Annotated in this window: 59 protein-coding genes and 1 riboswitch (1 of these 60 only partly in view); of the genes, 21 read left to right on the top strand and 38 right to left on the bottom strand. The window is 69.6% G+C overall.

Annotated features, from left to right (window positions below):
* Positions 1–402, top strand: the 3' portion of a protein-coding gene (locus ORI60_RS42550; RefSeq protein ID WP_266043670.1) for a Clp protease N-terminal domain-containing protein. Its footprint begins 300 nt before the window's first position; the window shows 402 of its 702 coding nt (coding positions 301–702); the start codon falls outside the window, past its left edge; the stop codon is at positions 400–402.
* On the opposite strand, the gene priA is transcribed toward ORI60_RS42550, so the two are convergent.
* From priA to ORI60_RS42520, 6 genes are all read right to left on the bottom strand, one after another.
* Positions 368–1,099, bottom strand: a complete 732-nt coding sequence (gene priA / locus ORI60_RS42545; protein ID WP_266043669.1) for a bifunctional 1-(5-phosphoribosyl)-5-((5-phosphoribosylamino)methylideneamino)imidazole-4-carboxamide isomerase/phosphoribosylanthranilate isomerase PriA — start codon at positions 1,097–1,099, stop codon at positions 368–370. The genes ORI60_RS42550 and priA overlap by 35 nt on opposite strands.
* Before the next feature lie 222 nt (positions 1,100–1,321).
* Complete coding sequence (hisH, locus tag ORI60_RS42540; RefSeq protein ID WP_266043668.1) at positions 1,322–1,957, bottom strand: imidazole glycerol phosphate synthase subunit HisH; 636 nt, start codon at positions 1,955–1,957, stop codon at positions 1,322–1,324.
* 10 nt (positions 1,958–1,967) lie between these two features.
* Positions 1,968–2,780, bottom strand: a complete 813-nt coding sequence (locus ORI60_RS42535; RefSeq protein ID WP_266043667.1) for a hypothetical protein — start codon at positions 2,778–2,780, stop codon at positions 1,968–1,970.
* An 8-nt stretch (positions 2,781–2,788) separates the two neighbouring features.
* Positions 2,789–3,562, bottom strand: coding sequence for a hypothetical protein (locus tag ORI60_RS42530; protein WP_266043666.1), 774 nt, complete (start codon positions 3,560–3,562; stop codon positions 2,789–2,791).
* 93 nt (positions 3,563–3,655) lie between these two features.
* Complete coding sequence (locus ORI60_RS42525) at positions 3,656–4,549, bottom strand: transketolase family protein (RefSeq protein ID WP_266043665.1); 894 nt, start codon at positions 4,547–4,549, stop codon at positions 3,656–3,658.
* Positions 4,549–5,211 carry a thiamine pyrophosphate-dependent enzyme gene (locus tag ORI60_RS42520; protein ID WP_266043664.1) on the bottom strand — a complete coding sequence of 221 codons (663 nt, stop codon included), beginning with the start codon at positions 5,209–5,211 and terminating at the stop codon, positions 4,549–4,551. The genes ORI60_RS42525 and ORI60_RS42520 overlap by 1 nt, the downstream gene beginning before the upstream one ends.
* A 74-nt stretch (positions 5,212–5,285) precedes the next feature.
* Between ORI60_RS42520 and soxR the strand changes: the two genes are divergently transcribed.
* Complete coding sequence (soxR, locus tag ORI60_RS42515; protein WP_173849996.1) at positions 5,286–5,732, top strand: redox-sensitive transcriptional activator SoxR; 447 nt, start codon at positions 5,286–5,288, stop codon at positions 5,730–5,732.
* Here soxR and ORI60_RS42510 read toward each other — a convergent pair.
* The gene (locus tag ORI60_RS42510; RefSeq protein ID WP_266043663.1) at positions 5,701–6,222 is read right to left on the bottom strand and encodes an alpha/beta fold hydrolase; all 522 of its coding nucleotides are present in this window, start codon (positions 6,220–6,222) and stop codon (positions 5,701–5,703) included. The two genes, soxR and ORI60_RS42510, sit on opposite strands and share 32 nt — an antisense overlap.
* 505 nt (positions 6,223–6,727) lie before the next feature.
* Here ORI60_RS42510 and ORI60_RS42505 point away from each other — a divergent pair.
* Positions 6,728–7,252 carry an RNA 2'-phosphotransferase gene (locus ORI60_RS42505; protein ID WP_266043662.1) on the top strand — a complete coding sequence of 175 codons (525 nt, stop codon included), beginning with the start codon at positions 6,728–6,730 and terminating at the stop codon, positions 7,250–7,252.
* Positions 7,249–7,854, top strand: coding sequence for a class I SAM-dependent methyltransferase (locus ORI60_RS42500; protein WP_266043661.1), 606 nt, complete (start codon positions 7,249–7,251; stop codon positions 7,852–7,854). The genes ORI60_RS42505 and ORI60_RS42500 overlap by 4 nt, the downstream gene beginning before the upstream one ends.
* Here ORI60_RS42500 and ORI60_RS42495 read toward each other — a convergent pair.
* Genes ORI60_RS42495 through hisD form a run of 4 tightly spaced genes read right to left on the bottom strand, consistent with a single transcriptional unit; the run spans position 7,851 to position 11,021 of the window.
* Positions 7,851–8,006, bottom strand: a complete 156-nt coding sequence (locus ORI60_RS42495) for a hypothetical protein (RefSeq protein ID WP_266043660.1) — start codon at positions 8,004–8,006, stop codon at positions 7,851–7,853. The two genes, ORI60_RS42500 and ORI60_RS42495, sit on opposite strands and share 4 nt — an antisense overlap.
* Positions 8,006–8,605 carry an imidazoleglycerol-phosphate dehydratase HisB gene (hisB, locus tag ORI60_RS42490; RefSeq protein WP_266043659.1) on the bottom strand — a complete coding sequence of 200 codons (600 nt, stop codon included), beginning with the start codon at positions 8,603–8,605 and terminating at the stop codon, positions 8,006–8,008. The genes ORI60_RS42495 and hisB overlap by 1 nt, the downstream gene beginning before the upstream one ends.
* Entirely contained in the window at positions 8,602–9,708 is a 1,107-nt protein-coding gene (locus ORI60_RS42485) for a histidinol-phosphate transaminase (protein ID WP_266043658.1), read from the bottom strand. Before ORI60_RS42485 ends, hisB begins: the two co-directional genes overlap by 4 nt.
* The gene (hisD, locus tag ORI60_RS42480; protein ID WP_266043657.1) at positions 9,705–11,021 is read right to left on the bottom strand and encodes a histidinol dehydrogenase; all 1,317 of its coding nucleotides are present in this window, start codon (positions 11,019–11,021) and stop codon (positions 9,705–9,707) included. The genes ORI60_RS42485 and hisD overlap by 4 nt, the downstream gene beginning before the upstream one ends.
* Positions 11,022–11,153: 132 nt before the next feature.
* On the opposite strand from hisD, the gene ORI60_RS42475 reads away from it, so the two are divergent.
* Positions 11,154–12,449, top strand: a complete 1,296-nt coding sequence (locus ORI60_RS42475; RefSeq protein ID WP_266043656.1) for a M14 family metallopeptidase — start codon at positions 11,154–11,156, stop codon at positions 12,447–12,449.
* On the opposite strand, the gene ORI60_RS42470 is transcribed toward ORI60_RS42475, so the two are convergent.
* Complete coding sequence (locus tag ORI60_RS42470; protein ID WP_266043655.1) at positions 12,433–13,554, bottom strand: aminotransferase class V-fold PLP-dependent enzyme; 1,122 nt, start codon at positions 13,552–13,554, stop codon at positions 12,433–12,435. The two genes, ORI60_RS42475 and ORI60_RS42470, sit on opposite strands and share 17 nt — an antisense overlap.
* Positions 13,555–13,580: 26 nt before the next feature.
* Between ORI60_RS42470 and ORI60_RS42465 the strand changes: the two genes are divergently transcribed.
* The gene (locus ORI60_RS42465; protein WP_266043654.1) at positions 13,581–14,069 is read left to right on the top strand and encodes a hypothetical protein; all 489 of its coding nucleotides are present in this window, start codon (positions 13,581–13,583) and stop codon (positions 14,067–14,069) included.
* Between the two features lie 10 nt (positions 14,070–14,079).
* The gene (locus tag ORI60_RS42460) at positions 14,080–14,571 is read left to right on the top strand and encodes a hypothetical protein (protein ID WP_266043653.1); all 492 of its coding nucleotides are present in this window, start codon (positions 14,080–14,082) and stop codon (positions 14,569–14,571) included.
* A gap of 4 nt (positions 14,572–14,575) precedes the next feature.
* Here ORI60_RS42460 and ORI60_RS42455 read toward each other — a convergent pair whose 3' ends face one another.
* Positions 14,576–16,075, bottom strand: a complete 1,500-nt coding sequence (locus ORI60_RS42455) for an ABC transporter substrate-binding protein (protein WP_266043652.1) — start codon at positions 16,073–16,075, stop codon at positions 14,576–14,578.
* 24 nt (positions 16,076–16,099) lie between these two features.
* Between ORI60_RS42455 and ORI60_RS42450 the strand changes: the two genes are divergently transcribed.
* Entirely contained in the window at positions 16,100–16,879 is a 780-nt protein-coding gene (locus ORI60_RS42450) for a carbon-nitrogen hydrolase family protein (protein ID WP_266043651.1), read from the top strand.
* Positions 16,880–16,902: 23 nt separating this feature from the next.
* Entirely contained in the window at positions 16,903–17,334 is a 432-nt protein-coding gene (locus ORI60_RS42445) for an antibiotic biosynthesis monooxygenase (protein WP_266043650.1), read from the top strand.
* On the opposite strand, the gene nadC is transcribed toward ORI60_RS42445, so the two are convergent.
* The 3 genes from nadC to nadA are packed head-to-tail and all read right to left on the bottom strand — an operon-like array spanning position 17,305 to position 20,782.
* Positions 17,305–18,153, bottom strand: coding sequence for a carboxylating nicotinate-nucleotide diphosphorylase (gene nadC / locus ORI60_RS42440; protein ID WP_266043649.1), 849 nt, complete (start codon positions 18,151–18,153; stop codon positions 17,305–17,307). The genes ORI60_RS42445 and nadC overlap by 30 nt on opposite strands.
* Positions 18,150–19,763 carry an L-aspartate oxidase gene (locus ORI60_RS42435; RefSeq protein WP_266043648.1) on the bottom strand — a complete coding sequence of 538 codons (1,614 nt, stop codon included), beginning with the start codon at positions 19,761–19,763 and terminating at the stop codon, positions 18,150–18,152. Before ORI60_RS42435 ends, nadC begins: the two co-directional genes overlap by 4 nt.
* Positions 19,763–20,782, bottom strand: coding sequence for a quinolinate synthase NadA (gene nadA, locus ORI60_RS42430; protein ID WP_266043647.1), 1,020 nt, complete (start codon positions 20,780–20,782; stop codon positions 19,763–19,765). The genes ORI60_RS42435 and nadA overlap by 1 nt, the downstream gene beginning before the upstream one ends.
* Before the next feature lie 73 nt (positions 20,783–20,855).
* Between nadA and ORI60_RS42425 the strand changes: the two genes are divergently transcribed.
* From ORI60_RS42425 to ORI60_RS42410, 4 genes are all read left to right on the top strand, one after another.
* Positions 20,856–21,551, top strand: coding sequence for an NUDIX domain-containing protein (locus ORI60_RS42425; RefSeq protein ID WP_266043646.1), 696 nt, complete (start codon positions 20,856–20,858; stop codon positions 21,549–21,551).
* Between the two features lie 10 nt (positions 21,552–21,561).
* A complete protein-coding gene (locus ORI60_RS42420; protein WP_266043645.1) occupies positions 21,562–22,242 on the top strand; it encodes an LON peptidase substrate-binding domain-containing protein in 681 nt (226 codons plus the stop codon).
* A gap of 548 nt (positions 22,243–22,790) precedes the next feature.
* Complete coding sequence (locus ORI60_RS42415) at positions 22,791–24,035, top strand: MFS transporter (RefSeq protein WP_266043644.1); 1,245 nt, start codon at positions 22,791–22,793, stop codon at positions 24,033–24,035.
* Positions 24,032–24,754, top strand: coding sequence for a putative hydro-lyase (locus tag ORI60_RS42410; protein WP_266043643.1), 723 nt, complete (start codon positions 24,032–24,034; stop codon positions 24,752–24,754). Before ORI60_RS42415 ends, ORI60_RS42410 begins: the two co-directional genes overlap by 4 nt.
* Before the next feature lie 20 nt (positions 24,755–24,774).
* Here the strand turns inward: ORI60_RS42410 and ORI60_RS42405 are convergent, their stop codons facing one another.
* From ORI60_RS42405 to bioD, 4 genes are all read right to left on the bottom strand, one after another.
* Positions 24,775–25,368, bottom strand: coding sequence for a DUF2567 domain-containing protein (locus ORI60_RS42405; RefSeq protein WP_266043642.1), 594 nt, complete (start codon positions 25,366–25,368; stop codon positions 24,775–24,777).
* A gap of 13 nt (positions 25,369–25,381) precedes the next feature.
* Positions 25,382–25,570, bottom strand: a complete 189-nt coding sequence (locus tag ORI60_RS42400) for a hypothetical protein (protein WP_266043698.1) — start codon at positions 25,568–25,570, stop codon at positions 25,382–25,384.
* 11 nt (positions 25,571–25,581) lie between these two features.
* Positions 25,582–26,598 (bottom strand): biotin synthase BioB, encoded by a 1,017-nt coding sequence (gene bioB, locus ORI60_RS42395; protein ID WP_191302858.1) that lies wholly within the window; start codon positions 26,596–26,598, stop codon positions 25,582–25,584.
* Positions 26,599–26,668: 70 nt separating this feature from the next.
* Entirely contained in the window at positions 26,669–27,388 is a 720-nt protein-coding gene (bioD, locus tag ORI60_RS42390; RefSeq protein ID WP_266043641.1) for a dethiobiotin synthase, read from the bottom strand.
* Between the two features lie 105 nt (positions 27,389–27,493).
* On the opposite strand from bioD, the gene ORI60_RS42385 reads away from it, so the two are divergent.
* Entirely contained in the window at positions 27,494–27,748 is a 255-nt protein-coding gene (locus ORI60_RS42385; RefSeq protein ID WP_266043640.1) for a glutaredoxin family protein, read from the top strand.
* On the opposite strand, the gene ORI60_RS42380 is transcribed toward ORI60_RS42385, so the two are convergent.
* The 4 genes from ORI60_RS42380 to dnaE all read right to left on the bottom strand — a co-directional run bounded on the left by ORI60_RS42380 (position 27,733) and on the right by dnaE (position 34,409).
* Positions 27,733–28,239 carry an RICIN domain-containing protein gene (locus tag ORI60_RS42380; protein ID WP_266043639.1) on the bottom strand — a complete coding sequence of 169 codons (507 nt, stop codon included), beginning with the start codon at positions 28,237–28,239 and terminating at the stop codon, positions 27,733–27,735. The genes ORI60_RS42385 and ORI60_RS42380 overlap by 16 nt on opposite strands.
* A gap of 11 nt (positions 28,240–28,250) precedes the next feature.
* The gene (locus tag ORI60_RS42375) at positions 28,251–29,513 is read right to left on the bottom strand and encodes an adenosylmethionine--8-amino-7-oxononanoate transaminase (protein ID WP_266043697.1); all 1,263 of its coding nucleotides are present in this window, start codon (positions 29,511–29,513) and stop codon (positions 28,251–28,253) included.
* Between the two features lie 4 nt (positions 29,514–29,517).
* Positions 29,518–30,723 (bottom strand): cytochrome P450 family protein, encoded by a 1,206-nt coding sequence (locus ORI60_RS42370; protein ID WP_266043638.1) that lies wholly within the window; start codon positions 30,721–30,723, stop codon positions 29,518–29,520.
* A 173-nt stretch (positions 30,724–30,896) separates the two neighbouring features.
* Positions 30,897–34,409: a DNA polymerase III subunit alpha gene (gene dnaE, locus ORI60_RS42365; RefSeq protein ID WP_416234592.1), complete on the bottom strand. Its 3,513-nt coding sequence runs from the start codon at positions 34,407–34,409 to the stop codon at positions 30,897–30,899.
* 212 nt (positions 34,410–34,621) lie between these two features.
* On the opposite strand from dnaE, the gene ORI60_RS42360 reads away from it, so the two are divergent.
* Entirely contained in the window at positions 34,622–35,458 is an 837-nt protein-coding gene (locus tag ORI60_RS42360; RefSeq protein WP_266043636.1) for an AsnC family protein, read from the top strand.
* Here the strand turns inward: ORI60_RS42360 and ORI60_RS42355 are convergent.
* Positions 35,455–36,228 carry an inositol monophosphatase family protein gene (locus ORI60_RS42355; RefSeq protein WP_266043635.1) on the bottom strand — a complete coding sequence of 258 codons (774 nt, stop codon included), beginning with the start codon at positions 36,226–36,228 and terminating at the stop codon, positions 35,455–35,457. The genes ORI60_RS42360 and ORI60_RS42355 overlap by 4 nt on opposite strands.
* 11 nt (positions 36,229–36,239) lie before the next feature.
* Here ORI60_RS42355 and ORI60_RS42350 point away from each other — a divergent pair, with 11 nt between their 5' ends.
* A complete protein-coding gene (locus ORI60_RS42350) occupies positions 36,240–37,136 on the top strand; it encodes a LysR family transcriptional regulator (RefSeq protein WP_266043634.1) in 897 nt (298 codons plus the stop codon).
* On the opposite strand, the gene ORI60_RS42345 is transcribed toward ORI60_RS42350, so the two are convergent.
* From ORI60_RS42345 to ORI60_RS42325, 5 genes are all read right to left on the bottom strand, one after another.
* Entirely contained in the window at positions 37,125–37,721 is a 597-nt protein-coding gene (locus ORI60_RS42345; protein WP_266043633.1) for an NAD(P)-dependent oxidoreductase, read from the bottom strand. The genes ORI60_RS42350 and ORI60_RS42345 overlap by 12 nt on opposite strands.
* A gap of 73 nt (positions 37,722–37,794) precedes the next feature.
* The gene (locus ORI60_RS42340) at positions 37,795–38,679 is read right to left on the bottom strand and encodes an RluA family pseudouridine synthase (protein WP_266043696.1); all 885 of its coding nucleotides are present in this window, start codon (positions 38,677–38,679) and stop codon (positions 37,795–37,797) included.
* 99 nt (positions 38,680–38,778) lie between these two features.
* Positions 38,779–39,528: a signal peptidase II gene (gene lspA / locus ORI60_RS42335; RefSeq protein ID WP_266043632.1), complete on the bottom strand. Its 750-nt coding sequence runs from the start codon at positions 39,526–39,528 to the stop codon at positions 38,779–38,781.
* A 23-nt stretch (positions 39,529–39,551) separates the two neighbouring features.
* Positions 39,552–40,883 carry an aminotransferase class V-fold PLP-dependent enzyme gene (locus tag ORI60_RS42330; protein ID WP_266043631.1) on the bottom strand — a complete coding sequence of 444 codons (1,332 nt, stop codon included), beginning with the start codon at positions 40,881–40,883 and terminating at the stop codon, positions 39,552–39,554.
* A gap of 36 nt (positions 40,884–40,919) precedes the next feature.
* Positions 40,920–41,034, bottom strand: a riboswitch (SAM riboswitch).
* Positions 41,035–41,107: 73 nt separating this feature from the next.
* Positions 41,108–42,595, bottom strand: coding sequence for a potassium/proton antiporter (locus ORI60_RS42325; protein WP_416234588.1), 1,488 nt, complete (start codon positions 42,593–42,595; stop codon positions 41,108–41,110).
* Between the two features lie 113 nt (positions 42,596–42,708).
* Between ORI60_RS42325 and ORI60_RS42320 the strand changes: the two genes are divergently transcribed.
* Positions 42,709–43,641, top strand: a complete 933-nt coding sequence (locus ORI60_RS42320; RefSeq protein ID WP_266043629.1) for a M28 family metallopeptidase — start codon at positions 42,709–42,711, stop codon at positions 43,639–43,641.
* Here the strand turns inward: ORI60_RS42320 and ORI60_RS42315 are convergent.
* Positions 43,614–44,177 carry a TetR/AcrR family transcriptional regulator gene (locus ORI60_RS42315; protein ID WP_266043628.1) on the bottom strand — a complete coding sequence of 188 codons (564 nt, stop codon included), beginning with the start codon at positions 44,175–44,177 and terminating at the stop codon, positions 43,614–43,616. The genes ORI60_RS42320 and ORI60_RS42315 overlap by 28 nt on opposite strands.
* A gap of 61 nt (positions 44,178–44,238) precedes the next feature.
* Between ORI60_RS42315 and ORI60_RS42310 the strand changes: the two genes are divergently transcribed.
* The gene (locus ORI60_RS42310) at positions 44,239–44,709 is read left to right on the top strand and encodes an SRPBCC family protein (RefSeq protein ID WP_266043627.1); all 471 of its coding nucleotides are present in this window, start codon (positions 44,239–44,241) and stop codon (positions 44,707–44,709) included.
* Positions 44,710–44,751: 42 nt separating this feature from the next.
* Positions 44,752–45,939, top strand: a complete 1,188-nt coding sequence (locus tag ORI60_RS42305) for an SEFIR domain-containing protein (RefSeq protein WP_266043626.1) — start codon at positions 44,752–44,754, stop codon at positions 45,937–45,939.
* 48 nt (positions 45,940–45,987) lie between these two features.
* Here the strand turns inward: ORI60_RS42305 and ileS are convergent, their stop codons facing one another.
* A complete protein-coding gene (ileS, locus tag ORI60_RS42300; protein ID WP_266043625.1) occupies positions 45,988–49,092 on the bottom strand; it encodes an isoleucine--tRNA ligase in 3,105 nt (1,034 codons plus the stop codon).
* Positions 49,093–49,339: 247 nt separating this feature from the next.
* Between ileS and ORI60_RS42295 the strand changes: the two genes are divergently transcribed.
* The gene (locus ORI60_RS42295; RefSeq protein ID WP_266043624.1) at positions 49,340–49,684 is read left to right on the top strand and encodes a DoxX family protein; all 345 of its coding nucleotides are present in this window, start codon (positions 49,340–49,342) and stop codon (positions 49,682–49,684) included.
* Positions 49,681–50,829, top strand: a complete 1,149-nt coding sequence (locus ORI60_RS42290) for an AfsR/SARP family transcriptional regulator (RefSeq protein WP_266043623.1) — start codon at positions 49,681–49,683, stop codon at positions 50,827–50,829. The genes ORI60_RS42295 and ORI60_RS42290 overlap by 4 nt, the downstream gene beginning before the upstream one ends.
* 233 nt (positions 50,830–51,062) lie before the next feature.
* On the opposite strand, the gene ORI60_RS42285 is transcribed toward ORI60_RS42290, so the two are convergent.
* The 6 genes from ORI60_RS42285 to pgeF form a co-directional block, all read right to left on the bottom strand.
* The gene (locus ORI60_RS42285; RefSeq protein ID WP_266043622.1) at positions 51,063–51,548 is read right to left on the bottom strand and encodes a hypothetical protein; all 486 of its coding nucleotides are present in this window, start codon (positions 51,546–51,548) and stop codon (positions 51,063–51,065) included.
* Between the two features lie 15 nt (positions 51,549–51,563).
* The gene (locus ORI60_RS42280) at positions 51,564–52,379 is read right to left on the bottom strand and encodes a DivIVA domain-containing protein (protein ID WP_266043621.1); all 816 of its coding nucleotides are present in this window, start codon (positions 52,377–52,379) and stop codon (positions 51,564–51,566) included.
* 30 nt (positions 52,380–52,409) lie between these two features.
* Positions 52,410–52,703, bottom strand: a complete 294-nt coding sequence (locus ORI60_RS42275; RefSeq protein ID WP_416234591.1) for a YggT family protein — start codon at positions 52,701–52,703, stop codon at positions 52,410–52,412.
* An 18-nt stretch (positions 52,704–52,721) separates the two neighbouring features.
* Positions 52,722–53,375: a cell division protein SepF gene (locus ORI60_RS42270; protein ID WP_266043619.1), complete on the bottom strand. Its 654-nt coding sequence runs from the start codon at positions 53,373–53,375 to the stop codon at positions 52,722–52,724.
* 67 nt (positions 53,376–53,442) lie between these two features.
* Positions 53,443–54,141 (bottom strand): YggS family pyridoxal phosphate-dependent enzyme, encoded by a 699-nt coding sequence (locus ORI60_RS42265; protein WP_266043618.1) that lies wholly within the window; start codon positions 54,139–54,141, stop codon positions 53,443–53,445.
* Positions 54,138–54,842: a peptidoglycan editing factor PgeF gene (pgeF, locus tag ORI60_RS42260; RefSeq protein ID WP_266043617.1), complete on the bottom strand. Its 705-nt coding sequence runs from the start codon at positions 54,840–54,842 to the stop codon at positions 54,138–54,140. Before pgeF ends, ORI60_RS42265 begins: the two co-directional genes overlap by 4 nt.
* Between the last annotated feature and the right edge of the window lie 256 nt (positions 54,843–55,098).

Here is a 55,098-nt window from a genome sequence, read left to right as displayed (position 1 = left end):
CACCACGCGCGGTTCAGCGAGCGGATCGGCACCGAGCACCTGCTCCTCGGGTTGCTCGACGAGTCGGCCGGGCTCGCGGCCAAGACCATCGCGAAGCTGGAGTCGGGCGACGGCAGCACGCGCATCGCGACCCTCAACCGGCTCGACTCGGAGGCCAAGCAGCGGCCGGAGAAGCAGCCGTACACGACGCACTGCAAGAAGGCGCTGGAACTGGCCGTGCGCGAGGCGCTCCGGATGGGGCACATGTTCATCGGCACCGAGCACATCCTGCTCGGCGTGCTGCTGGAGGCCGAGGGGACCGCGGCCGACGTGCTGCACACCACCGGTGTGACGCACGCGGCCGCGGCCGCTCACGTGGAAGCCGTGGTCAACGGACCGCAGCGAGCGCTTCCGGGAGCGTGAAGGCGCCGGCGTACAGGGCCTTGCCGATGATCGAGCCCTCGACGCCGTCGCGCGACAGCTTCGAGAGCGCGACCAGGTCGTCCACAGTGGACACGCCGCCGGACGCGATCACCGGGGCGTCGGTGCGGGCGCAGACCTCGCTCAGCAGCTCCAGGTTCGGGCCCGTCAGCGTGCCGTCCTTCGACACGTCGGTGACCACGTAGCGCGTGCAGCCGTCGCGGTCGAGCCGGTCGAGGACCTCCCAGAGGTCGCCGCCGTCCGACGTCCAGCCGCGGCCCTTGACGCGGTGGCCCTGCTCGGTGATGCGGACGTCGAGGCCCACCGCGATCTTCTCGCCGTACGCCGCCAGCGCCTTCGCGCACCACGCCGGGTCTTCCAGCGCGGCCGTGCCGAGGTTCACGCGGGCGCAGCCGGTGGCCAGGGCGGCCTCCAGCGACGCGTCGTCGCGGATGCCGCCGGACAGCTCCACCTTCACGTCGAGCTCGCCGACGACGCGGGCGATCAGCTCGCGGTTGGAGCCGCGTCCGAACGCCGCGTCGAGGTCGACGAGATGGATCCACTCCGCCCCGTCGCGCTGCCACTGCAGGGCCGCGTCGAGCGGCTCGCCGTAGTTCGTCTCGGTACCGGCTTCGCCCTGCACGAGCCGGACGGCGCGACCGTCGGCCACGTCAACAGCGGGGAGGAGTGTGAACGTCACCCGAGCAGCCTAGCGTCCCCCGGCACGAGGGCGGCCACGCGCTCCTGGGCCTCGGTGGCCTGCGGGAACTTCGACGGGACCGGCGTGCCGGCGCAGCACTCGTCGAAGGGGTGCAGACCTGCGCGCCTCCGTTGGCGCGCATCAGGAAGCCGAAGTCGATGTCCTGATTGGACACGGCTGTTCGCTGAACGTCCCGTGCGGTCGCCGCCACGAGTCGTGTGGTCACGACAAGGTCGTCAACCAGTTCCGCAGCAGGTGCGCTCCGGCGTCACCGGACTTCTCCGGGTGGAACTGGGTCGCCCACAGCGGGCCGTTCTCGACCGCGGCGACGAACTCGTCCCCGGCGTGGTCCGCCCACGTCACCAGCGGCGGCTTGAGGTGCTCGGCCGGCTCCAGCTCCCAGCGGCGCACGCCGTAGGAGTGCACGAAGTAGAACCTCGTGTCCTTGTCGAGGCCCGCGAAGAGCTTCGACCCCTCGGGCGCACGCACGGTGTTCCAGCCCATGTGCGGCACGATCGGCGCTTCGAGGCGCTCGACGGTGCCGGGCCACTCGCCGCAGCCCTCGGTCAGCACGCCGTGCTCGATCCCGCGCTCGAAGAGGATCTGCATGCCCACGCAGATGCCGAGCACCGGACGGCCTCCGGCGAGGCGCTCGCCGATGAGCCGGGCACCCCGCACCGAGTTGAGACCCTCCATGCACGCGGCGTAAGCACCGACGCCGGGCACGACCAGTCCGTCCGCCTCACGGGCGGCGCGGGGGTCCGACGTCACCTCGACATGGGCGCCGACCCGCTGGAGCGCGCGCTCGGCGGAGCGCAGGTTGCCGGATCCATAGTCAAGTACGACGACACGTGCCACGCCCACCAGGTTAGTCGGTCGGGATGGCACCCTGCGTGACCGGTATGACCGGCAACACGGTGTTGATCGGTTTCGTGCGCACGAGCCGGCGCCTGAGCACGACCAGGAGCCCGACGAGCACCGCGAGGAGCACCACGACGACGAGGTAGTACACGACCGCCGGGATGTCGAGCGCCACCGTCGCCGCCGCCGACAACACGATCAGCGGGAAGATCAGCCAGAGCGGCCACAGCTGCGCGCGCGGCGGTTCGAGCGTCCGCAGCACGCCGTCCGCCCTGCCCTGCTCGGTGAGCTCGGCGACCTGCGCGACCTCGTGCAGCCCCGCCTCGCGGAAGAAGTCCGGGATGGCCGCCCGGCCGTTGCCGAAGTCGCGGATGCGTTCGAGCGTGCCCTTGCGACTGGCCGCCGGGTACAGCGCGGTGAGCTTGTCGATGGCGTCGAGCTGCCACTTCTCCTTCTCGCGCAGGTCGACCATGCCCGCGGTGGCGCGGTCGAACGACTGGCCGACCGGCCCCGACTGCTTGGCCTGCGCCGACAGCCGCAGCACCGCCTCGCGCGATCCCCACATCGAGGCGCGGCCGAGCGACGTGGTGAACATGTAGAGCAACGCGGCGTCGTCGTTCCACACCGCCAGGGCCGCGCCGCGCCCGATCTTGCGCACCCTGTTCGTCATGTACGCGGCCTCGCTGAGCTTGGTGCCGGGCGGCGGCAGCAGCACCGTGCCGGACTGCACCGGAACCAGCGCCGCGGGGCCCGCGTTGCCGCTGTGCATGGACTTCTGCAGCTCGGCGGCGTTCAGCGGGGTCCAGATCAGCATTCTCACGTTCAACATCATTCCTGGTCCGCTTCACGCGCCCATGCGGACATGCCTAGAACGTCGCGAGCGGGGAACGCGTCGACGCGCCTGCCGCGGCTCCACGCCACCACGGCGATCCCCGTCCGCATCGCGAGCGCCGCCACCATCAGGAGGTACAGCGGAACCGTGATCAGAGCCGGAACCTCCGCCATTGTCAGGAGGAAGGCGGCGCCGACGCTCACCAGGAGCGTGCCGCCGAGTGGCAGGAGCGGGTTGACCCACGGCTGGTCGGACATCCCCTGACGTTCACCGGCCAGCCCTTCCCACCACTTCTTCTCGTGGTAGGGCACGGCTTCGTCGACCTCACCGCCGTCGATCCTGACCAACGCGGCGGCGTCCGAGAAGAACCCGGCGGCCTCCAACGCGGTTCGCAACGCGCTCACACCGTCGAGCACGCCGCGTTCCCGCACGGCCTCGGCGGCCTCGCCGAGCCAGCTGAGCCCTTCCGGCAGTCGTTTCGGCGACTCCGGCTCGAAGAAGTCGTCCGGTCCGAACCGCCAGCCGCGGACCACCCCGTCGAAGTAGACGAGCCACGCCGTCGTCTCCGTCCACACCAGACCGATCCGGCGGCCCTTCACCACGCGCAGGCCGTCGATCAGCGACTCGGACGTGTACGGGTGCGGGCCGAGCACGAACGTGCCGTGCGCGACGGGCACCAGCAGTCGCGGGCGGGTCGGGCGCCGGGCCAGTTCCGCCCGCGTCGTCTCAGGATCTGAGGTGGTCCAGATGACCACACGTGGGGTGTGCACGGTCAGGATCCTGCCCGACCGTGCACACCGCTCCCCTAAACGGCGCGAGAAGGCGCGCCGGTCCAGTCATCCCCCATGACTGCGAACATTTCTTCACCCCCTGAAGAAACTCCGCACAGCACTCCCCAGCCCCACCACGTCGAGATCATGTGCCGCGTCATGATCTTCAGCCGTGCCGTAGTTGCGGAGCTCTGCGTGTCGTTTGACACCTACAGAACGAATGCGGTGCGGGATTTGTTGCAGGGTCTCGGACACGAGATGGGACGAAGTTCCCTCCAGGTACGGCTCCACCACCATCACGTCGGCGTGGTCGGTGTTCTGCACGGCCGTGCGCAGCCCGTCCGCGTCGAACGGCCGCACCGTGGCCGCGTACAGCACCGTGACGTCGGCGTTCTCGGACTCGACGGCCTTGACCACGCGGTCGAGCATCGGCCCGACGGCGAGCACGACGCCGCGTTTCCCGTGCCGGACCGTCGTGAAGCCTTCGCCCACCGGATGCGCCTGGGTGTTCTCGTGCAGCGAAAGCCTCACGTAGACGCGGTTGTCGTCCTTCAGCGCCTGCCGGAGCAAAGGCGTGACCTCGTCCGGATGTCCGGGCACGTGAACGGTCCAGCCGGGAAGCGTGTCGAACAACGCGACGTCACCCGGCGACTGGTGCGTGCGGCCCCACACCGGGTCGTCATAGGACCCTCCGATGCTCACGAACACCGCGCCGACGTCCTGATGTCCGATGTCGAGCTTGATCTGCTCGTACGGCCGTTCGACCAGGAACGGCGCGTAGCTGTGCACGACCGGCCGCAGGCCCGCCAGCGCGAGACCGCTCGCGACGCCCACCATGGTCTGCTCGCGGATCCCCACGTCCACGACGCGTTCGTTCTCCTGCGGGAACTCGTTGCTGGAGATCACCGCGGTCACCACGGCGATCCTCGGGTCGGCGGCGATCTCGCCGTTGACGGTCTCGACGAAGGCCTGGCGCATGGTGGTCATCAGCGACTCTTCTCGATCTTGGCGACCACCGCGTACGGGCGGTCGTGCGGCGCGGTCAGTGCGGTGAAGACGGCCTCGTGGTCGCGGCCGTCGATCTCGGCGGTCTGCCACCCCTCGACGGCGAACCGCCGCGCGATGCCACCGGGCCAGCCGTGCATCGCGGACTGGTTGTCGATCACGATCGCGGTGAGGTTCGCGACCTCCAGCCGCGCCGCCACCGCGATCGCCTCGTGGTTGCTGCCTTCGTCCAGCTCACCGTCGCCGACCAGCACGAACGTGCGGCCGCGACTGCCGGCGATCCGCTGCCCGATCGCCGTGCCCACCGCGATCGGCAGCCCGTGACCGAGCGAGCCGCTGCTGATCTCCGCGCCCCGCACGAGCACGCGGTCGGGGTGCTGGCCGAGCGGGCTGTCCCACGACGTCCAGTCGTCCAAAATGGACTCGTCGATGAACCCCTTCTCCGCGAGCACGGCGTAGTACGCCATCGGCCCGTGCCCCTTGGACAGCAGGAACCGGTCGCGGTCGGGATCGTCGGCCGTCTCGGGCGTGACGTTGAGGACCTTGTCGTAGAGGACCCAGAGCACGTCGATCGTGGAGGCAGCAGCCCACTCGTGCTTCTCGTCCCCGGTCATCCTGGCGAAGAGCTCTGGTATCCGTTGCATGGCACCAACTCTTCAACCTCGACCAAGCTGGAGGTCAAGCGGGTTACCATGATCTGGTGAGCAAGTTGCCGGAAATGCTGACCATCGGCCAGGTCGCCGAACGCAGCGGTGTGCCCCACACGGCCCTGCGCTTCTACGAGGACAGGGGTCTGATCACCTCGGTGCGCACCGCGGGCAACCAGCGCCGCTACCTGCGCTCGGTGCTGCGCCGGCTGGCGTTCATCCGCACCGCGCAACGCGTGGGCCTCACCCTGGAGGACGTCCGCGACGCCCTCGCCCAGCTCCCGGACAACCGCACGCCGACGAAGTCCGACTGGGAACGCCTCTCGCGCTCGTGGAAGTCGGAGCTCGACGCCCGCATCGACGCCCTGTACCGCCTGCGCGACCGCCTCACCGGCTGCATCGGCTGCGGCTGCCTGTCGCTGCGCAGCTGCGCCCTGCAGAACATCGACGACGAGCAGGCCTCACACGGGCCGGGAGCGCCCAAGCTCAAGCCCGCCGTCGAGGGCGGCACCGCCTAGGAACTCCCGCACCGCAGGAACTACCGCGCCGCGCAGGTAGCGTCGGGATCGTCGGGATCGTCGACGTGCAGCATGTGGCCCGCGTCCTCCAGCACCACGGCACCACGGCGCGCGCTCGCGGGATCAGGTCGAGCGTGGGCTGGACCAGGCCGACGGGGAACGTCATGTCGTGGCAGCCGTGCAGCACGAGCGCCGGGATGTCGAGTTCGGCGATGCGCTGGGCCGCGTCGGGAAGCCGCCGGGTGACGAGGGTCCCCGTTTGGAGCTGGCGCAGCCACTCGGTGCCGAACCGGACTTCCGCCAGCCGCCTCGGGTAGCCGGGCATCGCCTCGGCGTGCCAGATGATGGCGGGGGCTGCGGCGAACGGCCCGACGCGCCAGATGTTGGCGGGGGCGACGGCGAACGCCCCGGCACGCCAGATGTTGCCGGTGCGGCGGCGAACGCCCCGCGCGCCAGATGTTGGCCGGTGCGGCGGCGAACACCGCGGCACGCACGCCCTCCGGCGACAGGCCCACGCGCTGCCACGGATCCTCCTGGCGCGCCATTACCTCGTCGTGCGGCCCAGCCCTTGAAGGCATCCGGTGATCCGGCGGCACGCCGGTACCTGACGTGATCATGGCCGAGCCGGAGAACGCAGGCGGCCGATCGCGGTTGACCGCACACACCGCGCCGGCGCACACGTGTCCAGCCCCGTTCCCGCGCGACTTCGCGGCGTTCACGCACCTGACCGTCCGGTCCAGGTCCTCTGCCGGTGGGCAGCGTGGCCGGCGATCACATGGCCGTCCACCTGCCCATCCGCTCCGACGCCGTCGGTCCGCACACCCGCGCTCCGCATACTTGCGGGGGCGGTTGATCATGAAATCAGGACATCTACTAGACGGCGCCAGGCGTGGATCCGGACGAACATCACCTGTTCGAGTGAAGCCGCCGGAGGGTCGCCGCAGGTCAGGCGACGCGCAAAACCGGTGGACGCGCTGTGGTTCCCTGATGGGGAAATGGAAGACGAAAGAATGATCCGCCTCTCGAAGCGGATGTCCAAGGCGCTCCGGCACAAGCCCGAGCGCGTCGGCCTCACCCTCGACCCCGCGGGCTGGGTGCCGGTGGCCGACCTCCTGAGCGCACTCCACATCTCCGAGGCCGACCTGCGCGAGGTCGTCGACCGCAACGACAAGAAGCGGTTCACGATCGACGGCGACCGCATCCGCGCGAACCAGGGGCACAGCGTCGAGGTCGAACTCGGGCTGCCTACGGCTGTCCCGCCGGACCAGCTGTTCCACGGCACGGTCGCGCAGTACCTCGACGACATCATGCGTGACGGGTTGCGGCCCATGTCACGGCACGACGTGCACCTCTCGCCCGACCGCGAGACCGCGCGGCGTGTCGGGGCGCGGCGTGGGCGGCCGCTGATCCTTACCGTCGACTCCGGGGCGATGCACGCGGACGGGCACGAGTTCCGGCTCAGCGCGAACGGGGTGTGGCTCGCGCAGCACGTGCCGGCGCGCTACCTGGGCACCGCGTGAAGCGGGTCGTCGAGGACGGTTACGACGCCATCGCGCAGCGCTATCTCGACTGGTCCTCGCGGATCGCCGACGACCCGCGGCTGCGCTACCTCGCCGAGTTCGACGGGCGGTTGCCCGACGGGGCGGAGGTTCTGGAACTCGGCTGTGGCGCGGGTGTTCCGTGCAGCCGCGAGCTCGCCGAGCGGCATGCCGTGCTCGGCGTCGACCTGTCGCGCGAGCAGGTCGAACTGGCCAGGGCGAACGTGCCGCGGGCGCGCTTCGAGAAGGCCGACATGACCGCACTCGACTTCCCGGACGCCACGTTCGACGGCGTCGTCGCGTTCTACTCGATCCTGCACGTGCCGCGCGCCGAGCAGCCGGCGCTCTTCGCGGAGGTCGCGCGCTGGCTGAAGCCCGGCGGCCTGTTCCTGGCCTCGCACGGCACCGGCACGCCGGACGTCGCCGAGCAGTGGCTCGGCGTGCAGATGTTCTTCGCCAGCAACACTCCCGCCGAGAACCGCGCACTCGTCGCACAGCACCTGGAGATCGTCGTCGACGACCTGGTGACCATGCACGAGCCGGACCCGGCGACGTTCCAGTGGCTCCTCGCCCGCAAGGGCTAGAGCAGCCAGAGAACGGCGCCGCCGACCGCCACCAGGGTGAGCACCAGCAGGATGATCGCCAGGACTTTGGCGGTCTTCCAGGTGGTGTAGACGCCACCGGCCAGGAAGCCCGCGAGGGCCAGCAGGCCGATGACGACGACTTCCTTCGGCATCAGAGAACGCCCTTGGTCGACGGGACGCCGCCGACGCGCGGGTCGGGCTCGGTCGCCACGCGCAGTGCGCGGGCGATGGCCTTGTACTCGGCCTCCGCGATGTGGTGCGGGTCGCGGCCGTACTCGACGCGCACGTGCAGTGCGATCTGGGCGTGGAAGGCCAGCGACTCGAAGACGTGCCGGTTCAGCACGAACGGGTAGTTGCCGCCGATCACGAAGCTGTTGAACTGCTCCGGCTCGCCCTTGTGCACGGTGTACGGGCGGCCCGAGACGTCGACAGCGGCGTGCGCGAGGGTCTCGTCCATCGGGATCCAGCAGTCGCCGAAGCGGCGGATGCCCTTCTTGTCGCCCAGCGCTTCCCGCAGCGCCTGGCCCAGCACGATCGCGATGTCCTCGACCGAGTGGTGGGCGTCGATGTGCGTGTCGCCCGTGGCGCGGACGATCAGGTCGAAGCTGCCGTGCACACCGAACGCGGTGAGCATGTGGTCGTAGAACGGCACGCCCGTGTTGATCTCCACCTGGCCGGTGCCGTCCAGGTCGATCTCCACGTAGACCGACGACTCCCTGGTGGTGCGTTCCACCTTGCCGACACGACTCACCGGCTGACCTCCTTGCTGGCCGCGAGGAAAGCGTCGTTCTCCTCGGGCGTTCCGATGGTCACCCGCAGGTGACCCGCGATTCCGACGTCCCTGATGAGCACGCCGTGGTCCAGATAGGACTTCCAGACCTCACGTGCGTTCTCGAACCAGCCGAACAGCACGAAGTTCGCGTCCGAGGGCACCACCTGGAAACCCATCGCCGCCAGCTCGGCCGAGACGCGGTCGCGTTCCGCGGCCAGCAGGGCCACCGAACCCAGCGTCTCCGGAGCGTGGCGCAGCGACGCGCGCGCGGCCGCCTGGGTCAACGCCGACAGGTGGTACGGCAGGCGCACCAGCTGCAGGGCGTCGACCACGGCCGGTGCGGCCGCCAGGTAGCCCAGGCGGCCACCGGCGAACGCGAAGGCCTTCGACATCGTGCGCGAGACGATCAGGCGCGAGCCGAACTCGTCCAGCAGCTTGATCGCGCTCTCCTGCGGGGAGAACTCCGCGTACGCCTCGTCCACCACGATCATGCCCGTCGAGGACGCGATCAGCAGGCGGAGGTCGGAGAGCGGGATCGACTGGCCGGTCGGGTTGTTCGGCGACGTCACGAAGACGACGTCGGGCCTCGTCTCGGCGATCATCGCCGCGGCCTTCTCGACGTCGAGCGAGAAGTCGGAACGGCGCGGGGTCGGCGACCACTCGGTGCGGGTGCCGGCCGCGATGATCGGGTGCATCGAGTACGACGGCTCGAAGCCCAGCGCCACGCGGCCCGGGCCGCCGAACGCCTGCAGGATCTGCTGGAGGATCTCGTTGGAACCGTTGGCGGCCCAGAGGTTCTCCGACGTCAGCGGCGTCGAGGTCGCGTCCGACAGGTACGCCGCCAGGTCCTCGCGCAACGCCACCGCGTCGCGGTCCGGGTAGCGGTGCAGCTCACCGGCGATCTCCGCGACGGCCGCGACGACGTCGGCGGCCAGCGCGTCGGTCGGCGCGTACGGGTTCTCGTTGGTGTTGAGGCGGTACGGGACGTCGAGCTGCGGCGCGCCGTAGGGCGTGCGGCCGCGCAGGTCTTCGCGCAGGGGCAGGTCGGTCAGCTCCACCCGAGCACCGATCACCGGCTTCATCGCGTGAACCTCGCTGTGACGGCCTGCCCGTGCGCGGGCAGGTCTTCGGCGTTGGCCAGGGCGACGACCTTGTCCGCCACCTCGCGCAGCGCTTCCTCGGAGTAGTCGATCACGTGGATGCCCCGCAGGAACGTCTGCACCGACAGCCCGGACGAGTGCCGCGCGCAGCCACCGGTGGGCAGCACGTGGTTGGAGCCCGCGCAGTAGTCGCCGAGCGACACCGGCGCGTAGGCACCGACGAAGATCGCGCCGGCGGACCGGATCCGCGACGCCACCTCACGCGCGTCGCGCGTCTGGATCTCCAGGTGCTCGGCGGCGTACGCGTCGACGACCCGCACGCCTTCGTCCACAGAGGGCACCAGCACGACACCGGACTGCTTGCCGTCGAGCGCGGTGCGGACCCGTTCGGCGTGCTTGGTCGCGCCGATCTGGCGCTCCAGCTCGACGTCCACCGCGTCCGCCAGCTCGACCGAGTCCGTGACCAGCACGGAGGCGGCGAGCGGGTCGTGCTCGGCCTGGGAGATCAGGTCGGCGGCCACGTGCACGGCGTCGGCCGACGAGTCGGCGAGGATCGCGATCTCCGTCGGTCCCGCCTCGGAGTCGATGCCGATCAGGCCGCGCAGCAACCGCTTGGCCGCCGTCACGTAGATGTTGCCGGGGCCGGTGACGATGTCGACCGGCGCCAGATCGGCACCGTCGGTGTCCACGCCGCCGTGCGCCAGCAGCGCCACGGCCTGGGCGCCACCGACGGCCCACACCTCGTCGACGCCGAGCAGCGCGGCGGCGGCCAGGATCGTCGGGTGCGGCAGGCCGCCGAACTCCGACTGCGGCGGCGAGGCCACGACCAGCGACTCGACGCCGGCGATCTGGGCGGGCACGACGTTCATGACGACCGTCGACGGGTAGACCGCGAGGCCACCGGGCGCGTAGAGGCCGACGCGGGCGACCGGCACCCACTTCTCCGTGACGGTGCCGCCGGGGACCACCTGGGTCGTGGTGTCGACGCGCTTCTGGTCGGCGTGCACGCGCCGGGTGCGGGCGATGACCTCTTCCAGGGCCTCGCGCACGGCCGGGTCCAGCGAGGCCAGCGCGGACGAGATCTCCGAGGCGGGCACGCGGACGGAACCGGGGCGGACCCCGTCGAACTTCTCCGTGTACTCCAGGGCCGCTTCGACGCCGCGCTCGGCGATCGCGTCCACCACGGGCCGCACGTGATGCAGAACCGCGTCCACGTCCACTTCGGCGCGCGGCACGATGGCGCGCAACTGAGCGGGGGTCGTGGTGCGACCTCGCAGGTCGATGCGGTTCAGCATGCCCTACAGCCTAGTTCCTGCAGAAATCTGTCAACGGTCAGCCCGCTATCGGCGCTACTCAGCCTGTGACGGCCCGGCCACGCTCGGTCGAGCACCACTCCGTCGCAAACCCCTGCTGATGATGGAGGAACGATGTTCAGCAAGAGCCGCGGCAAGATCGCCGCAGTGCTCGCCGTCTGCCTGCCCGTGCTGGTCGCGGGCATGGCGACACCCAGCACGGCCGACTCCGGCCGCTATCTGCTGGAGGTCACGGCGAACACGTCCGCCGAACGCACCCAGGTCGCCCAGATCGGCGTCGACGTGCTCGGCGCGACGAAGCTCACGACGATTTCGGTCGTGGCGGACAAGTCCCAGTACCGCGCCCTGCAGGCGACGGGACTTCCGATCAAGTACATGGGCGACTTCGAGCAGCAGCTCAAGAGCCTCGGCAAGGTCGACTTCAAGGACCCGGTTCCCGGCCAGGTCGGCACCCAGGACTTCCCGTCGGGCTACGCCGGCTACCACAACTTCGCGGAGACGACCGCGGAGCTGCAGCAGACGGTCCGCGACCACCCGAGCCTCGCGAGCCTGCGCAGCATCGGCAAGAGCTACCAGAACCGGGACATCTGGGCGCTCAAGGTCAGTGACAACGTGGCCTCGGACGAGAGCGAGCCGGAGGTGCTGCTCGTCTGCGGCCAGCACGCCCGCGAGCACCTGACCGTCGAGCAGTGCCTGCAGATCATCAAGCGCTACACCGACAACTACGCCACGCCGGCCATCAAGAACCTGGTCGACAGCCGCGAGGTCTGGATCGTCCCCATGATGAACCCGGACGGTGCCGAGTACGACATCGCCACCGGCTCGTTCCGCGGCTGGCGCAAGAACCGCCAGGGCAACGGCACCGACCTCAACCGCAACTGGGGCTACAAGTGGGGCTGCTGCGGCGGTTCCAGCGGCAGCAGCACGTCGGACACCTACCGCGGCACGGCGGCGTTCTCCGCACCGGAGACCGCCCGCATCCGCGACTTCGTGAACTCGCGCGTGGTCGGCGGCACCCAGCAGATCAAGACGTTCATCGACTTCCACTCGTTCTCGGAGCTCGTGCTGTGGCCGTACGGCTACACCCGCGCCGACACCGACACCGGTCTCAACGCGGACGAGGCACGCGCGTTCCAGACGCTCGGCCGGCAGATGGCCGCCACCAACGGCTACACGCCGGAGCAGGCGAGCGACCTGTACATCACCGACGGCAGCAGCGACGACTGGATGTGGGGCCAGCACAAGATCTGGGCCTACACCTTCGAGATGTACCCGAGCAGCGGCGGCCTCGACGGCTTCTACCCGCGCGACACGGTCATCGCGGCGCAGACGGCGCGCAACGACCGCGCCGTCGACCTGTTCATGAGCTACTCGGACTGCGTGAAGCGGGTCATCAACCAGACCTGCTGATCCTCTCCAGCGCCTGATCGATCTCCTGCGGCGTGACGAAGTAGTGCGGGGAGGCCCGCACTACTTCGTCCAGGCCCCGGCGGGTCATGTCGATCAGCGTCGACCCCTTCTGGGAGACCGTGACGGCGACGTTCTCCCGCCACAGCCGGTCCTTGAGCTCCATCGCCGGCACCCGGTCGCTCGTGAACGTGACGATGCCCGAGCGCCGTTCCCCCAGGTCCTGGACGGTGATGCCGGGGATGTCCGCCAGGCCTTCGCGCAAGCGCTTGGCACGGTCCTGGACCTCGGCCTCGATCACGTCCGGCCCCTTGGCCAGCGCGTACTTCACGGCGGCGATGAGACCCAGCCGGTCCGCGACGCTGTACTCCCACAGCTCGAACACCCGCGCGTCGTCGCGCGGCTCGTAGCGGTCGGGCGCGACCCACTCGGCGGCGCTGTGGTCCATCAGCCGCGGCTTCAGCCTGCGGCGCACCTCGTCGCGCACCACCAGCGCGCCCGTGCCGCGCGGCCCGCGCAGCCACTTGCGGCCGGTGCACACGAGCATGTCGTAGTCGAGGCCGCGCAGGTCGATCTGGCCGGTCGACTGGCAGGCGTCGAGCAGCACGAGCGCACCGACCTCGTGGGCCTTCGCGGTGACCTCGCTGACCGGGTTGACCAGGCCACCGTTCGTGGGCGCGTGCACGAGCGAGATCAGCTTGACCCGTTCGTCCAGGTCGAGGGCGTCGACGTCCAGCTGCCCGTGCGCGTCGGACGGCATGACCTCGATCGTCGCGCCGGTCTCCTCGGCGCGACGCAGCATCGGCACGGCGTTGCCGCCGTACTCGACCTCGGTGACGAGGACGCGGTCACCCTTCCCCAGCGGGACGGCGTCGAAGGCCGTGAGCCACGACCGGGTCGCGCTGTCGGTGAACGCGACCTCGGACGGCTCGCAGCCGAAGAACTCGGCCAGCACGCCGTACCCCGCCTCGACGTCGTCGCGCCGTTCCGCGGCGGCCCGGTAGCCGCCGATCTCGGTCTCCCGGCGGAGGTGCCCAATCACCTCGTCCACCACCTCGGCGGGCGGGATCGAGGAACCGGCGCTGTCCAGGAAGATCAGGTCGCTCACCCGCACAACTGTGCCACCATCGGGTCATGGGGGCTCGGACTTTCGGTTACAGCGCACAGGTGAAGCCGTTCCTGTGGGTGTTCATCGTGGTGACACCGCTGGAGATCCTGCTCGTGGAGCTGATCGTGCCGTGGTTCTGGCTGCGGGCCACGCTGCTCGTGTTCGGTGTCCTGAGCGCGTTGTTGCTGGGGTGGCAGATCCGGATGCTCTCCAAGTTCCAGCACTCGGTGGACGACGAACACCTGTGGCTGCGGTACGCGCGTGAATTCGAGTACCGGATTCCGTTGGCCGCCATCGAGAACGTGACGCAGAGCACGACGAGCCGGACGCTGCACAGGACCCGGTCCGTTGTGGACGGAACGCTCGTGCTGGAGATCTCCGGGTCCACCAACGTCTCCCTGCGGCTGAGCGCACCGCAGCAGATCGACCTGGGCCGGCGTGGCGCGCACGAGGTGACGAAGGTCGAGTTCTGGACCGACGACCCCGGCGGCATGGTTCGCGCGCTGCGAAAATAGGCTCACCCGCATGGTGGAGATCCCCTACGGCAAGCGCATGAAGCCGCGGTACGTGCGGTTCCTGATCATCACGGTGGTCGGGGTCGCGCTGGTCGCGTTCGCCCTTGACATCCCGTGGCTGCTCATCACGCTGATCGTCCTGGGCGTGCTGAACACCGTCGTCTGCGTCGGGGCTCTCTACGTGCTGACCAAGCAGCCGCACACCATCTCCGACGACGAGCTGCGGCTGCGCCAGCTGGGGTTCTTCGACTGGCGCATCCCGACCGCGGACCTCGGCTCAGCCCAGGTCGCCGAGCGCACCCACAAGGGGCAGCGCAGCGTCGAGGTGATCGGCGACGCACTCGTCATCCAGTCGCTGACCAGGACGAACGTGTCCGTGCCGTTCCACGAGCCGCAGCTCGTGGACCTCGGCAAGACGGGCGTGCGGCCGGTCGAGCGCGTGGAGTTCTGGGCGGACGACCCGGAGAAGGCCGTCCGCGAGATCAACGCCCGGACCACGTGACGGCCTACTTGGGCTCCCACTTCTCCAGGTTCCACCACGGGCCCCAGGCCAGCGCGCCGTAGGAGTTCGGGTCGACCACCGGCTGGTAGCCGTTCCACGAGTCGCGCATCACGTACGCGTGCTCGGGGAAGACCAGCACCGCCATCGACGGCGCGGCGACGAACGCCTGCTGGAAGAGCTTGTACGCCACCGCGCGCTGCGCCGGGTCGATCAGCCTGCGGCCGTTCTCGAGCGCGGCGTCGGCGGCGGGGCTGCCCTGGCCGCGCAGGTCGTAGAGCATCAGGTCGGGGTCGAACGGCGAGCCCTCGCCGTAGAGCAGCGCGTCCTGGGCCATCCGCGGGCGGATCGCCTCCCACGACAGGCCGGCGAGCTGCACGTCGACGCCCACGGCCCTGGCGTCGGCCGCGAACGCCGTGGCCAGGTCCGCGCGCAGGTCGTCGCCCAGCGGGTACATCAGCGTGAAGCGTGCCGCGACGCCCTCGCGGACCCGGATGCCGTCCGCACCGGGCACCCAGCCGCCGACGTCGAGCAGCCGCGTCGCCTCGGCCTTGTCGAAGCGGAACTTCGCGGTGGGATCGAACTCCTCGGCCAGCGCGTCCGGCACCGGCGTGTACGCGATGGTGCCCTTGCCGTCGAGCAGGGTGTCGATCATGCCCTGGCGGTTCGCGGCGAAGTTCAGCGCGAGCCGGACGGAGGCGTTGCCGGTGACCGGGTTGGCCGCGGGCAGCCGCACGGCGCGGTAGTCGGCGCTGCGGTGGTAGTTCACCTGCAGGCCCGACCTGGCGGCGAACTGCGTGGCGATCTTGGGCGGCAGCACCGTGCCGTCGAACTCGCCCTCCCGCATGCGGCTGGCGCGCTGGTTGTCGTCGGTGACGAAGACGACCGTCACCTTCTTGACCTTCGGCGCGCCGTCGAAGTACGCGTCGTTGGACTCCAGCAGCAGCCGGTCGCCCTTCTTCCACTCGGTGACCTTGTACGGGCCGGTGCCGACGGGCTGACCGTTCGCGTTCGCCTGCTCGCTGGGCAGGACGCCGAGCACGAGCAGGTGCGGGAACGCGGCCTGCGTCTGCGCGAGGGTGAAGCGGACCGTCGACGGGTCGACCTGCTCGACGCCCTTGAGCGTGCTGAACCTGTCCTTGATCGGGCTCTGCAGCGCCGCGGTGTAGGTGGCGACGACGTCCTCGGCGCCGAACGTGCTGCCGTCGGTGAACTTCACGTCGCCGCGCAGCTTGACCGTCCAGCTCAGGCCGTCCGCCGCCGGCTGTGGCAGGTCGGCCGCGAGCTGCGGGGTCAGCGACCCGTCCTGGCGGTGCTCGACCAGTCCGTCGTAGATCTTCGACACACCCTGCGCGCCGTAGCCGAGCAGCGGGTTCAACGTCGTCGGCTCGTCGCGGTCGGCCAGCACGATCGACGTGCCGTTCGACCCACCGTCCGGGCGGGGCGGGGCGGTCTCGGTACAGCCCGCGACGGCCAGCAACACGACTAGGAGCAGTGGGGAACGCACGTTTCGGACCCTACAGTGATCCCCATGCGCGTCGCCGTGAGTCAGATCAGCTCGACCACCGATCCCCGCTCCAACCTGGAGCTCGTCCGCGACGCGGTGCGCAGGGCCGAGGGCGCGCGCGTCGTCCTGCTGCCCGAGGCGACGATGTGCCGCTTCGGCGTGCCTCTCGGGCCGGTCGCCGAACCGCTGGACGGGCCGTGGGCCTCCGCGGTGCACGAGATCGCGGTCCAGCACGACGTCGTGGTGGTGGCGGGCATGTTCACGCCGTCCGGTGACCGGGTGACGAACACGCTTCTCGTCACCGGACCGGACGTCCACGCCGGTTACGACAAGATCCACCTGTTCGACGCGTTCGGGTTCCAGGAGTCGCGAACGGTCGCGCCGGGGTCCGACCTGGTGACGTTCGAGGTCGACGGCATCACGCTCGGCGTGGCCACCTGCTACGACATCCGCTTTCCCGAGCTCTTCCGCGCTCTCGCCGACAAGGGGGCGTCCGCCGTGCTGGTCGGCGCCTCGTGGGGTGCCGGGCCCGGCAAGAAGGAGCAGTGGGAGCTGCTGGTGCGGGCACGTGCGCTGGACTGCACGTCGTTCGTCGTGGCCTGCGGGCAGGCCTTTCCCGGGGATCTCGGGTCGTCGGCGCCGACCGGGATCGGGTACTCGACCGTCGCCGACCCGTTCGGGAACATCGTCGTGCAGCTGTCGGACCAACCCTCGGACACGGTCGTGGACCTGGACCTCGACGAGGTGGCACGGGCCCGCGAAGTGCTGCCGGTGCTGGCGAACCGGCGCTTGACCTCCAGTTAGGTCGAGCCCACAGGATCGGGGACATGACACTTCCCGAACTGCCCGGCTTCGTCCGCGCCCGCGACGAGATCGACGGCTTCAAGCTCTACCGGTCCGGAGGCATGACGTCCGGGAGCCGGCCCGTGGGGTGCGTCGTCCTGGTCACGGTCGACACCGACGACGAGGCCACCGCACGGGCGTGGGTCGACTCGGTGTTCGTGGCGCTCGCCAGCGAGCCGAACCCGCACCCCGGTGGCATCTCCGCCGCCTTCCACATCCGGGAGGACGGCAGGCAGGTGATCAACTACGCGGAGTGGGCCAGCGCGGAGGATCACGTCGACGCGCTGTCCGACGGCGGCGGAGTCGGCTCGAAGACCGCCGACTGGCGCCGGGTGCAGAACTTCCCCGGCGCCCGCGGCGTGAGCGTCGAGCGGTACCGGCCGCGGCTAGCGCAGGTCCAGGCCGAGGTCGAGTGACGGGCTGGAGTGCGTGAGGCCGCCGACCGCGAGGTAGTCCACCCCGGTCTCGGCGTACTGGCGGGCCACGTCGAGCGTGAGCCCGCCGGACGCCTCCAGCTTCACGCCGTCCGGACGCCGCCGCACGGCCTGAGCGCACTGCTCGGGCGTGAAGTTGTCCAGCAGCACCAGTTCCGCGCCTTCGGCCAGCGCCTCGTCGAGCTGCTCGAGGCTGTCGACCTCGACCTCCATCAGCAGATCGGGCGCGTGCGCGCGGGCCGCGCGGATCGCGGCGCCGACCGACCCGGCCGCGGCGACGTGGTTGTCCTTGATGAGGATCGCGTCGCCGAGGCCCATGCGGTGGTTCACGCCGCCGCCGGCCCGCACCGCGTACTTCTGCAGTGAACGCAAGCCCGGCAACGTCTTGCGCGAGTCGCGGACGGCCGCGCCGGTGCCCTCGATCGCGCTCACCCAGCGGGCGGTCTGCGTGGCGATGCCCGACAGGTGGCAGATCAGGTTCAGCGCCGTGCGCTCGACGGTGAGCAGGCCGCGGGTCGGGCCGGTCAGCACCAGTGCCGGCTCGCCGGGCACGGCCTTGTCGCCGTCGGAGGCCTCGGAGAGCACCTCGACCTCGGGCAGGTAGCGCTGGAAAGCCGTGCGGGCGACGGAGACGCCGCACAGCACGCCCGCCGCGCGAGGCGTGATCTCGGCGGTGGCCACCGCCTTCTCGGGCACCGTCGCCAGCGTCGTGGCGTCGAGGCCGTAGCGGAGGTCCTCCTCCAGCGCGAGCTGGATGACCCGGTTCGCGTCGTCCCAGTCGATGTTGCCGTCGATGGTCATGCGACACCCTCTGCGAGAACAGGATCGGCCAGCACGGGCTGACCGGTCGGGGTGAGCCGGACGAGCTGACTGCGCCGCCACGCCTCGGAACGCTCGGTGAAGTCCGTGCGCACGTGGCAGCCGCGGGACTCGGTGCGTTGCTGCGCCGCCGCGATCAGGGCGCGGGCGGCCGTGGTCAGCGCCGCGTCCTCGACCAGTTCGCGCGACTCCAGCTGCTTGTCCACGGTGGACACGTCGAGCACCGAGCCGACGACGGCCAGGCCCTCGGCGTCGCGGCCGATGGCGGCGTAGCGCGACATCACGCGCTGCAACAGGTCCCGGTCCGCGACCGGCGCGGTGGGCAGCGAGGGCTCGACCGACCGCGCGGGCGCGATCAGGCCGATGGCGAGGTCGGCGGCGACGGTCTCGGCGGCACGGGTACCGCAGACCAGGCCTTCGAGCAGGCTGTTGGAGGCCAGGCGGTTCGCGCCGTGCAGGCCCGTGCGGGCGACCTCGCCGACCGCGTAGAGACCCGTCACGCCGGTGCGTCCGTCGACGGTGGACACCACGCCACCGCAGGCGAAGTGCGCCGCCGGAGCGACGGGGATCGGGTCCACGGCCGGGTCGATGCCCACCGAGACGCAGGCCGAGAACACCGTCGGGAAGCGGGTCGCCATGTCGTGCAGCGCCGTCGCGTCCAGGAAGACGTGGTCGTCCACGCCTCCAGGACCCGCCGCCATGTGCCGGGTGATCGCGGCCGCCACGACGTCGCGCGGTGCCAGGTCTTCGAGCGGGTGCACGCCCTTCATCACGCGGGCACCGGTCGCGTCGACCAGCACGGCGCCCTCGCCGCGCACGGCTTCCGTGACGAGCGGGCACCGGCCGCGGGCGCCGCGGCCCGTGTAGAGGACGGTCGGGTGGAACTGGATGAACTCGACGTCCGCGGCCAGCGCGCCGGCCCTGAGCGCCAGCGCCAGCCCGTCCCCCGTCGCCACCGAGGGGTTAGAGGTCGCCTGGTACATCTGACCGAGGCCACCGGTCGCCAGCAGCACGGCGGGCGCGGTGAGCACACCGGGCACGCCGTTGCCGTCGAGCACGAGCAGTCCGGCCACGGCACCGAGCGGCGTCTTCACCGCGTCGACCGCGACGTGGTTCTCCAGCAGGGGAACCCGTCCGTCCACAGTGGCCTTGAGCAGGGCGCGCTCGACCTCGGCACCGGTCGCGTCGCCACCGGCGTGCACGACGCGGAACGCGCTGTGCCCGCCTTCACGGGTGCGTTCGAGCAGGCCGTCCGGCTTCGCGTCGAACACGGCACCGCGTTCGCGCAGCCGGGCGACGGCCGCGGGACCGTCGGTGATGATCGCCGCGACGGCCGTGTCGTCGCAGAGGCCCGCGCCCGCCGTCAGCGTGTCCTCGACGTGCCTGCGCACCGAGTCACCCGGGTCGTGCTGGTCCTCCATGACGACGGCGACGCCGCCCTGGGCCCAGCGGGTGTTGCCGTCGTCCCCCGCGGCCTTCGTGACGACCAGGACGCGCAGTCCCAGCTCACGAGCCCGCAGCGCGGCGGTCAGACCCGCCACACCGGTGCCGACCACGATCAGGTCGGCTCGCGCCTCCCAGCGCGCGGCCATCACTCACCGCCGCCGGGCTGGCCGATCTCGATCATCCGCTGCACGGCGCCCTGGGCGCGCTGGGCGGTCTCCAGGTCGACGTGCACCTCGTCCAGGCCCTCACGCACGCAGCGCAGCAGCGCGGCCGGCGTGATCATCTTCATGTAGGTGCAGGACGCGCGGTCGTTGACGGCGCGGAAGTCGATCTCCGGGGCGGCCTTGCGCAGCTGGTGCAGCATGCCGACCTCGGTCGCGACGAGCACCTTGGTCGCCTTCGTCGAGCGGGCCGCGGTGATCATGTCGCCGGTCGAGAGGATCTTGACCTTCTCCGCGGGGACGATGCCCTCACCGCTCAGGTACAGCGCGCTCGTGGCGCAGCCGCACTCCGGGTGGATGAACAGGTCCGCCTCCGGGTTCGCGGCGGCGCGCTCGGCCAGCTCGGGGCCGTTGATGCCGGCGTGGACGTGGCACTCGCCCGCCCAGATGTGCAGGTTCTCGCGGCCGGTCTCGCGCTTGACGTGCGCGCCCAGGAACTGGTCCGGGCAGAACAGCACCTCGCGGTCCGCGGGGATCGACCTGACGACGTCGACGGCGTTCGAGGACGTGCAGCAGATGTCCGTCTCGGCCTTCACCTCGGCGGTCGTGTTCACGTACGACACGACGACGGCGCCGGGGTGCTCCGCCTTCCACTCGCGCAGCTGCGCGCCCGTGATCGAGTCGGCGAGCGAGCAGCCCGCGCGCTCGTCCGGGATCAGCACGGTCTTCTGCGGGGCGAGGATCTTCGCGGTCTCGGCCATGAAGTGCACGCCGCAGAAGATGATGGTCTGCGCGTCGGACTGCGCGGCGATCCGGCTCAGCGCGAGGGAGTCGCCGGTGTGGTGGGCGATGTCCTGGATCTCGGGCAGCTGGTAGTTGTGCGCCAGGATGACGGCATCCCGCTCCTTCGCGAGACGCAGCACCTCGTCCCGCCACGCGGCGTTCGGCTCGACTCCGCCGTACACACCCGACGCGGTTCGCTCCACGGTTGCGGTAGCGACCATCACTGCCTCCTCGATCCGGGGTTTTCGCCTGCTGGTCGAAAACGTGGCCGATAGTATCAGCCAGGTGGCAGGAGTGGGGCACGAAGTTCTGGCCGCTGTGTTGCGGGTGAGAGGTGCGTCACTCCAGGTCATGCTGTGGGAGCGCGCACGGGAACCACACGCTCACCGCTGGTCGCTGCCGGGTGGGGAGCTGCGGGTGGACGAGGACGTCGAGTCCTCCATCCGCCGTCAGCTGGCGGAAAAAGTCGACGTGCGACAGTTGTCACACGTCGAACAGCTCGCCGTGTTCAGCGCACCGGACCGCGTTCCCGGTCCCCGCGTCGTGGCGACGGCCTTCCTCGGGCTGGTGCCCTCGGACGTCGATCCCGAGCGGCCGGCCGACACGGAGTGGCACTGCGTGGAGAAGTTGCCCGCGATGGCGTTCGACCACGCCTCGATCGTGCACCGGGCGCGGCACAGGCTCGCCTCGAAGCTGTCGTACACGAACGTCGGCTTCGCACTGGCGCCACCGGAGTTCACGATCTCCCTGCTGCGCGACCACTACTCCGCGGCGCTGGGCTACCGCGTGTCCGCGACGAACCTGCAAAGGGTGCTGTCACGGCGGTTGTTGCTGGAGCCCACGGGCGGTACCGCTCCCCCCGGCCCGTCCGGCGGCCGCCCGGCGGCTTTGTTCCGGTTCAGCGCCAAGGGAATCAAGGTGACTGATCCGTTCGCCGTGCTGAGGCCGCCCGGATCCGGCCGTCCGGCGAGCGCGGGTGGCACCACGTAACGTTGGGCGCGTGGCAGAGACGCTTCCGTTGTTCCCGCTGGGCACCGTGCTGCTGCCCGGGGCGTCCTTGCCGTTGCACATCTTCGAACCGCGCTACCGGCAGCTCGTCGTGGACCTCATGACGGGCTCCCTGTTCGGCCGGACGTTCGGCGTCGTGTGCATCAAGCAGGGCTGGGAGGTGGGCGCCGACAACGTCCACTCGCTGCAGGACATCGGCTGCTCGGCCGACCTCCTGGACGCCCGCCCGCTGCCGGAGGGCCGCTTCGACATCGTGACGCGCGGCGTGCGCCGCTTCCGCCTGCTGGACGTCGACACGACGACGGCGCCGTACCTGCTGGCCCACGTCGACTACCTGGACGACGCGCCCGTGCCCGAGGCGGCGCAGGAGGTCGTGCCGATCCTGGAGCGCGGGGCCCGCGCGGCCCACGAGCGGTACTGCGGCGCCGCCTGGCACAGCGAGGACTGGTCGGCACCCGGCGACGACGTGTCGCTGGGCGACCTGTCGTACCTGCTGGCCGCCGACTGCCTGCTGCCCGTCGAAGACCGGCAACGGCTGCTGGAGGAGAGGTCGCCGGCTCGGCGGCTGCGGTTGGTGCGGCGGATGCTGCACCGGGAGACCGGGATCCTGAGCGCGCTGAAGGCGGTTCCGGTGCCGCTGACCGAGTTCGGGCACGTGCCGAGCCCGAACTAGCCGCGCGGCGGGGTTGCGCCGGGTGTGTGGCCCGGCTTCCCGAACGCTTTGGGCCCCGCCTCTCGGTTTCGAGGGTGCGGACCGTCGCCGCCGGCATCTGGTCTTCGCAGCTTGGACGCGCTTCACGCGGACCCCGTCCGCAGCACGCTGCCCGGAGTTCGGACGCAGACTCCGAACCCTGAACCCGGCCCCTGGGACCTCAAACCCCGGAGTCCAGACGTGGGCTCCGGACCCCGAGTTCGGACGCGGAGTCCGGACCGCGGGCTCCGCCTCCCCAGCACGCTGTCCCGTTCGCCGCGCGCGAGCCGTGGGGTCAGCCGGTGCCCCCTCCGCCTGGGCACTGGGACCCAGCCCGGCTCTCCAGCCGCGCGTCGGACCCAAGCCGCGAGCGCGGACCGTTGAGCCGCACCCACCGACGCCACCCAGCCCAGCTCCCACCCACCGATCGTCGGATCGTTGAATTGTGGCCTTGTGGGATTGTTGAACAATCCTTACCCTGAGTCCCACATCACACCCGACCACTCCTCCACCACGCTGCGAGGTGTCCCATGAGCACGTCCACGACCGAGGACACAGGCCGTTTCGCCTGGTTCCGCAGTCTCGGCCAGAAGGGCAGGCGCGCGTTCGTCGGCGCCTTCGGCGGTTACGGGCTGGACTCCTACGACTACTGGGTTCTCCCCCTGAGCCTGGTCGCGATCACCGGCTACTTCGGCCTCACCAAGGCGGAAGCCGGCCTGCTGGGCACCAGCACGCTGCTGATGAGCGCCATCGGCGGCGCGGTGGCGGGCATCATGGCGGACCGGTTCGGCCGATCCAGGACGCTGATCATCACGGTGGCGGCGTACGCGTTCTTCACGGTGCTGTGCGGCTTCGCGACGAACTACGAGACGCTGCTGGTCTTCCGCGCGCTGCAGGGACTGGGCTTCGGCGGTGAATGGGCGGCCGGGGCGATCCTCGTGGCCGAGTACTGCAAGCCGAAGTACCGCGGGCGGACCGTGGCGTTCATCCAGAGCGCGTGGGCCGTGGGCTGGGGGCTCGCGGTCATCGTCAACACGCTGGTCGCGTCGCTGGCCGACCCGGCGATCTCGTGGCGGATCATGTTCTGGACGGGCGCGTTGCCCGCGATCCTCATCTTCTACGTGCGCCGCAACGTCGACGACGCGCCCGAGGCCAAGGCGCTGCCCAAGGAACGCGGCACGTTCCCGAAGATCTTCCAGGGGCCGATCCTCAAGACCACGCTGTTCGCCGCGCTGCTCGCGACCGGTGTGCAGGGCGGGTACTACACGCTCGCGACGTGGCTGCCGGCGTTCCTGCAGACCGGGCGCGGCCTCACGATCATCGGTACGGGCGGGTACCTCGCGTTCCTCATCACCGGCGCGTGGATCGGGTACGTGTGCGGCGGCTACCTCACGGACCACCTGGGGCGCAAGAAGACCTTCGTGCTGTTCGCCGTCGCCAGCGCGTTGCTGATCGTCGCGTACACGCAGATCCCCAACGGTGCCAACACGTTGGTCATGTTCCTCGGCTTCCCGCTCGGGTTCTGCATGTCCGCGATCTTCAGCGGGTTCGGCAGCTACCTGTCGGAGCTCTACCCCACGCAGCTGCGCGGAACGGGCCAGGGCTTCACGTACAACTTCGGGCGTGCGTTCGGTGCCGTGTTCCCCGGGCTGGTCGGGTTCATGGCGGACAGGCTCGGCATCGGCGGTGCGATGCTGTTCGGGGCGGCCGCGTACGGAATCGCCGTGGTCGCGCTCATCTGGCTGCCGGAGACGGTCAACAAGGAGCTCGAATGACGACCGCGGGACAAGCGCCGGGACAGGCGCAGGCCAACCTGATCGCCATCCCGAAGGACTGGGCGTACGACTTCCTGCTCTTCACCCACCGCAACCCCAAACCGTGCCCGGTGCTCGACGTGCTGGACGCGGGAGAGACGGTCAGCGCGCTCAAGCGGGACGCCGACGTGCGCACCCACGCGCCGCGCTACCGGATCTGGGAGAACGGCGAGCTCGCGGCGGAACCGGAGAACGCGACCGAGCACTGGCGCGACGACCTGGTGACGTTCCTGATCGGCTGCAGCTTCACGTTCGAGACGGCGCTGGAGAGCGCCGGGGTGCCGCTGCGGCACGTGGAGCAGGGCAGGAACGTCTCGATGTTCGTCACGGACATCCAGTGCCGGCCCGCCGGGCGGCTGCACGGGCCGATGGTCGTGTCGATGCGCTGGATCCCGGAGTCCCTTGTGGACATGGCGCACAAGGTCACGGCGCTCATGCCGTCGGTGCACGGCGCCCCGGTCGGCGCGGGCGACCCGCGGATGCTCGGGATCGAGGACGTCGACGCACCGGACTTCGGGGACGCCGTCGAGCACGAACCTGGTGACGTGCCTGTGTTCTGGGCGTGCGGGGTGACCCCTCAGGCCGTGCTGATGAAGTCCAGGCCGCCGTTCGCGATCACCCACGCGCCCGGTCAGATGTTCGTGACGGACATGCCCGACTTCGCCTACCGGGTCGGATAGGCGCCCACGAGGGCGGTGCCTCAGCCGAGGCGCCGCCCCAGGTCGTCGAGGCCGTTCCACGCCGCGCAGCACCCGTAGGCCAGCGCGGCCGCCAGCGGCCACGCCAGAATTCCCCACCACGTCTCCAAAGCGGGCGCGACGAGCAACGTGTCGTTCGGCTTGATCGACGCCGGGTTCGGGTAGAGGCCGGCGGCGAGCCTCCCGCCGAAGTCCTGCGCGAACCAGGCCGCGGCGAACGAGCCCGCCGTCATCGCCAGCATCACCACGGGACCGCGCCGCTGCCGCATCAGCCACACCGCGATGCCCGTGATCACGCCCGCTCCGAGGCCGATCAGCACGAACACCATCAGCGCGTCGAGCCGGTGGTAGCTCTCCAGGCCGATCGGGTAGAGCTTGTCGTCCTGCGGCGACACGATCTTGAGCTGCGCCGGCGCCAGCCTCGACCAGAGGAACCCGGCGGGGAAGGCGCCGATGAACGTCGTCAGCGCCACCACCAGGCTCGGCAGCAGATCCCGCTTGACCACCACTTTCGGCCGTGGCCGGGGGTAGTAGTGGTAGACGTACGGCGGCTCCGGCACGGATTCGATGCGCACCGGCGCTGCTTTGTCGTCCATTCGCGAGAGGTTACTACCGAGCCGAGGTGATCTCGCCGTGGCGGCTGCAGCGCGCCGCCCAGCCGTCCGGGGTCACCTGGACGACCATGCGGCGCGCGCACTCCGAGCAGTACCGCGGCGGGTCGATCATCGACAGCCGCTGACGGCAGAACCCGTGGTCGCCGTCAGCTTCCTCTTTGCCGCAGAACGAGCAGTACGTCATCCGAGTCGTCGTCACAGGGTCTGGCTCAGCGCCTTGATGGGCATCGACAGCTCTTCGAGCATGTCGAGGTCCTGCTGCGCGGGACGGCCGAGGTTCGTCAGGTAGTTGCCGACGATGATCGCGTTGATGCCGCCGAGCATGCCCTGCTTCGCGCCCAGGTCGCCGAACGTCAGCTCCCGGCCACCGGCGAAGCGCAGGATCGTGCGCGGCAGCGCGAGCCGGAACGCGCCGACCGTGCGCAGCGCCTCGGCGCCCTCGACGACCGGGTAGTTCTCGTACGGCGTGCCGGGGTTCGGGATGAGGAAGTTCAGCGGGACCTCGTCCGGCTCCAGCTCCGCGAGCTGCACGGCGAACTCCGCGCGCTGCGCCAGCGTCTCCCCCATGCCGATGATGCCGCCGCAGCAGACCTCCATGCCGGCGTCGCGGATCATCCGCAGCGTGTCCCAGCGCTCCTCCCAGGAGTGCGTGGTCACGACCTCCGGGAAGTGCGAGCGCGCGGTCTCGAGGTTGTGGTTGTAGCGGTGCACGCCCATCGCCACGAGCTCGTCGACCTGCTCCTGCGTGAGCATGCCGAGCGAGCAGGCGATCTGGATGTCGTTGCCGTCCTCGCGGATGGCCTTGATGCCGTCGCGCACCTGCGAGAGCAGCCGCTTGTCCGGGCCGCGCACGGCCGCGACGATGCAGAACTCGGTCGCGCCGGTGTCGCGGGTCTGCCGCGCCGCGCGGACCAGGCCGGGGATGTCCAGCCACGCCGACCGCACGGGCGACGGGAACTGTCCCGACTGGGAGCAGAAGTGGCAGTCCTCGGGGCAGCCGCCGGTCTTGAGCGAGACGATGCCCTCGACCTCGACCTCGGGACCGCACCAGCGCTCGCGGACCTCGTGCGCCAGGGCGAGCAGCTCGGGGATCCTGTCCTCCGGCAGCTCCAGCACCTTCAGCACCTGAGCCTCGGTGAGCCCGACGCCTCGTTCGAGCACCTGCTCACGAGCTTCGTCGAGCACGTCGATCTGTTCTGGTGCTGCGGTCACGGTCTCTCCTCCTCTGTGGCCTGGCGAGCCAGTGTGCCTCACTGAATCCTTCATCGTGCAGCGATGTAGGTCACTGGACCGCGAATTGAGCCGCGAACGTCTCCGGGTCGAACTCCCCGCCGAACCAGGGTGAAAACGATCTCTTGGCGACGGCCAGGAAGTCCACGGGACCGAGCTTCGTCACACCCTGCGGCAGCGCGCCGAGCAGCGGAGCACCCGCCGCCTCGGGCAGGTCGGCCAGGTTCGTGAGCGAGGCGAGGTCGGGGTGCAGCGGCCAGCTGCCCACCACGACACCGATCGACTCGAGTCCGCGCCGCTGCAAAGCCTCGGCCGTCAGCGCGGTCGTGTTCAGCGTGCCGAGCCCGGCCTGCGCCACGATCAGGACGGGCGCGTTCACCGCCCACGCGATGTCGGCCAGCGTCGAACCGCCCTCGTCGAACCGCACCAGCAGCCCGCCCGCGCCCTCGACCAGCACCAGGTCGTGGGTCTCGTCGAGCGCGGTGACCTCGGCGGCGACGTCCTTCGGGTGCACGGTGGCCATGCCCGCGCGTCTCGCCGCGGTGGCGGGGGCCAGCGGATCGGGGTATCTGGCCAGCTCACGGGTCGTCACGTCGCCGGCCAGCCGCGCCACCTCCGCCACGTCGCCAGGCTCGCCGGGCAGCAGGCCGGTCTGCGCGGGCTTGAGCACCGCGACCCGTCTGCCTTCTGCCCTGGCCAGCGCCGCGATGCCCGCGGTGACGGCGGTCTTGCCGACCTCTGTCCCGGTTCCGGTGATCACCAGCACGCTCACGAATCCTCACCTTAGAGCGTGACCTGCTCCGCGGTCGCGGCGGTCGTCCGGCCGACTACCGGGCGGCCGCGGCGCCGTCTCCGGAGAAGCGGCAAAATACGCAGCATGAGTGAGCAACCGATCGTGATGTACGGCGCCGAGTGGTGTGGCGACTGCCGCCGGGCCAAGTCGTGGCTGACCCGCAACAACGTGCCGTTCACCTACGTAGACGTCGAGCACGACGACGAGGCACGCGACCGGGCGATCGAGCTCTCCGGACGCAAGAACATCCCCGTCCTGGTGCTGCCGGACGGGGATGTCCTGGTCGAGCCGACCGACACGCAGCTGTCGGCCGCGATCGGCGTTCAGCCCTTGGCGTAGATGCCGATCGGCGCGCCCTCGTGGACACCGGACGCGCCGAGGAAGCCCTTGGTCGCGACGGGCGTGATGAACAGGTCGCCCTGGTGGTAGACGACCGTGAAGCGTTGTTCGACGCTGCCGGTGCACTGCCACATCTGCACCCGGCCGCCCTCCTGGCCGATCTCCTCCAGGGCGATGTCGAGGCACTTGCCGTTCGCCTCGTTGACGACGTAGGCCTGGCCGCTCGAGTCACCCACGTACTCGTACCGCCACTGCTGTTCGGCACCGGCGAGGCCGCACGTCCACATCTGCACCTTGCCGCCGTCGCGGTCGATCTCCTCCAGCGCCGCGTCGAGGCACTTGCCGCCCGTGCCCGGCAGGTTGATCGTCCCGCCGCGCCCGGAGCCGTACATCTTGGGAAACGTGATGGGCTCGTCCGCCGCCTGCGCCGGCACCACGAGACCCGCTACCCCCAGGATGGCCACGCCCAGCGCAGCCGGCATTTTCCCCATGGCGTGGCACATTAGCGGGCGGCGTCGACCACAGCCGCCGCGATCTGCGCGACGTCGGCGTCCGTGCTGACGAACGGCGGCATCGTGTAGATCAGGTCGCGGAAGGGCCGCAGCCAGACGCCCGCGTCCACGGCGGCGCGAGTGGCCCGGGCCATGTCCACGGGCTCGTGCAGTTGCACAACGCCGATGGCGCCCAGCACGCGCACGTCCCGGACACCGGGCAACTCGCGTGCGGGAGCCAGCCCCGCCGAGAGCCCGGCGGAGATCCGGGCGACCTCGCGCTTCCAGTCCTGCGACAGCAGCAGGTCGATCGACGCCAGCGACACCGCCGACGCCAGCGGGTTGCCCATGAACGTCGGCCCGTGCGCGAGCACCGGCACCTCGCCCTTGCTGATCCCGTCGGCCACCCTCGTGGTGCACAGGGTCGCGGCCATCGTCATGTACCCGCCGGTCAGCGACTTGCCCAGGCACATGACGTCCGGGCTGACGCTGGCGTGGTCGGCGCCGAACAGCTCGCCCGTGCGACCGAAGCCCGTGGCGATCTCGTCGAACACCAGCAGCACGTCGTGCGTGTACGCCAGTTCGCGCAGCACGTGCAGGTAGCGCGGGTCGTGGAAGCGCATGCCCCCGGCGCCCTGCACGACCGGCTCGACGATGATCGCGGCGAGCTCTCCGGCGTGTTCCTCGATCAGGTCGGAGAGGTGCTGGACGTACGCGGTGTCCATCTCGGCCGGTGGCGCGTCCGCGAACACCTGCTGCGGCAGGATTCCGCGCCACAGCGAGTGCATCCCGCCGTCGGGGTCGCAGACGGACATCGGGTTGAACGTGTCGCCGTGGTAGCCACCGCGCCACGTCAGCAGGCGGTGCTTCTCCGGCCGGTTCCGCGAGCGCCAGTACTGCAGGCACATCTTCACCGCGACCTCGACCGACACCGAGCCGGAGTCGCAGAGGAACACGTGCTGCAACGGCTCGGGGGTGATCTCGACGAGCTTCGCGCTGAGCCTGATGGCGGGCTCGTGCGTGAGCCCGCCGAACATCACGTGGCTCATCCTGCCGAGCTGCTCGGTGACGGCCGCGTCGAGCACCGGGTGGCGGTAGCCGTGGATGGCCGCCCACCACGACGACATGCCGTCGACGAGTTCACGGCCGTCCGCGAGTTCGAGCCGGACACCCGAGGCCCCTGAGACGAGCAACGGCTCCTGGGTGCCCGGCATCGGACCGTACGGGTGCCAGACGTGCGCCTGGTCGAGCTTCAGCAGGTCGTCCACCCGCAGCACATTAGGCGAGGCGCACCGGGAGGGTGTGCAGACCGCGGATCAGCGTGCTGTCCCGCCACACCAGCGTCTCCGGCTCCGCGGCCAGCGTCAGGTTCGGGAACCGGTCGAGCAGCTGCGTCAGCGCCACGTCGAACTCCAGCCGGGCCAGCGGCGCGCCGAGGCAGAAGTGGATGCCGTGCCCGAACGCCACGTGCCCCTGCGCGGACCGCGTCACGTCGAGCTGGTCGGGGTTCTCGTACTTCGCGGGGTCCCGGTTGGCGGCGATCAGCGACACCATCAGGATCTCGCCGGCGGGCACCGTGACGTCACCGAGCTCGACGTCCTCCTTGGTGTAGCGGAAGGTCGCGACGTTGATCGGGCCCTCCAGCCGCAGGAACTCCTCGGTGCTGGCCGGGATCAGCTCGGGACGGTCCTTGAGGATCTGCAGCTGGTCCGGGTTGCGCAGCAACGACAGCACCGCGTTGCCGATGAGGTTCACCGTCGTCTCGTGGCCCGCCACGAGCAGCAGGAACGCCATCGAGATCAGCTCTTCGGTGTTCAGCCGGTCACCGGAGTCGTCGGCGTGCACGAGAGCGGAGAAGAACGTGTCGTCGGGCTCGGCCTGGGCGATGGCCGTGACGTGCTGGTACAGGAAGCCGGCCATCGCGGACGCGGCCGCCTGGACCTCCTCCGGCGTGCCGAAGGACAGCAGCTGGTTCGACCACTCGCGGAAGTCGTCGCGGTTGTCGATCGGGATGCCGAGCAGCTCGCAGATGACCGTGATCGGCAGCGGGAACGCCAGCGCCTCCAGCAGGTCGACCTCGTCGCCGTCGTTCAGCTTGGCGAGCAACTCGGCCGTGATCTCCTGCACGCGCGGGCGCATCAGCTCGACGCGGCGGGCGGTGAACGCCTTGGTCACGAGCTTGCGCAGCCGGGTGTGGCCGGGCGGGTCCATGTTGAGCATGTGAACGGACAGCGAGGGCTCGATCTCGCGGCGCTGATCGGTTTCGGGAGCGTGCACGGCCATCAGGTGGCCGCCCTCGGCGATGTTCTTGCTGACCCTGGGGTCCGTGAGGGCGATCTTCGCCTCGTCGTACCGAGTCACGAGCCAGACCTTGAGCCCACGCGGCATGCGGACTTCCTGCACGGGCCCCTCGGCGCGCAACATGTCGTGCGCTTCGTGCGGGTTCTGGACGTAGTCGTCGGGCAACTGCGTGAGTGTCGTCACCCCACCCAGTTAACCCCGTTTACTCATCACCCGCCACTAATTCTCAGGCGATCCTCGTCCACTGGACAACGCGGAATTGGTCACGGGGCCGATAGCCGACATCCCACTCGAATCCGGCCGTTTCCGCTGGAAAACCGGTCCCGGCAACGCGCTGCCGGGACCGGCCTGGTGGTCTAGCGGTGGATGGTGATGCCCCGGATGGTCTTGAGGTCACCGAAGAGCGACGGCGTCGTGTTGACCCGGAAGTTGCCCACCACCATCATCTCCTTCGACTTGTCGCGCTTCTGCACCTCCAGGTGCACGGCGACCTGGCCCTCGTGCGACTTGAACACGCTCTTCAGCTCTTCGATCAGCTCGGGCGTCAGGGTCCTGGTCTGCAGCCCGAGGACGAGGGGCGGGTCCGCTCCGGGGTTCGCCTCGGCGTCGCTGATGTCGAGCGGGACGACCCCGTCACCGAAGATCGCCATCTTGTCCTCGCGCCAGTTCACCCGGCCCTTCACGCACACGGCGGAGTCGAGCTCCAGGTCGTCGCGCAGCACCTCGTAGGCCTTGGGGAAGAACAGAACCTCGATGGACGCGTCCAGGTCCTCGATGACCGTGATCGCCCACGGCAGGCCGTTCTTGTTCACCCGCCGCTCGATCGACGAGATCATGCCCGAGACGATCAGCTCGCCCTCCTTGGGCGGGTCGTCGAGCACGACCGCGATCGGCCGCGGCGCGAACTTGCGCAGGATCCGCTCGGCGCCGTCGAGGGGGTGCGAGGACACGTACAGCCCCAGCATCTCCTTCTCGAGGCTGAGCATCTGCTTGCGCGGGTACTCGTCGGTGCCGAACTTGAGGTGCGCGAGCGGCGAGGTGCTGTCGTCCTGGTCGTCGGCGCTGTCGCCACCGAACAGGTCGAACTGCCCCTCCGCCTCCTTGCGCTTGATCGGGACGACGGCGTCGACCGCGTCCTCGTGCACCTGGATCAGCGAGAGCCTGGGGTGGCCGAACGCGTCGAACGCGCCGGCCTTGATCAGCGACTCGATCACGCGCTTGTTGCAGGCGACGAGCTCGGACTTGTCCATGAAGTCCGTGAAGGACGTGTAGGCGCCCTTCTCCTTGCGCGTCTTGATGATCGACTCGACGACGTTCGCGCCGACGTTGCGGATCGCGCCCAGGCCGAAGCGGATGTCCGTGCCGACCGCGCTGAAGCGCAGCGCCGACTCGTTGACGTCCGGCGGGAGGACCTTGATGCCCAGACGGCGGCACTCGGCGAGGTAGACCGCGGACTTGTCCTTGTTGTCGCCGACCGACGTGAGCAGGGCGGCCATGTACTCGGCGCGGAAGTTCGCCTTGAGGTACGCCGTCCAGTACGAGATCAGGCCGTACGCGGCCGCGTGCGACTTGTTGAACGCGTAGCCGGCGAACGGGAGGATCGTGTCCCACAGCGCCTGGATGGCCTCGTCGGAGAACCCGCGCGGGTCGTTGCGCATGCCCTGCTGGAAGCCCTCGAACTCCTTCGCGAGGACCTCGGCCTTCTTCTTGCCCATGGCCTTGCGGAGCACGTCCGCGCGACCCATCGAGTAGCCCGCGACCTCCTGGGCGATGAACATGATCTGCTCTTGGTAGACGATCAGACCGTGCGTCTCGCCGAGGATCTCCTTGAGCGGTTCCTCGAGCTGCGGGTGGATCGGCTTGACTTCCTGGCGGCCGTTCTTGCGGTCCGCGTAGTCGTTGTGCGCGTTCACACCCATCGGACCGGGGCGGTACAGCGCGCCGACCGCGACGATGTCCTCGAAGGTGGTCGGCTGCATGCGGCGCAGCAGGTCGCGCATCGGCCCGCCGTCCAGCTGGAACACGCCGAGCGTGTCACCGCGGCCGAGCAGCGCGTAGGTCTCCGGGTCGTCGAGCGTGAGCTTGTCGAAGTCCGGGACCGCGTCCTTGCCGCGGTTGGCCTCGATGTTCTCGATCGCGTCGCCCATCACCGTGAGGTTGCGCAGCCCGAGGAAGTCCATCTTCAACAGGCCGATGTTCTCGCACGACGGGTAGTCCCAGCCGGTGATGAACGAGCCGTCGTCGCGGTACCAGAGCGGGATGGACTCCGTGAGCGGGTCCTTCGACATGATCACCGCGCAGGCGTGCACGCCGGCGTTGCGGATCAGGCCCTCGAGGCCGAGCGCGGTGTCGAAGATCTCCTTCACCTGCGCGTCGGTCTCCAGCAGCGACCGCACCTCGGCGGCCTCGCCGTAGCGCGGGTGGCTCTTGTTGACGATGCCGTTGAGCGGGATGTCCTTCGCCATGATCGGCGGCGGCAGCGCCTTCGAGATCTTGTCGGCGATCGCGAAGCCCGGCTGGCCGTGGTGCACGCGCGCCGAGTCCTTCAGCGCCGCCTTGGTCTTGATCGTGCCGAACGTGATCACCTGCGCGACCTTGTCGGCGCCGTACTTCTCGCTGGCGTAGCGGATCATCTCGCCACGACGGCGGTCGTCGAAGTCGATGTCGATGTCGGGCATGGCGGTGCGCTCGGGGTTCAGGAACCGCTCGAACAGCAGACCGTGCGGGATCGGGTCGATGTTCGTGATGCCCATCGCCCACGACACGGCGGCGCCCGCGGCGGAGCCACGGCCGGGACCGACGCGGATGCCCACGCTGCGGGCGTAGCTGATCAGGTCGGCGACGATCAGGAAGTACGCCGGGAAGCCCTTGTCGATGATGACCTGGGCCTCGAAGTCGCAGCGCTTGATGTACTCCTCGGGGACTTCCTTGCCGGCGAACCGCCACTCGAGGCCGCGCCGGATCTCCTTGCGGAACCAGGACGCCTGGTCCTCGCCCTCGGGGACCTCGAAGTTCGGGATGCGGTCCTTGACGGTCCAGATGTCCTCGTAGGACTCGACCATCTGCGCGACCAGCAGCGTGTTGTCGCACGCCTCCGGGAGGTCCTTCCAGATCTCCCGCATCTCCTCGGACGACTTCAGGTAGTAACCGTCACCGTCGAACTTGAACCGGTTCGGGTCGGTCAGCATCTTGCCGGACTGCACGCAGAGCAACGCGGAGTGCGTGTCCGCCTGGTCCTTGGTGACGTAGTGGCTGTCGTTGGTGGCCAGGGGCGGGATGCCGAGCTTCTTGCTGATCTCCAGCAGGCCGTCGCGGACGCGGCGCTCGATCTCCAGGCCGTGGTCCATCAACTCCAGGAAGAAGTTCTCCTTGCCGAAGATGTCGCGGTAGTCGGACGCGGCCTTGAACGCCTCGTCGACCTGACCGAGCCGCAGCCGGGTCTGCACCTCGCCGGACGGGCAGCCGGTCGTCGCGATGATGCCCTCGGCGTGCTGCGAGACGAGCTCGCGGTCCATGCGGGGCTTGTAGTAGTAGCCCGTCTTGCTCGCCTCGGTGTGCAGGCGGAAGAGGTTGCGCAGGCCGTCCGCGTTGCGCGCCCACATCGTCATGTGGGTGTAGGCGCCACCACCGGAGATGTCGTCGCTGCGCTGACCGGGGTCGCCCCAGGCGACCGGCTTCTTGTGCAGGCGGTTGTGCGGGGCGAGGTACGCCTCGATGCCGATGATCGGCTTGATGCCGGTCTTCATCGCCGTTTGGTAGAACTCGTCCGACCCGTACATGTTGCCGTGGTCGCTCATGCCGACAGCGGTCATGCCGAGCCGCTCGGCCTCTTCGAACAGCGGGGCCACCTTGGCCGCACCGTCGAGCATCGAGTACTCGGTGTGCACGTGCAGATGCACAAACGAGTCCGCCACGGTACCTCCAGAGATCGAACGGACGCGTGGGAAGGACGCGAATTCCGGATCCGCCAACCCTATCCCGCCTCGAAGATCACCTGTCGGAGGCTCCGGGGTTTGTCGCGGTGATCTCGATCCGGTACGCGGTGACACGGTGGTCACGACCGCCGGGTAGCGTTCTTTTCGTGGTGCCCCCCGATCCCGTAGACGCCCGCCTGCTCGCCGTTCTCGCCGAGTCGGGTCGCGCCGCCGTGCACGAGATCGCCCAGCGCCTGGGCATGGACCCGCGCGAGGCCGCCATGCGCCTGATCACGCTCTCCGGCAGCGGACTGCCGTTGCTGGTCGGGGTGGAGTGCGACCCGAACGGCGTGCGCAGGGCCCTCGCGAACGCCGCCGCCTACGGCAACTACATGGGCGGTCCGCCGTCCGGTCCGTACGCGGTGCACCAGAGCGGCCCCCACCCGGTCCAGCAGCCCTACGGCCCGCAGGCCCCGATCAGCCAGCCGTTCCCCGCCCAGCAGCCGCCGCAGGCGACGTGGGGTCCGCCCCAGTCCGCGGGCTGGGTGCGCGCGGACCAGCCGCAGCCCAAGCCCGTCGTCTCGCGGACCGGCAAGATCGGCTCGGTGCTGGAGGCGGACAGCCTCGAAGGCGCCCGTCTCACCATCCAGCTGGTCGAGGTCGTCGACCCGGCCGACTTCCTCTTCACGGCGGCCGGCTACAAGCTCGCCGAGGGCGAACGTGCCGTGGTCGTGCACACCGAGGTGACGAACACCTCGCAGATCCCCTACACCTCGCTGCCGGACATGTACCTGGTCCTCGTGACCAAGACCGGCGAGACCGTGACGAAGGCGCCCGTCTCGCTGTCCTCCCGGCCCGCGCACAAGCTCGGCATCCAGCCGGGCGAGACCGCGGGCGGGCACAGCGTGTTCGTGCTGCCCGACGAGACCCAGGTCATCCAGGTCCGCTGGAGCGTGCGCCCCGAGGTCGACCTGAACACCCTCGTCTGGACCGTCGACGACTAAAGCAGTTCCAGTGCCGCCGCGTGCACGCCCGGCGCTGCCGCCAGGTACTCGCGGCTGGTCAGCTCCCACGGCTTGCCGTCCAGATCGGTGACGACGCCGCCCGCCTCCTGCACGAGCAACACCCCCGCCGCGTGCGCGCGCACGTTCTCGTACTGCCAGTGCAGGTCCATCCGTCCGGCGGCGACCTGGGCGAGCTGGTGCGTGACCGGCACCGAGACCCGGACGTAGAGCGCCTGCTTCGCCATCGCGCTGTAGGAGGCGCCGACCCGGTCGGCCATCTCCGGTCCCTGACCGGGCTGCGCCTGGCTGGTGCCCGCCAGTGCGCCGTCCAGCGACGTCTTGTCCGAGACCGTCAGCCGCACGCCGTTCAGGAACGCGCCGCCGCCCTCGGTGGCCGTGAACGTCTCGTCGAACAGCGGGAAGTGCACGACCGCGAGCACCGGCCGGCCGTCGCGGACCAGGCTCACGCCGATGTTCCAGTCGGTCATGCCCTGGGCCGCGTTCATGTTGCCGCCGACGGGATCGACGAGCCACCACTCGCCGGAGTCCAGGGGTCCGGAGCCGTGTTCGTCGTCGAGCCAGCGCGCCCGCGGGCGGATCTCGGCCAGTGCCGGCTTCAGAAGGTCGACGACGGCGGCGTCGTTGGCCTGGATGGCGGTGACGAGTTCCGCGAGAGAGGACGTGCGGGATTCGGGCGAGTAGCGCTTCAGCATCCGCTCTCCGGCACGGCGGACGGCGGCGGTGGTGGCGGCGAGCACGGTCTCCTCCAAGATTGGCTCTCATGCAAGCGGATCTGAACCTGCTGACGGTGCTGGACGCCCTCCTCGAGGAGGGCAGCGTGATGGGCGCGGCCGAGCGGCTGCACCTGTCGTCGCCCGCGGTCAGCCGGACGCTCGGGCGGATCAGGAAGGTGACCGGCGACGACATCCTCGTGCGGACCGGCCACACCATGACGCCGACGCCGTACGCGCTCGGGATCGCCGACGAGGTGCACCGGCTGGTGCGGCAGGCCAACGCCGTGCTGGCGCCGAGCCGTGAGCTGGAACTGGCCGAACTGGAGCGCACGTTCACGATCCAGTGCCACGACGCCCTCGCCTCGTCAGTGGTGCCCGTGCTGATCGGACGGATCGCGGAGCGGGCACCGGGTGTGCGGCTGCGGGTGCTCGCCGAGCACTCCGCCGACACCGACGACCTGCGGCACGGGCGGGTCGACCTCGAACTCGGCGGCGGCACGCCCGAGCTCCCCGAGTTCCGCTCGGAGACCCTCGGCACCGACGCGCTCGCCGTGGTCATGCGGTCCGGGCACCCGTGCACCGAGCTGGATCTGCGCGCGTATGCCGACTATCCGCACGTGGTGGTCTCACGACGCGGCCGGTTGACCGCCCCGATCGATGACCTGCTGGCCGCGGAAGGGTTGCGGCGCAAGGTGATCGCGACCGTGGCGACGGTGCACTCGGCGGTGCAGATCGCGGCCGCGAGCGATGCCCTGGTGACCACCACGGCGATCCTGTGCCGGCCGCTGATCGAGGCGTTCGGGCTGGTCACCCTGCCGCTGCCGGCCGAGTCGCCGGAAGCGCCGATCAACTGCAACTGGCACCAGCGCTACGACTCCGACCTCGCCCACGCGTGGCTGCGCGCCCAGGTGCGGACGGTCGTCCGCGACGTTCTAGGCCGCTAGCGGCAGTGCGACCGCGCCGGGAAAGCGCGGTTCCTCGGCCTCGTCGAGCATCGCGGCGGCGACGGTCTCGCGGCTGACCTCGGCCCCGAGGTCGAACGGCGGCGCGGCGTCCAGGCCGACGGTGCGGCCGGGGCCCGCCGGTTCGTCGGTGAGCACCCCGGCGTGGAACACCGTGCCACCGGCGGCGAGGACGGCGTTGTCGGCCTCGACCTTGTCCGGGATCCGGTCGCCGAAGAACTTCCACAGCACGGCGGCGCCCTCGCCCGCCGCCTCGGCCGAGGCGCCCGTTCCGTAGGTGCCGAGCCAGATGATCCGGCGCGGCCCGGCGGCGATCACGGCCTTGGCGCCGTCGGTGAGCACGCCCGGCCGGTCCGTGCCCAGGCCGGACAGGACGACGGTGTCCGGGTCGAGGACGATCGAGGCCGGATCGCCCACGTCGCCGGAGACCTTGCGCAGGTTCGGGTGTTCGAGGGCGATCCGCCGCGGATCGCGGGCGATCGCGGTGACGACGTGGCCGCGCTCGACCGCCTGGCGGGTGAGGGCGAGACCGGTGCGGCCCGAGGCCGCGAGAACTGTCAGGTGCATGCCGAAAACGCTATTGAGCACACCGGTTAACATCAAGTGCAACGTCGTCAACCGGTGATTTACCCAGACGCAATCAGCCTTCTTCGCGCAGTTTCTCCAGCGACTCGGCCAGGTCGTCCGGGTACTCCGACGTGAACGAGACCCACTGCCCGTCCGCCGGGTGGTGGAACCCGAGCTGGCGCGCGTGCAGCCACTGCCGCGTCACCCCGAGCCGCTTGGCCAGCGTCGGGTCGGCCCCGTACGTCAGGTCGCCCACGCACGGGTGGTGCAGCGCCGAGAAGTGCACGCGGATCTGGTGCGTGCGCCCGGTCTCCAGGTGGACCTCGACGAACGACGCCGCGCGGAACGCCTCGATCACCTCGTAGTGCGTGATGGACGGCTTGCCGTCCTGCATCACGGCGAACTTGTAGTCGTGCTTGGGGTGCCGGTCGATCGGGGCGTCGATGGTGCCCTTGATCGGGTCCGGGTGGCCCTGCACGATCGCGTGGTAGACCTTGTCGACGGTCCGCTCTTTGAAGGCGTGCTTCAGAGCCGAGTACGCGGACTCGGACTTCGCGACCACCATCACGCCGGTCGTGCCGACGTCGAGCCGGTGCACGACGCCCTGGCGCTCGGCGGCTCCGGACGTGGCGACGCGGTGGCCACCGGCGAGGAGCCCGCCGACCACGGTCGGCCCGGTCCAGCCCGGCGACGGGTGCACGGCGACCCCGACGGGCTTGTCGACGACGATGATGTCGTCGTCCTCGTGGATGATCTTCAGACCCTCGACGGGAATGGCCTGGACGGTGACCGGCTGCGGTGGCGCCGGCAGCGTGATCTCCAGCATCGAGCCGGCGGTGAGCCGGTCGGACTTGCCGACCACCCGGCCGTCGACCAGCACGTCGTCGGCGTCGGCGATGGACGCGATGACGGTGCGGGACAAGCCGAGCAGCTTCGCGAGACCGGCGTCGACGCGCATGCCGTCCAGACCGTCGGGAATGGGCAGCGTTCGGTATCCGCTCACGCGGGGCCTCGACCTTCTTCTTCTTGCAGAACCTGCTGAAACTACCAGGAGCGGCTACTTCGGCTCCTGCAGACCGTCCTGCTCCACGAGCGGCTCGGCGTTCTTGTGGACGGTGCCGTCGTAGTCGTGCTGCATCAGCGCCAGGACGATGATCGTCACGCCACCGCCGACGATCGCCATGTCGGCGACGTTGAACACCGGCCACACCTGGCCGTACGGGTCGAACAGCGACAGGAAGTCCACCACGTGGCCGCGCATCGGGCCCGGCTCGCGGAAGAGCCGGTCGGCGAGGTTGCCGACGGCACCGCCCAGCACCAGGCCCAGGCCGACGGCCCAGCCCTGGGAGCGGAGGTTGCGCGAGATCCAGACGATGAACCCGGCGACGCCGAACGCGATCAGCGCGAGGATCCACGTCATGCTCTCCGCCATGCCGAACGCGGCGCCGGGGTTGCGGACGAACGTCAGGTAGAGCACGCCGCCGAACAGCTTGATGGGGTCGGCGCCCTCGAGGAACGCGACGGACACGACCTTGGTGGCCACGTCGAGGGCCAGCACGCCGGCCGCCAGGGCCGCGAGGATCTTCGTCCTCGGTTCCGGCAACGAGCCGGAGATCGAACCGGCGATCGAGAACTCGTCGTCGTCCTCCGCCTTCGCGGGGGACTCGGCGGGTTTCTGCCCCGCGTCCGGCCCCTCGGCCACGATCACCGGCGTCGCGACCGTCTCGGGGTCGCTGACCTGCGCTTCCGCCGGCTTGTCAGCGACCTCCCCGGAGGCTTTCTCCTCGGCCTTGGACTCGTCACTCACCAGGTCATTGTCCACTACAGGGACTACGCGAGGAACGGCGGCAGGGTTCGGTCGTCGTCCTGCGGCACCCAGCGGCCGTCGTGCTGCGCGTAGCTCCACTTCGGACCTTCGGTGACGAGGGTGCGCAGCGCCGCGATCAGACGATCGACGTGCTCGGCCGTCGTGCCGAGGCCGATCGACGCGCGCACGGCGCGTTCCTCGTGCGATCCGGCCTGCTTCACCAGACGCCCCACGATCACGTGCGCGCAGAACGCTCCGTCGCGCACACCGATGCCGTACTCGGCGGACAGCGCCGCCGCGAGGAAGCCCGCGTCGAAGCCCGAGATCGTGAAGCTCACGACGCCGACCTTGTCCGCGTCGGCGAGGATCGCCAGCTCGCGGAAGCCGGGGACGGTGCGCAGGCCGTTCCGCAGGCGCGTCAGCAGTTCCTGCTCGTGCGCGACGGTCTGCTCCCAGTGCCGCGAAAGGATCTCGCAGGCCGCTGCCAGCGCGTGCACGCCGACGACGTTCGGGCTGCCGGCCTCGTGCCGCTCGGGCACCGCCGACCAGGCCACGCCGAGGCGGTCGCCGTGGTCGGTCACCTTGGACGTGGCACCGCCGCCGACCAGGTACGGCTGGGCCTGCTGCAGCCAGTCCGCGCGGCCGACCAGCACGCCCGCGCCGAACGGCGCGTAGATCTTGTGGCCGGAGAACGCGACGTAGTCGACGCCCAGCTCACGGGCGTTGATCGGGCGGTGCGGGGCGAGCTGTGCGGCGTCGAGCGCGATGCGCGCGCCGTGGCGGCGGGCGACCTTCGCGAGCTCGGCGACCGGCCACAGCTCCCCCGTGACGTTGGACGCCCCGGTGACGATCACGAGCCGAGGGCCGACCGGGGCGGCGGCCAACGCCCGGTCCAGTGCGACCACGGCAGCACCGGACGAAGACGGAGCGGGAACGCGCTGAACGTTGGGGCCGCGCCACGGCAGCAGCGCCGCGTGGTGCTCGCTGTCGAACAGCACGACCGCGGTGTTCTTTAGAACGCTGCGCGCCAACAGGTTCAGCGAGTCCGTGGTGTTGCGGGTGAAGACGACGGCGTCGGAGGAGTGCGCCCCGACGAACCGGCGCACGCGGTCACGGGCCTGCTCGTAGACGCGGGTCGAGACCTGCGAGGCGAACCCGGCACCGCGGTGCACGCTCGCGTACCAGGGCAGCAGCTCGTCGACGGCGTCGCGGACCTCCTGCAGACAGGGAGCCGACGCCGCGTGGTCGAGGTTGGCGTAGGTGACGCGCTCTCCGGTGACCAGGGGAACTCGCAGGTCGGCGCCGACGACAGCCGGAACGGCGGTGGTGGTTCCAGGGGTGATCGCGAGCGTCATCGAGCTGCCTCCGAGGCCAGGGGCCCGTCCAGCGAAGGCCCGCGCTTGACCGGCGCCCCACGCGCCGGACCAGGTCCTCACCAAGGGCACCCCACCGCGGTTGGAGGGTTGCCGGCCAGCAAGCTTGGGCTTGACGCTGGCTCTCATGACCTGCCGACGACGTTAGCGGAGGGTGACACTCCCGTCGACACCCGATTCACATCCTGAGATGCCTCGGAGACCGACTAATCGCCGGTCTCGCCCTTCCACCTGGCGTAGCGACCGGCCCTGTCGACGGCACGTACGCGCCGCTCAGCGGCGTCACGGACCTCTTCGGTGGTGACGATGAGCAACTGGTCGTCCGTCTGCAGCCTGGTCGTCGGCTGTGGCGTGAAACTCTTGCCCGAGCGCACCACGAGGCTGACCGTGGCCCCGGTCGGCAGCCGCAACTCGGACATGTAGACGCCGTGCAGCTTCGACCCGCGCTGGATGTGCACCTGCAGCAGCTCGGCCCCGAGCTCGTCGAGCGGCGAGGCGTCGACCTGGACCTCCTGCGCCTCCCCCGCCTTCACCAGCCCGAGCCGCCGCGCGAGGAACGGCAGCGTCGTGCCCTGCACCACCGTCAGCACGACGACCAGCAGGAACACCACGTCGACCAGTTCGCGGGCACCCTCGACGCCCTGGATCAGCGGGATCAGCGCGAACACGATCGGCACCGCCCCGCGCAGCCCCGACCAGGAGAGGAACGCCTGCTCGCGCCACGGCACCTTGAACGGCAGCGAGGCGAGGACCACCGACAGCGGCCGGGCCACGAACGTCAGCACCACGCCCGCGACCAGCGCGGGGAACAGCACGTCGAGCAGGCGCGACGGCGAGGCGTAGAGGCCGAGCAGGACGAAGAGCCCGATCTGGGCGAGCCAGCCGAGGCCTTCGGCGAACGAGAGGGTGTCGGCGCGGTGCGGCAGGCGGGCGTTGCCGAGGACCAGCGCGGCGACGTACGTGGCGAGGAATCCGGAGGCGTGCAGCAGGTCGCCGGCCGTGTAGGCCATGACGCACACCGCCACCGTGGCGAGCGGGTACAGACCGGTGGAGGGCAGCGCCGCGCGTCTGAGCCCGGCCCCGCCGAGATAGCCGAGTGCCACGCCGACGAGCGCGCCCGCGCCCAGTTCGTAGATCACCAGCAGTGGCGCGGTCCAGGAGATCTGGTCCGAGGAGGCCAGCAGCACCACGGCGATGTAGACCGGCGCGTCGTTGAGGCCGGACTCCAGTTCGAGCGCGCCCGTGAGCCGGGCGCCGACACCCAATGAGCGCAGAACGCTGAAGACGGCGGCCGCGTCGGTGGACGACAACACCGCGCCCCACAGCAACGCCATCCGCCAGTCGAGGCCCAGCAGGAAGTGCAACGCCGTTCCGGTCACCGCCACGCTCACCGCGACGGCCACTGTGGACAGTGCGACGCCCAGCCGCAGCGAGGACTTCACCGCGCTCCAGCGGGTGGTGATGCCGCCCTCGGTCAGGATCAGCACCAGCGCCGCGATGCCGAGGGACTGGGTGAGGTCGGCGTCGTCGAACCGGATGCCGACGACGGACTCGCCGAGGAGCACGCCGATGCCGAGGTAGAGCAGGAGTGAGGGCAGCCCGAGGCGGGTCGACACCCGCACCGCGATCACGGAGATCAGCAGTACGGCCGCGCCGATGCCCAGAACGACCGTGACGTCACCCACCTGGACCATTCTGGTTGATCACCACCGATTCCGACGAATCCGACGATCGCCTCTACCGGGCTCATGCACGGAGGAGCATGTTGATCAGTGGCTCAATCCCTAACCCTGCACGGAGTTGAACCATGAGGATCCTGATCGCACTGGCGGCCGCCTTGATGGTGACCGGAGTGACCTCTGCGCAAGCAGCGGCACCGGCCGCCCTGGCGGCGCCGAACATCAACGTCGCGAACGTCCAAGCTCACCTGAACCAGTTCCAGTCCATCGCCAACGCCAACGGCGGCAACCGCGCCCACGGACGACCGGGGTACCTGGCCTCGATCAACTGGGTGAAGAGCAAGCTCGACGCGGCCGGCTTCACGACCCGCGTGCAGTCGTTCACCTACAACGGCGCCACCGGCTACAACCTGATCGCGGACTACCCCGGCGGCGACCTGAACAACGTCGTCATGCTGGGCGGCCACCTCGACAGCGTCACGGCGGGCCCCGGCATCAACGACAACGGCACGGGCTCCGCGTCGATCCTGGAAGTCGCCCTCCAGATGAGGGCCACGAACTTCCAGCCGACCAAGCACGTGCGGTTCGGCTGGTGGGGCGCGGAGGAACTCGGCCTGCGCGGCTCGACGTTCTACGTGAACTCCCTGTCCACGACCGACCGGTCGAAGATCAAGGCATACCTGAACTTCGACATGACCGGTTCGCCGAACCCCGGCTACTTCGTCTACAGCGCCTCCGGTCAGCCCACGGGTTCGCTGGCGCTGCAGCAGTCGTTGCAGGCCGGCTTCCAGACGAAGGGCGTCGCGACCGAGCTGACCAGCGTCGGCGGCCGCTCCGACCACGCGGCGTTCGCCCGCTCGGGCATCCCGGTCGGTGGCACCTTCACCGGCGCCGAGGGCATCAAGACCTCGGCCCAGGCGCAGAAGTGGGGCGGTACGGCCGGCCAGGCCTACGACCGCTGCTACCACCGCTCCTGCGACACGACGTCCAACGTCAACGCGACGGCGCTCGACCGCAACGCGGACGTGATCGCCTACTCGTTGTGGGCCGTCGCGGCCTGATCTGATTTCTGCGTGAGCACCTGCACGGCCTCGTCGAGCACCGGTTCGACGAGGCCGGGCAGGCTCGTCCACATCTGCACCTGGCCCAGGTAGAGGCTGAACGCGATCAGCGCGCGCTTCCTCGCCTGGGCCTCGCCGAACCCGAGCTGCTCGAACAGTTCGGTCAGGTAGCCGATCCGCTTGACGGTGACGCGCTGGAGCACCGGCGCGATGACCTCGTTCCCGGCACCTGCCTGCAACGCCAGCTCCACCGACCCTTTGCGGGTCTGGTCGAGCACCACGGTGAACAACGTCCTGAGCTTCTCGTGCGGCGTCCTCTCGGACTCGACGAGCTCGATGACCTTCTCGGTGTGCTCCCGCTCCCACCGCTCGACCGTCGCCTTCAGCAACGCCTCGCGGTTCGGGAAGTGGTGGTAGACGCTCCCCTTCGTGGCTCCGGCCCGCGCCGCCAGCGGCTCGATCGCGACGGCCTGAAGCCCGCCCTCGGCCAGCGCTCTCAGCGCTATCTCAGTCCAGTCGTCACGATTCCGCCGCACCACGGCTCCATACGCTAGCGTACGTTCCAGGAACATACGGCAGCGTATGGAAGGGGTTCACATGATCAGGAACATCCACACCCGCGACCTCGGCGTGCCCGCGGGCCCGTTCGTCGAACGCGTCCAGGAACTCTGGCCGCCCGCCTGGGGCAAGCAGGAGTTCGACCGCCCGCTGGGTGTCGGCGCCGACGGCGGACACGGGCCGATCCGCTACCGCTGCACCGAGTTCGCGCCCGGTGAGTCGATCACCTTCGAGTTCGTCGACATGTCGGGCAGCCACACGCTCTCGGCGTCCGGCACGGTCCTGCGGCACGAGCTGATCGGCCGGTTCGGCCTCGTGGACCGGCTGCGCTGGGCGCTGGCGATCAGATGGCTGCACGACGCGTGCCTGGAGGACCTGTTCGACGCCTGCGAACGAGCGGCGGGCCGGGAACCGAAGTCCCCGGCCCGCTGGTCGTGGTACGTGCGCCAGGTGCGGCGCCTGTTCGCACCGAGGAGGCGCATTTTGGACAAGAACTCGACAGCAATCTGACAATGCCGAAATGCGGCCACAAAGGACGCTAGCTTTCCCGGCGTGAGCGACTCACTCATCAAGGTTTTCGTGTCCTACGCGCACGACTCGCAGGAGCACAAGCACGCCGTCCTGACGTTCGCCTCATTGCTGACCAGGTCGGGAATCGACGTCGAACTCGATCAATGGGCCGTAGGCGCCCGGCAGGACTGGTCGGCATGGGCGATCCAGCACATGATCCAGTCCGACTACGTGATCGTGGTGGCATCACCGCAATACCGACGGGCAGGCGACGGGACGGCGCCTGCCGACGTCAATCGCGGTGTCCAGTCGGAGGCTTCCATCCTGCGGGACCTGCTGCACAGCGACAGGGCCAAGTGGCTACCCAAGCTGCTACCCGTGGTCCTGCCAGGCCGCACCATCGACGAGATCCCGATGTTCATGCAGCCCTACACGTCAGATCACTACGTGATCGACAGGATCACGTTCAGCGGCGTCGAGGACCTGTTGCGCACACTCACCGAACAGCCGGCCAACATCCGGCCGGCCCTCGGCGAGATCCCCGTGCTGGCACCACGTCCTCAACTGCTCGAAGAACCGATCGCCGATCCCGCGCAAATGTGGAAGTTGCTCGACCGCCCACTGCACGTCGACTGGCGAAGCGAGTACATCGATGGACTCGGAGTTCAACATTCGCCCACCCTCGAAGTTCACCTCACTTCTCCACAGCAGCAGACACGACTGCAGGCGAAGCGACTGGCAGCGTTCGAAGACGAACTCGTGGACATCGGACGCCAGCGGCGGTTGTTCACCAGGGTCGAGCAGCTAGAGGCGGGCGCCTCCGATGAGATCGCCTGGGCATATTCGGCCACCGGCGGCATCGCCGTGCACCGGAACGGGCAGCGCGGGGCCTGGACACACCTGCCCGCGGCGACGATCGGTTGGGTGCTGATGCAGGAGGACGTCACCGAAAGACTCGTCACGATGATCAACACCTTGCTCAGCCTCGACATGCCGAACACCGGCCTGCTGGCACCGGCAGTGGGCCTCGAACCGCTCAACCTGGTGCGCATCGGGTCTGAGGCCGACCTGCACAGCACCTCGGCAACGCTGCACATGACCTACCCTCCGCACATCCGCGTTCCGGCGGAGGAAGCGCTGAACTACGGCGATCTCGAAGCGTCCGTGACAGAAGTGGCCGACGAACTGGCGACCCGCTTGATCGCACGTTTCAGGAAGGAATGCCGCTGAACAGGAGGGGCCGTTGCCGGAAGGCAGCGGCCCCGTCCACGTTCCAGGTCACGCCTTCGCGACAGCGACCTTCACCTTGGCTCCGTCACCGACGGTGCCCTCGGACGTGCCCTCGCCGAACACCACCGACGTCGTCAGCGTCTCCGCCTGGACGAACTCCAGGTGCGGCTCCACCGCGGCGCGCACCGCCTCCGGAAGCTCCAGCGTCAGCGTGATCCGGTCGGACACGTCGAGCTGGGCGTCCTTGCGGGCCTGCTGGACCACGCGGACCAGGTCGCGCGCGACGCCCTCGGCCTCCAGCTCCGGCGACACCACGGTGTCGAGCACGACGACACCGGCACCACCGGGCAGGGCGGCCGTGGCGGCGGGATCCGTTGCCACCAGGCGCTGTTCGTACTCGCCCTCGAACAGCTCGACACCGGCGGCGACGATCCTGCCGTCCACCTCGGACCAGTCGCCGGCCTTGACGGCCTTGATGACCTTCTGCACGTTCGGCCCGAGCCGCGGCCCGGCCGCCCGCGCGTTGACGACCAGCTGGAACTGCCCGTAGGCGTCGACGTCCGTGGACAGCGACACCTCCTTGACGTTGACCTCGTCGCGCACGATCCCGGCGAAGTCCTCCAGCGAGCCCGCCACCGGCGACGCCACCGTCAAGCGCGCCAGCGGAAGCCGCACGCGCAGCTTGTTCGCCTTGCGCAGCGACAACGCCGTCGAGCAGACGTCGCGCACCTCGTCCATCGCCGCGACCAGCGCGTCGTCCGCCGGCAGGTCCGACACCGACGGGAAGTCCGTCAGGTGCACCGAACGGCCACCGGTCAGCCCGCGCCACACGACCTCGGAGGTGTACGGCAGCAACGGCGCGGTGACGCGCGTGACGACCTCCAGCACGGTGTGCAGGGTGTCGATCGCGTCCTGCTCCCCGTCCCAGAACCGCTGCCGCGACCGCCGCACGTACCAGTTCGTCAGGACCTCCAGGTACTCGCGCACCAGCTGGCACGCGCCGGAGATGTCGTAGACGTCCATCGCCGCCTGGACGTCGCGCACCAGGTCGTGCGTCTTCGCCAGCGCGTACCGGTCGAGCACGTTCTTCGAGTCGACGCGCCACGTGCCCTCCTTCCCGGAAGCGTTGGAGTACAACGCGAGGAAGTACCAGGAGTTCCACAGCGGCAGCACCGCCTGGCGCACCGCGTCCCGGATGCCACGCTCGGTCACCACGAGGTCGCCACCGCGCAGGATCGGCGACGCCATGAGGAACCAGCGCATGGCGTCGGAGCCGTCGCGGTCGAAGACCTCGTTGACGTCCGGGTAGTTCTTCAGCGACTTGGACATCTTCTGGCCGTCGTCACCGAGCACGATGCCGTGCGCCACGCAGTCGCGGAACGCGGGCCGGTCGAACAACGCCGTCGCGAGCACGTGCAGCGTGTAGAACCAGCCACGCGTCTGCCCGTTGTACTCGACGATGAAGTTGCCCGGGTAGTGGTTCTCGAACCAGTCCGCGTTCTCGAACGGGTAGTGCACCTGCGCGAACGACATCGAGCCCGACTCGAACCAGCAGTCGAGCACGTCCGGGATCCGGCGCATGACCGACTTGCCGCTCGGGTCGTCCGGGTTCGGCCGCGTCAGCTCGTCGATGAACGGCCGGTGCAGGTTGTCCGGGCGCACGCCGAAGTCGCGCTCCAGCTCGTCCAGCGACCCGTACACGTCCGTGCGCGGGAACTCGGGGTTGTCCGAGGTCCACACGGGCAACGGCGAGCCCCAGTACCGGTTGCGCGAGATGTTCCAGTCGCGCGCGTTCTCGAGCCACTTGCCGAACTGGCCGTCCTTGATGTGGCCGGGCACCCAGTTGATCTGCTGGTTGAGCTCGACCATCCGGTCCTTGAACTGCGTGACCGCGACGAACCACGCCGACAGCGCGCGCTGGATCAGCGGGTTCGCACACCGCCAGCAGTGCGGGTACGGGTGGTCGTAGGTCTCGTGACGCAGCAGCAGGCCCGCTTCCTTGAGGTCGCGGATGATCAGCTTGTTCGCCTCGAAGACGTGCACGCCCTGGTACGGCGCCACCTCGGCGGTGAACTTGCCGTCCGGCCCGACCGGCACGACGACCTCGATGCCCGCCGCGTCCGTCACGACCTTGTCGTCCTCACCGAACGCCGGTGCGATGTGGACGATGCCCGTGCCGTCGTCGGTGGTCACGTAGTCGGCCGTCAGGACCTGGTGCGCGTTCTCGCGGCCCACGAAGAAGTCGAACGGCGGCAGGTACTTCTTGCCGACCAGGTCCGAGCCCTTGTAGCGCGCGACGACCTCGGGCTCCTCGCCCAGCTCACGCGCGTACGCCGCGACACGGGCCTCGGCGAGCAGGTACCTGTCACCGTCGGAGCCGACGACCGTCACGTAGTCGACGTCCGGGTGCACCGCGGCGGCGAGGTTGCTCGGCAGCGTCCACGGCGTCGTCGTCCAGACCAGGGCCTTCTCGCCGGACTCCAGGCGCAGCGCCACCGTGACGGCGGGGTCCTGCCGGTCCCGGTAGGCGTCGTCCATCTTCGTCTCGGTGTTGGACAGCGGCGTCTGGCAACGCCAGCAGTACCAGAGCACGCGGAAGCCCTCGTAGATCAAGCCCTTGTCCCACAAGGCCTTGAACGCCCACATGACGCTTTCCATGTAGTCGAGGTCGAGCGTCTTGTAGTCGTTGTCGAAGTCGACCCAGCGCGCCTGCCGCGTCACGTAGTCGCGCCATTGGTCCGTGTACTGCAGCACGGACGTGCGGCACGCCTCGTTGAACTTCTCGATGCCGAGCTCGTCGATCTCGTGCTTCTGCGTGATCCCGAGCTGCTTCTCGGCCTCGTACTCGGCGGGCATGCCGTGCGTGTCCCAGCCGAACCGGCGCTCGACGTGCTTGCCCCGCATCGTCTGGTAGCGCGGCACGACGTCCTTGACGTACCCGGTCAGCAGGTGCCCGTAGTGCGGCAGGCCGTTGGCGAACGGCGGGCCGTCGTAGAAGACGAACTCGTTCTCGCCCTGCTCACCGGCCGGGTTGCGGTCGATGCTCGCCTGGAAGGTCTCGTCGTCCTTCCAGTACCCGAGCACGTCCTGCTCGAGGTTCGGAAAGGACGGCTGCGCCGGGACCTCGTTCGCTCCGGCCCTGGGGTAGGCCATCTTCACTGCTCCTCGCGGTCAGATGCGACACGCGAGGACGACACGCCGATGTGGCTCGGCCCGCCGCGGTACCACCCCGCTTGCCCGCCTGACGGCGAGCCTCTCGTTCTTCGGCTGTGACGGGCCGGTCCCGTCCGGTTCTACTGAGATGCTCGCGCATCCGTTCTTCCGGAGGCTCCCCGGTGATGGCCGGATCGGTGCCTGTGAGTTACAGGGTAACCGGAGGCGCAAACCGTATGCTCGCCCGATGACGTTGACCATCGCGTTGTCGATCGTGCTGGCCCTGCTGTTCGTGGCGACGGGCGCGGGCAAGCTGTTCGGTGCGAAGGCGTCACTCGAGGCACGCGACCACTTCCGGATGAACCCGGCGCTGTGGCGCACCATCGGCGCGCTGGAGTGGGCGGGCGCGACGGGCCTCGTCGTCGGTCTGGTCACGTGGGAATGGGTGGCGCACGCGGCCGCCCTCGGACTCGGGCTGCTGATGGTCGGTGCCACGATCACGCGGTTGCGGTACGACTCGAAGCCCACGGGCGTCGTCGTGGACCTCGCGCTGCTCGCGTTGCTGATCACGCTCCTGTTCCTGGACCGGTGAGGTTCCACCTCCTCGGCCCGCCCGAGGTCCGGCAGGGCGCCGGCCTCGTCGACGTTGGTCACGCACGTCAGCTGAGCGTGCTGGCGGTGCTGCTGGTGGACGTCAACCAGGTCGTCGGTGTCGGCAGGCTGCTGGCGCGGGTGTGGGGCGACGCGCCGCCGCGGCAGGCGAAGGCCGCGCTCTACAGCTACGTGTCGCGGTTGCGGGCGGCGTTGGACGGCATCCCGATCGTGCGCCGCTCCGGCGGGTACGTGCTGGAGGCCGACCCGTCGTCGATCGACCTGCACCACTTCCGCTCCCTCGTGGCGCTCGGACGGCCCGCCGAGGCCATGGCGCTCGTGCGCGGCGAACCGTTCGAAGGACTGCACGGCGCATGGTTCGACGGTCTGCGCGAAACGCTGGCAGGTGAGATCGCCGCAGCCGAACTCGACCACACCGACGCACGGCTGGCCGCCGGTGAGCACACGTCGCTGATCGCCGAACTGACCGCGCGCACGTCCGAACGTCCGCTCGACGAACGTCTTGCGGGACAACTGATGCGTGCGTTGGTCGGGGCCGGCCAACGCGCCGACGCGGCCGCCTACTACTCGCGGCTGCGCGATCGGCTCGCGGACGAACTGGGCCTCGACCCCGGTCCCGCGTTGCGCGACCTGCACGCGTCGCTCATCCATCGTCCACAGTGGAGCCCGCAGCGACTTCCCCCAGCCCCGGCGGACTTCACCGGCATGGCGGCCGAACTCGCGGCCCTCGACCTGGACGGGCCGATCGTCACGATCACCGGCCCGGCCGGCACCGGCAAGACGCGGCTCGCGGTGCACTGGGCGCACGAGCACGCCGCCGACTACCCCGACGGCCAGCTGTTCGCCGACCTCGGCGGTTCAGACCCGGCCGACGTCGTCCGCGAGTTCATCACCGCGCTCGGCACCGGCCCGGACGGCATCCCGCCGGAGCCTCACGCGCAGACGGCGCTCTACCGCACGTTGCTGGCAGACCGGCGAATGCTGATCGTGCTCGACAACGCCGCGGACACCGCACAGGTCGTGCCGCTGCTACCGGGCACACCGCGCTGCCGTGTCGTCGTGACGAGCCGCGAACGCCTGCCCGGCCTGGTCACCGCGCACGGAGCGCGCCCGATCGTGCTCTGAGCAGACCACTCACGGCGTTCCGCCTCCGTGATTCGCGCCCGATCTCGAAGATCGACGCCGCGATCGAGCACCACTACGGGGACCACGTTCCGTGCGAAGGTCAGCTACCGGCGCTGACGCCGCGAGGGGGTGCGCGTGGGCATGGCCTCGCGGACGAAGGCTCAGCCAGGGCTCACAGCCTCATGGCTCGTTCCTACCGCCAGCTCGCACCGCTCGTCCGCGAAACGGACGAATCAGCCGGTACGGCTTCTGCGCACCAGCACCGCGTCCGGGGTGCACAGCGCGCACGGCGTGAACTGCAACTGCCGTGCCTCCTGCACCGGGAGGCCCAGCGTGGGCCTCCCGGCAAGCCAGGAGCACGAACTCAGGTGGTATCGGGGCCGTTCGTCCAGCACCCGCACCTCGTCCACCAAATCGGCCACGACGAGCAGGTCTGCCGCGTCGGTGTCCTCTTCCGGTGGTTCCTCGTCAGCGGACGGCGTGTCGGCTACCGCCGGCTCCACCACCCGTTGATCATCAGCTGCAGCTAGTTGATCTACACTCTGCGTGTCGGCAGCGGGGTCCCCCGACCGTCTCCGCCACCAGTCCCAAGCAAGGACCAGGGCGGCGAGCACGCTCGCTCCCACGGACGACCACGCCCAGATCGTGTTGGACGTGGCCAGCGCAGGAACGAGCAACCCGAGGGCTGCCAGCACCAGAAGCAGAACTACGAAGAGCACCTAGCGAACAGTAGTTCAGCCGGCTTCGGCGCGTGCGCCGAAGGAGTAGCCCTGGGAGCGGCCCTCGGACGGAGCGGCCGGGCCGCGGTCCTGGAGGTCGCGCAGGGACGACTCGAGCATCGTCTTCAGTCGCGTGCGGTACTCGCGCTCGAACGTCTGCAGCTTGTCGATCTGCTTCTCGAGCGTGTTCTTCTCCTGGGTGATGTTGCCCATCACCTCAGCGTGCTTGCGCTGCGCGTCGCGGTCCAGCGCGGTGGCCTTCTCACGGGCCTGCCGCTCCAGCGTCTCGGAACGCGTCCGCGCGTCGTTCAGCATGGTCTCGGCACGCGTACGCGCCTCGTTGACCATCGTGTCGGCCTTGGCGCGGGCCTCGGACAACAGCTGCTCGGACTTCGTGCGCGCCTCGGACAGCATGCCGTCCGCTTCGGCCTTCGCCTCGCCCGTCAGCCGGTCCGCCATCTCCTGGGCGAGGCCCAGGACCTTCGCGGCCTGCACGTGGTGGTCTCCGCCACCACCGGGGGACGTCTGCTCCATGACCGAGGGCGGCGGGACCGGCGCCAGGCGGCGCGGCTCCTCCACCGGCATACGGGTCGTCATGGGGCTGGCTGAAGCCTTCGCTCGCGCGTCGTCGAGGTCGGCACGCGTCGTCTCGAGCTGCTGGTCGAGCTGCTCGACCTGCTGACGGAGGTCGTTGTTCTCCTCGATCAAGCGGGCGAGCTCGCCCTCAACCAGGTCGAGGAACGCGTCCACCTCGTCCTCGTTGTAGCCCCGCTTGCCAATCGGCGGCTTGCTGAATGCAACATTGTGCACATCAGCGGGGGTCAACGGCATCGGATCACCTCTCGCACTCCTGGGCTGCGGTCATCCCATGGTCCCCGTCACCCTGGGATCTGCAAATCGCATCAGAATGATAACGACCAGCCACAGCACAATAATCGATAGGTCCAGCCCGACGCCCCCGATCCGCACAGTCGGGATCACCCGACGGAGCGCACGGACCGGTGGGTCGGTGACCGTGTAGACGGTCTCAAGCGTCACGGCTACGCCGCCCGCTGGGCGCCACTCCCTCGCGAACGTCCGCACCATCTCGACCACGACACGCGCGGTCAGGAACAGGGAGAACGCGAACAGGACGTAGAAGAGGACGAGACGAATGGAGAACACGGCTCAACTCTAACCGTGGTTCCCGAACCCGCCCTCGGCCAGCTTCCTGCGGTCCTCCGCCGTGACGTCAACGTTCGGCGGTGAGAGAAGGAACACCCTGCTCGTGATCTTGTCCATGGAGCCGCGCAGAGCGAACGCGAGTCCGGCCGAGAAGTCGACGAGACGCTTCGCGTCCGCGTCGTCCATGTCGGTCAGGTTCAAGATCACAGGGGTGCCGTCGCGGTAGTGCTCCCCGATCGTGCGCGCCTCGCTGTAGGTACGGGGGTGAAGCGTGGTGATGCGCGCCATCGGGTTGCCCGCCGGCTCGGCCACCGGACGCAGCCTGCTCACGGGCTCGCGCTGCGGCTCGACAGCGAGTGCGCCGTGCACGGGTGCATCGGCGCTCCAGCGTCGCGTGCCCGGAGGGGTGCCCCCGCGCCGCGTCTCCGGCTCGTAGTCGTCCGACTCGTCGATGTCGGCCCGGTACCCGGAGCCCTGGAGCTCCGACCGGCCCGGCGTGAACACGCGGCTGCGCCGCGGGTACGGGTCGTAGTCGTCGGCCTCGGCCGCGTACTCGGACCGGTAGTCGCCGTAGCGGCCGCGGTCGTCGTCGTAGCCGGGGTCGTCTGCGTACTCGGCGGGGACCATCCCGAAGTAGGCCTTCAGCTTGTGCAAAGCGCTCATTCCAGCCCCTCCTCGGCGGTTCCCCACTCTTAGGGACGGTGCGGACGGTCCCGAGGTTCCCGACAACCTACGGCGAGGTTAGTCGCCGGCTGCCGAGCAACGCCGTTCCGACACGCACACAGGTCGATCCGTGCGAGATGGCATCTTCCAGGTCACCACTCATTCCCGCTGACATGTGAATGGCAGTGGGATGATCATCACGTAGGCGTGATACCACCGAAGCCAACGCTTGAAACGCCTGCGACGGCTCCATCGTCCGAGGCGCGACTGTCATCGCACCTCGGAGAATAAGATCACCCGAACGAGTGATCACGCCAGCCAGTTCCGCCACATCCGCAACAGCAACCCCACCCCGCGACGTGTCCCCGTCGATGCTGACCTGCAGCAACACGTCGAGCGTCCGTTCCCTCACACGCGCGGCCCTCGCCAGCGCCTCGGCAAGCCGGACGCTGTCCACCGAGTCGACCTGATCGGCCCAGTCGACGACGGACTTCGCCTTGTTCCGCTGCAACCGCCCGACCATGTGCCACCGCGCCTCGCTGAGGTGTCTCAACTGGCCGACCTTCGCACCGGCCTCCTGATCGCGGTTCTCCGCGAAGTTCCGGAGACCGAGCCCGTAAAGGATCTCCACATCGCTGGCGGGCCAGGTTTTCGTCACCGCGAGCAACGTGACCTCGTCCCGAGACCGCCCCGCCACCTCACACGCCTTGGCGATGCGTTCCTCGACCTCCGCGAGGTTCTCCTCCAACTCCTCGACGCGGTTCACGGCTCGATCCAAACCACGGACGCAAGCCGCCCGGTAGGAGCCTGCCGCCGATGGCTGAACAGATCCTTCTCCTCGAACGTGCACCGGGGATCCACCCCGATCTTCCCGACCCCGGCACTGGCCAGCTGGTTCCAGAGCCCTGCCCGCAAATCCAAGGCAGGCGTACCCTTCCGCGACTTGGAAGCGCTGCCAGGCAGGTGCTTCTCGACGTCCTTCTGCATCTCGGCGGGCACCTCGTAACACTCACCGCACACCGAAGGCCCGAGCAACACCTCAATGCGCTCAAGCTCGGCCCCGAGCGCCATCATCGCCTTGAGAGCCTCGACAACCACACCGACCCGAGCCCCGACACGCCCAGCGTGCACAGCCCCGACAACCCCGGCCTCCTGATCACCGAGCAACACCGGCACGCAGTCGGCAGTCAACACGACAAGCCCGAGACCAGCCCGTTTCGTCACAACGGCATCAGTGGCCTCAAGCGGCTCGGCCTGCGGCCCGTCAACGGTGGCGACAGTGCGCCCGTGCACCTGCTCCATCCAGACCAACCGGTCGGCCGCAAGCCCGATCCCCTCGGCCAGCCGCCCCCGGTTCGCCTCGACCGCCTGGGGGTCGTCCCCAACGTGATCGCCGAGGTTGAACGACTCGTAGGGCGCCTTGGACACGCCACCGGCACGGGTGGTGACAACACGACGAATGCGCACGCTTACACCCTAGTTCGCACGAACACGCACCCCAGCCCTCCCCCGCACGCGCGATGCCAAAGGCGAGCCGCCCACCCCGCACGCGATGCCGAAGGCGAGCAGCAGCCCACCCAAGCGATGCCGAAGGCGAGCCGTCCTTCCACAAGGCAAGGGCGGTGGGGTCCCATCACGAGTCGCGCCACAGCACTTGCTGCATGTGTGAGGGGAGGTCAAGCGGACACGCTTTTCGTCCGCTTGACCTCCCCTCACACATGTG

It is taken from the genome of Lentzea sp. NEAU-D7 (assembly GCF_026242055.1).
Lineage (GTDB): Bacteria > Actinomycetota > Actinomycetes > Mycobacteriales > Pseudonocardiaceae > Lentzea.
Note: the sequence above shows the minus strand (reverse complement) of the source record. Positions and strands in the feature narration are given on the sequence as shown.

What these genes read in the sequence shown, in the direction of transcription:
- ORI60_RS42525 (WP_266043665.1), bottom strand. Translation starts at nt 4,549, where the DNA reads ATGACCACCATGCGCCAGGCCTTCGTCGAGACCGTCAACGGCGAGATC.
- ORI60_RS42520 (WP_266043664.1), bottom strand. Translation starts at nt 5,211, where the DNA reads ATGCAACGGATACCAGAGCTCTTCGCCAGGATGACCGGGGACGAGAAG.
- soxR (WP_173849996.1), top strand. Translation starts at nt 5,286, where the DNA reads ATGCTGACCATCGGCCAGGTCGCCGAACGCAGCGGTGTGCCCCACACG.
- ORI60_RS42505 (WP_266043662.1), top strand. Translation starts at nt 6,728, where the DNA reads ATGGAAGACGAAAGAATGATCCGCCTCTCGAAGCGGATGTCCAAGGCG.
- ORI60_RS42495 (WP_266043660.1), bottom strand. Translation starts at nt 8,006, where the DNA reads ATGCCGAAGGAAGTCGTCGTCATCGGCCTGCTGGCCCTCGCGGGCTTC.
- ORI60_RS42485 (WP_266043658.1), bottom strand. Translation starts at nt 9,708, where the DNA reads ATGAAGCCGGTGATCGGTGCTCGGGTGGAGCTGACCGACCTGCCCCTG.
- hisD (WP_266043657.1), bottom strand. Translation starts at nt 11,021, where the DNA reads ATGCTGAACCGCATCGACCTGCGAGGTCGCACCACGACCCCCGCTCAG.
- ORI60_RS42475 (WP_266043656.1), top strand. Translation starts at nt 11,154, where the DNA reads ATGTTCAGCAAGAGCCGCGGCAAGATCGCCGCAGTGCTCGCCGTCTGC.
- ORI60_RS42465 (WP_266043654.1), top strand. Translation starts at nt 13,581, where the DNA reads ATGGGGGCTCGGACTTTCGGTTACAGCGCACAGGTGAAGCCGTTCCTG.
- ORI60_RS42460 (WP_266043653.1), top strand. Translation starts at nt 14,080, where the DNA reads ATGGTGGAGATCCCCTACGGCAAGCGCATGAAGCCGCGGTACGTGCGG.
- ORI60_RS42450 (WP_266043651.1), top strand. Translation starts at nt 16,100, where the DNA reads ATGCGCGTCGCCGTGAGTCAGATCAGCTCGACCACCGATCCCCGCTCC.
- ORI60_RS42445 (WP_266043650.1), top strand. Translation starts at nt 16,903, where the DNA reads ATGACACTTCCCGAACTGCCCGGCTTCGTCCGCGCCCGCGACGAGATC.
- nadC (WP_266043649.1), bottom strand. Translation starts at nt 18,153, where the DNA reads ATGACCATCGACGGCAACATCGACTGGGACGACGCGAACCGGGTCATC.
- ORI60_RS42435 (WP_266043648.1), bottom strand. Translation starts at nt 19,763, where the DNA reads ATGGCCGCGCGCTGGGAGGCGCGAGCCGACCTGATCGTGGTCGGCACC.
- nadA (WP_266043647.1), bottom strand. Translation starts at nt 20,782, where the DNA reads ATGGTCGCTACCGCAACCGTGGAGCGAACCGCGTCGGGTGTGTACGGC.
- ORI60_RS42415 (WP_266043644.1), top strand. Translation starts at nt 22,791, where the DNA reads ATGAGCACGTCCACGACCGAGGACACAGGCCGTTTCGCCTGGTTCCGC.
- ORI60_RS42410 (WP_266043643.1), top strand. Translation starts at nt 24,032, where the DNA reads ATGACGACCGCGGGACAAGCGCCGGGACAGGCGCAGGCCAACCTGATC.
- ORI60_RS42405 (WP_266043642.1), bottom strand. Translation starts at nt 25,368, where the DNA reads ATGGACGACAAAGCAGCGCCGGTGCGCATCGAATCCGTGCCGGAGCCG.
- ORI60_RS42400 (WP_266043698.1), bottom strand. Translation starts at nt 25,570, where the DNA reads ATGACGTACTGCTCGTTCTGCGGCAAAGAGGAAGCTGACGGCGACCAC.
- ORI60_RS42385 (WP_266043640.1), top strand. Translation starts at nt 27,494, where the DNA reads ATGAGTGAGCAACCGATCGTGATGTACGGCGCCGAGTGGTGTGGCGAC.
- ORI60_RS42380 (WP_266043639.1), bottom strand. Translation starts at nt 28,239, where the DNA reads ATGGGGAAAATGCCGGCTGCGCTGGGCGTGGCCATCCTGGGGGTAGCG.
- dnaE (WP_416234592.1), bottom strand. Translation starts at nt 34,409, where the DNA reads ATGCTCGACGGTGCGGCCAAGGTGGCCCCGCTGTTCGAAGAGGCCGAG.
- ORI60_RS42350 (WP_266043634.1), top strand. Translation starts at nt 36,240, where the DNA reads ATGCAAGCGGATCTGAACCTGCTGACGGTGCTGGACGCCCTCCTCGAG.
- ORI60_RS42345 (WP_266043633.1), bottom strand. Translation starts at nt 37,721, where the DNA reads ATGCACCTGACAGTTCTCGCGGCCTCGGGCCGCACCGGTCTCGCCCTC.
- ORI60_RS42340 (WP_266043696.1), bottom strand. Translation starts at nt 38,679, where the DNA reads ATGCGCGTCGACGCCGGTCTCGCGAAGCTGCTCGGCTTGTCCCGCACC.
- ORI60_RS42330 (WP_266043631.1), bottom strand. Translation starts at nt 40,883, where the DNA reads ATGACGCTCGCGATCACCCCTGGAACCACCACCGCCGTTCCGGCTGTC.
- ORI60_RS42325 (WP_416234588.1), bottom strand. Translation starts at nt 42,595, where the DNA reads ATGGTCCAGGTGGGTGACGTCACGGTCGTTCTGGGCATCGGCGCGGCC.
- ORI60_RS42320 (WP_266043629.1), top strand. Translation starts at nt 42,709, where the DNA reads ATGAGGATCCTGATCGCACTGGCGGCCGCCTTGATGGTGACCGGAGTG.
- ORI60_RS42310 (WP_266043627.1), top strand. Translation starts at nt 44,239, where the DNA reads ATGATCAGGAACATCCACACCCGCGACCTCGGCGTGCCCGCGGGCCCG.
- ileS (WP_266043625.1), bottom strand. Translation starts at nt 49,092, where the DNA reads ATGGCCTACCCCAGGGCCGGAGCGAACGAGGTCCCGGCGCAGCCGTCC.
- ORI60_RS42295 (WP_266043624.1), top strand. Translation starts at nt 49,340, where the DNA reads ATGACGTTGACCATCGCGTTGTCGATCGTGCTGGCCCTGCTGTTCGTG.
- ORI60_RS42280 (WP_266043621.1), bottom strand. Translation starts at nt 52,379, where the DNA reads ATGCCGTTGACCCCCGCTGATGTGCACAATGTTGCATTCAGCAAGCCG.
- ORI60_RS42270 (WP_266043619.1), bottom strand. Translation starts at nt 53,375, where the DNA reads ATGAGCGCTTTGCACAAGCTGAAGGCCTACTTCGGGATGGTCCCCGCC.